We start from the raw sequence: 42,061 nt of genomic DNA, 5'->3' as shown, positions 1-42,061 counted from the left end.
TGGGGACTTGAGAAGCTTAACCAGGCTCAATCAGGGCATTTACTTGAAGTGCTTGAAGACAGGTACCAGCAAAGCAGCACCATCGTTATCAGCCAACTACCAGTGAAAGAGTGGTTCAAAATGATTACCAATGCCACTGTAGCAGATGCCATTTTAGATAGGCTGGTACATAACAGCCACCGAATAGAATTAGAGGGTGAATCTATGAGAAAACTGGATCAATCCGATCACTTGAGGTAAAAATAAGGTTAAGAGAAAAAAGGGATTTTAGGTGATCGGATAACTCCGAAACGACTGATCGGATAAACCGAAAAACGCAAATATTCAAAGTTAAAAGGAATGCCGCAACAATTTGCCGCTGATAAATTCGAGAGCAAGCAGTTTTTTGCAACGTCGAAAGATGGCACTAAAGTACCTTATTTTGTAGTAATGGCTAAAAATATAAAGTTAGATGGCAAAAACCCAACTCTACTATACGGCTATGGTGGTTTTGAGATTTCGCTTCGACCATCTTATTCTGCTTTAACGGGTAAAAACTGGCTAGAGCAGGGCGGTGTTTATGTATTAGCTAATATTCGTGGTGGTGGTGAGTATGGTCCAGCATGGCACCAAGCTGCATTGAAGAATAAACGCCATAAAGCTTATGAAGATTTTGAAGCAGTCGCAGAAGACTTAATTGCACGTAACATTACATCCAGTCGCCATTTAGGCATTCAAGGTGGTAGTAACGGCGGTTTATTAGTAGGTGCGGCTTTTACTCGGCGTCCTGATCTTTATAACGCTGTTGTTTGCCAAGTGCCTTTATTAGATATGAAGCGTTTTAATAAGTTACTTGCAGGTGCAAGTTGGATGGGTGAGTACGGAAATCCTGATGTAGCTGCCGAATGGGACTATATAAAAACGTACTCTCCTTATCATAATTTAAGTAAAGATAAGCAATATCCAAAGGTTTTCTTTACTACTTCAACTCGTGATGACCGTGTACACCCAGCACATGCTCGTAAGATGGTAGCTAAAATGGAAGACATGGGTTTTGATGTTCTCTATTATGAAAACATTGAAGGTGGTCATGCCGGAGCTGCAGATAATAACCAAGCAGCAGAACTTAAGGCGCTAACTTATGCTTATTTAATGCAGCAATTACGTTAAAACTTGTTGATATAAAAATTTCGTGGTAAACTCCGCGAGCTTTTCATGAGTCAGGACTGGTCGAGGTTCTGGCTTTTTATTTTAACGAATTATATAAGTGAGAAAGATATGTCTTACACTTTTAATGCTGAAATCCGCACTGAAGTGGGGAAAGGTTCGAGCCGCCGCCTACGTCGTGCTGGTAAACTTCCTGCAGTTGTATATGGCAAAGGTAAAGAGCCTATGTCAATCGTTCTTAACCACAAAGATATCATCAACATTCAACTAAATGATGATTTCTATACAACTGACCTAACTGTTGTTGTAGACGGTAAAGAAGTTAAAGTTCGCGCTCAAGCTATGCAACGCCACGCGTTCAAGCCTATGGTTGAGCACATCGACTTCGTATACGCTTAATGCGTTTATTTGGTTGAATAAAAAAGCGCCTGATGGCGCTTTTTTTGTCTCAATTGAAGCTAAATCTATAATAAATATCAAGCGATTGTCCAACGGCGCTGGATACTGTTTCTAAATAGAGTTGTGACAATAGATAAAAGCGTAAACTTAACTCATAGCCAGGGTTAAAGACTCCATAACCGTATTTTACTAATAACCGATCACCAATATAGCCACTAACTGCTACTTTACCTTCATCATTAGCATTGAGTTGTACGTTTTTAAGACCTATCTTATTCAATACACTTTCAGCTGAGTTACTGATGGAGCTGATAGGGTTGTTTCCAGCTTGTTTTCCTATCGTGAGTGCAGCGCTTAGCAGTAAGCTGTTATTTGAATTGTCGCCGTCATCATTGAAAAAGCTATGGCCTTGAAATAGATACGACACAATTTCGGCTTGCTCTTTTACTGGATTAGAGAATAGTTGTACATTCGGTTTTAGAGCTGGGCCTGTTATCTTCACACCGACAGTTAGATCTTCATCTTGAATGCTTTTGACTGCGATAATATTAATGTTTGGATTGGTTGGAGGGCCAATGAACTCAAGATTCCCGTCAGTTATATTTAAAGTTTGTCCTAAAAATCGGTAACTCCCATTTAAGACTTTAATAGAGCCAAACAGCAAAGGGGTCTCTTGTTGTTTTTGACGTAAACTAATTTTGCCGCCCAAGTTTGCAGCTAACCCCATTCCTTTTATTGCTACCTTATCACTAACATTAATATCTAGGTTAGTAACAAGCTTTACTAACCTTGAGTTTAGATTTTTTTGTTTTTGATTTACGAAGACAACATCATCCGATAGTGGTGTGCCTTCCTTTGGTAAAGGTGTGATAGTTATGGTTCCGTCAGGTACACTAACTTTCCCTGTGAATGTAACTTGGGTTCCATCTATATCAATATGCATATCTGGGTTTACTGTTAATATAGCCCAAGGCGGCTTGATGACACTAAGGCCGTTTCCTTTTAGAGTTAATTTTCCAAATAGCTTTTGAGCTTTCCAATTTAATGTACCTGTTAACGCAGCATTGCCTTCATCCATATTCCATTTACTCGAAATATTTACGTTTTGATCTTTAACAACTAGATCCGCATTTAATGCGTGAATGCGTGTAGGGTTGTTTGCTAAAACAAGCTCAGCATTTTTAATGGAAACCCCACCATCTAATAAGGGTTTTTTAAGTGTGCCAAAAATTTTGAGCTTGCTCGATAAATTACCATTGAGTGTCCGGAAAGCAGGAAAAAATTCAGTAATGGGGGCAAAATTAATATTTTTTATATCAAGTATGCCATTAAGAGGATGTTCTGGTTCAACACCTACATTTAACTCAGCATTTAAATGTGCCAAGTTTTGAGATTTGAAATTTGATTTGATCGAAAGCCATTTATGGCTGAGATCCCCGAAAAGAGAAAACGATTGAAAGCTAAAATCTTTTGGTTCATTTTTCTGAGCAAAAAGACGAATTGTTCCCGATGGCATTTGTAAAAAGAGGTTGCCGCTAGGTTTTTGTCCTTTTTGCCACTCTAGCTTTGTGGTTATACGGGCCTTTCCTACTAACTCTAGGTGTTTAGGTAAATAAGGTTTGGTTAGCTCTTTCAGCTCACCATTAAAACTAAACTCCGCATTCCCAAACGTTCCTATTTTCGCTTCATTGTTTAAACACAAGCCTTCTCCATTATGGAGTAAACAAAAAGGGTTGAGGGTGCCAATTTTTTGAGTATTACTCCAATTGGCATTGATGGTCCTATTTAGTTGCCACATTGTGTGTTTGGTAAAGACATCAAAGCGTGGCAAATTGATTGACCAACCCGTATTAGTCTTTTTTGAGTTTAGTTTTAAATGGGCGTTAAGTTTGCTGTGAATTGTGACTTCAGATGATTGTTGTGTAAGATTTGCTTGTGATTTCACTTGCAGAAAACGTAATTTCTGTTTGTAGATACTTAGATTGGTAATCTGTGTCAGGCTATCTGTATAGTGGTTTTTTAGTGGAAAGTAATTTCCTGAACTTTTTATTGTTTCAAGTTGATAGTCTTTATATTTAAGAGCATGACCAATTAGCTTGAAATCAAATTTAGCTGGCTTTTGTGGATAGGAAATAAAATCAGAACTGATACTTCCGCTTAGGGGCGGGACTAAAGTCGATAATTCTTGAATTATAAGTTTACCCTGAAGTTCACTGTCGTCATGTCGAGCAAGTTGAAGTTCATTTCCCATAAACTTAGCAATGAAGCCTTGGCTGTTTAAGTTATAGTTAGAATTTAATTCAAGACTTCCTTTAACAAGAAGCGGAGAAGAGTTGTATGAGCCTGTTAGATTGCTATCTTTAATTCCAATTTGCCAGTGATTAGTATTAATTTTTCCTTTAGATATAAGCCGACCGTTTAAAGCAATTTCTGGGATTTTTTCACTAAACTTTTGACCAAACATTTTAAGCCGAAAATGCTCAAAATTAGTGTTTAAATCCCACAAATATTGATCTTTCCATGCAAACACACCCGTTGCGTTAATATTGCCCGAACTGGATTTAATAATGAGTCGTTTTATCTGGGTTTCTGTATCAGAGATTTTCCCCGCAACATTAAGGTCAACTTGAGGTATAAATGGAGTTTTAAAATGTCCTTTAGCCTTTAAATTTACAGAGTCTAGATCACCAGTTGCTGTAAGTTGAGTTTTACTTGCATAAACCAAACCTTGCTCTAACTTCCATTTGCCTTCTAATTGTTTGATGTTAGTTGAAAACGGTATGTTTGGCTTAATAATAGCTGCTGCGCCTGAAATTTTTGCCGTTATGTCACCATTTAACAATAGCGAATATTGCAAACTTGATAAATTATTTGATAGGTCACCTGTTACCAACTGATGCTCCATATTTTCGACATAGTGTAACCAAGGGAGCGATGTGTTGAGTTTGTTTTTACGGTTATCGATTTTCAACAACAGTTTAATATTCAGTGGATAGTTTCCTGAAAAATTTACCTCGCCATTCAAATCTGTAATTATATTACTATGGGATAATTGCGCTTTTTTAAGTCTTAATTGACTTCCTCGCCAAACGCCATCAAGCATGATTTGTTTAAACTTAACAAGGCTGCCATCAAGCTCAAGTTGAGAGTTAAGCAACTTGGAATTATGAACAGTCAATTGAAAGGGCAGAGTTACCTGTGGAAGTCTTATCGGTTGATTGTGATTTTGGTGATGAGGTGTAGTTGACGTCGTTGGTTTGGATTTTGGCCAGACACCAGATATAGAGAATTGAGTAGAGCTTAACTGGTTAATTATCAAACCTGAAGTTAACCATTGAGCCGAAAACTCCAAATTGCTACTAGCATATTTTTGCTCATCAAGAAAAACACTAATGTCTTGAAAATGTGCGTTTTGAGCTATGATCCCGAAAGGAAGCTGAAATTCATTAGTGCTTTTTTCAGTTGTATGATGTGTATTTAAGGCTTCTTGCTTATTTGAATTGTTCTCTGTAGCAAGTTTTATAAGTGTCTTAGTCGCTTTAATGTCGGTGATACAAAGTCGCTGCTGTACTAAACAGTGAGGTTGCCATGTCAGTGCAATCTCTTGAGAGGCGATAGAAACACCACTGTTATTCCACCCGAAATTTTTCAAATGTAGGGTCTTATTTAAAGTGCCACTTTGATAACTGACTTTAAGTTGCGGAATTAATATGTTCAATGCCGATACAGTGATTTGGCTGCCAACTGGAGTGCCAACCAATAAAGCAATCACTATGAATACCGCTAATGGTATGTAAATCAAACCACGGCAGAAATGTCGAACAAGTTTCCAGTTCATAGCTCGGCTCCCATGGTTAGATGTATTCGCCAAGATCTTGGAACAGTGTTGGTGTGATTTAACCCAGTCGCTAAATCCAAGCGAATTGGTCCTATTGGAGAAATCCAGTGTAAGCCCGAACCAGCAGAAACAATCGGTTTTAACTGACTAGTATCAAGAGCATTACCAGCATCAACAAAGGTGGCTAGACGCCAGCTAGGGGTGACATAGTATTGGTATTCAGCGCTACCAACTGCTAAGTATCGCCCACCTACAACTTGTCTGTGACGGCCAGTACTGTCAGTGTAATCAATAAATGGTCCTAGTTCTTGATACCCATAACCTCTGATACTTTGATCACCACCAGCAAAATATCGTAATGAAGGGGCTATCTCTGGTAAATCAGCGCTTTTAGCGATATTAAGCCCTAAATCCAGCCTTGATACAAACCTGTGCCTATCCCAAGGTGTAAAAATCCATTTAAACTGAGCTTGTAATCGCGTTAAGTTGATACTTGAACCTAAAGCTGTACTCGCTTGCTCAACACGATACGACTGCCTAAAACCAAATTGTGGATCTAGCGGGTTAACCATATCTTTAACCGCTCTAGTTAACGCGATATTCAGCAATATAAACTTAGGGTTATATGTGATATTTTCTTGAGTATATTTACTCCTAGTGGCTTGTATCGAATAGTTTAAAATCCAATCATTTTTAAATTGTTGTTGCCGACCAATGCCCAACAAATATTGGGTTGCTTCAAGTTTATTTTTGGTTTCAAACCTTTGGTTATTGGGATCAAAGTCTTGTGTCACTCCATACTTATCTTGTTGCAATCCTAGCTGAAGTTGTAATTGGTCATTAATCGGGTGAGTCAAAGGTATTTTATAAGTCGTTAGGAACTTGGGGCGTTCTGGTGACCATTCCACAATGGTTCTTTGGGAGTGCCCATACTTGTTAATTTGAGGCATTTCCCAAGCAACTCGAACCCTTGGATCGATATCTCTCTCACTAGATGTGCCAATGTCAGCTCCTAAACCAAGTTCAACAATGTTCCTATCTTTATTAGCTAGCTCGACTTTTAAAGGGATTTTATGGTTTGTTGAATGGTGCAATTGGGGTAAAACTTTGATACTGGAAAAATATCCAGTAGTACTTAACTCCTTATTAAACTTGGAGAGCCAATGGCTAGAATATAGAGTACCTGTTTGAAAGGGAATCAGCTTTTGTAGCACATTATCATTAAGGGTTTGCCCAGTAAAACTAATATCGCCAAATATATAACGCTTACCTGATTCTAAGTTCAAAGTGATACGTGCTGTATTAGAGCCGCGATTTACTAAAATTTCTGACTTCGTATAGGCTGCATCAAAATAGCCATTATCTATTGCTAATGCTGCAAGGGAGGACTTTATATCCTCATAAGTGCCGTGATTAAGCTGTTGACCAGCTTTTAATTTGAGTTCAGAACGCCATTGTAGGTAATCAGGGTCATTACTCATTTCACCGTCAATGTGAATATCAATATTGGTTATAATGGTAGCTTTACCTGGCTCGACATTGATTTGAAATTGCCATATTCCCTTGGTTAATTCTGTTTCTATTTGTGAGCGGTAATAACCACGAGATTCCATTGCTTCACGTATTTTGCTTTCTGCATTAAAAATAAAAGCGCGGCGTAAGGCTTTTGAAGTCGGAAGTGGACCGAGATGAGCCTCTATGTTTTTGGTCAATGACTCATTTACACCTTTTATTTCAACATCAATGAGCTTATTCCCTTTTCCTGATGCAGAAAAAGCGATTAAAGCTAACAGAATTAATGAGGTAGAGGCGTTGTGCTTTTTCAATTATGTCTTTTGGGTTTGTAGGGCGAGCCTAGATATTTTTGCATAGGTTCATTGTGGTCAGGAATCGGTCACCATGCAAGGAAAAAGGCAAATTCTGTATAGTGTAGCAAGACATACTTCAGCTATTATTCTTAACCGCTTTTTTTAGTCTTAATATGCTGATACGATCTTATGCTTTGTTTTTAGATGTAGGCTTATAAAGTGACTTCGACGGTTAACCCTCTTTCTCATGAGTTTTTGAATCAAGGATTTCTTCAAGATACGGCAAAAATCCGTCGGCGTTTGTTTCGTTTAAATAAACAAGCTCACTCATCTGAAAAAGAGCAAGAATTAGAAGGGCTAAAACAAAAAGCATTAGAAGCTAAAGAAAAAGCTGAGCTTCGATATCAAAATCGACCAAAGGTGACCTATCCAGAAGCGCTACCTGTTTCACAAAAGAAAGGTGAAATTGCTAAAGCCATTGCTGAAAACCAAGTGGTGATTGTTGCAGGTGAAACGGGCTCAGGGAAAACCACTCAGTTACCAAAAATTTGTTTAGAGCTAGGTTTGGGAAGTCGTGGTTTAATTGGTCATACTCAGCCAAGGCGATTAGCCGCTCGATCTGTTGCTACGCGCATTGCAGAGGAAATCAATTCTCCGTTGGGTGAAACCGTAGGTTTTAAAGTCCGTTTTGCCGATGCGATTAAAGACACCAGTTACATCAAATTAATGACAGACGGTATTCTGCTGGCTGAATTAGCTTCAGATCGATATTTAAGTCAATACGACACTTTGATCATTGATGAAGCCCACGAGCGTAGTTTGAATATTGACTTCATCTTAGGCTACCTAAAAGAAATCCTTAAAAAGCGTAAAGATTTAAAAGTCATTATTACTTCGGCAACCATTGATGTCGATCGCTTCTCTAAGCACTTCAATAATGCGCCTGTGATTGAAGTGTCTGGTAGAACATTCCCTGTTGAAACCCGATATCGTCCGTTAGTAAGAGAAGAAGGGCAATCACTAGATCTTATCGATGGTATTTTCTCTGCGGTAGAAGAGTTAATGGATGAAGGTCTTGGGGATATTCTGATCTTCATGAATGGTGAGCGCGAAATTCGTGATACTGCTGAACAGCTTAATAAACAAAATTATCGCGATACCGAAGTTTTGCCTCTCTACGCTCGTCTGTCTTATGGTGAGCAATCAAAAGTTTTTAAATCTCATGTTGGTCGACGTATCGTACTGGCTACTAACGTTGCCGAAACATCGTTAACTGTTCCGGGTATTCGATACGTGATTGATCCCGGTACAGCTCGAATTAGCCGCTATAGCTATCGTACTAAAGTACAGCGATTACCGATTGAACCCGTATCACAAGCCAGTGCTAATCAACGTCAAGGCCGTTGTGGTCGTGTAGGGCCTGGTATTTGTATTCGTTTGTATGATGAAGATGATTTTATAAGTCGTCCAGAGTTTACGGATCCTGAAATCCTAAGAACGAACTTGGCTTCCGTTATTCTACAAATGTTAGCTATCGGTTTAGGTGACATTGAAGGTTTCCCATTTATTCAACCACCAGAATCGAGGCATATCAAAGACGGCTTTTTATTACTTGAGGAACTAACTGCGGTTAGTAAAGGTAAAAAAGGTTTGCAACTTACGCAACTTGGCCTCCAGTTGGCTCAGATCCCAGTTGATCCTAGATTGGCAAGAATGGTGATAGAGGCAAATAAACTCGGCTGTTTACAACAAGTGATGGTGGTTGCAGCCGGTTTATCGATTCAAGATCCAAGAGAGCGTCCGTTAGAGAAACAACAAGCAGCTGATGAAGCCCACAGTAAATATAAAGACAAAGACTCTGATTTCGTAGCTTGGTTAAATTTATGGGATCACATACAAACTCAACAAAAAGAGTTGTCAGCCAGCCAATTCAGAAAAAAATGTAAACAAGAGTTCTTAGCTTATTTGCGTATTCGAGAGTGGCAGGATTTATACTCGCAATTAAGACAAGCGGTTCACGACCTTAAATGGAAGCTAAAAGGCGAAGAGTCTGATTATGACAGCATTCATCAGGCAATCTTGTCTGGCTTGTTGAGTCATATTGGTTTTAAAGATAACAACAATGAATATTTAGGCGCCCGAAATCGAAAGTTTTTCGTATTCCCAGGTTCTCCATTGGCGAAGAAAGGACCTAAGTGGATCATGGCGGCTGAACTTACAGAAACATCGCGCTTGTTCGCTCGCAGCTGCGCTAAAATCAATCCTGAATGGATAGAGCCACTCGCAGGACACCTCATCAAACGAAATTACAATGAGCCTCATTTTGAAGCAAAGCAGGGCAGTGTCGTGGCATTTGAAAACCAAGTGCTTTATGGCTTAACCACTGTTCATAAGCGGAAAGTCCAATACGGTAAAATTGATCCAGTCGAATCTCGCGAAATTTTTATCCGCAGCGCGCTTGCAGAAGGTGAACTGCGAACCAAAGAGCCTTTTTATATTCATAACTGCAAACTGTTAGAAGAAGTGGAAGCGCTTGAACATAAGTCTCGTCGTAAAGACATTCTGGTTGATGAGCAAGTGCTGGTGGATTTTTATCAAGAGCGTTTACCAGACAACATTTATAGCTCTGCCACTTTGTTCAAATGGTGGAATAAAGCCAAGCGTAATGAGCCTAAACTATTACATTTTGATCCAGAAATGTTGTTCAAGCGTGACGCAGGGCATGTGTCACAACTTGATTTTCCTGATACTTGGCATCAAGGAAATTTAACTTTACCTATTAGTTATCAATTTAAACCGGGGAATGAAGATGATGGGGTGTCCATTCATATTCCAATTGCTTTGCTGAACCAAATTGAAGATCAAGGTTTTGATTGGCTGGTGGCTGGCTTACGATATGAAAAATGCGTAGCATTAATTAAATCATTACCTAAGACACTTCGACGTAACTTCGTACCTGCACCAGAATACGCAAAAGCGTGTGTCGAAGCGATGAAGCCATTCGAAGTATCGTTTATAGAGGCACTCAATAAACAATTGCTGCGCATGAGCGGTGTTCGTCTATCAGAAGAAGATTTTGATCTTAACCAGCTTGAAAAGCACTTAGTTGTTAACTTTAAAGTTGAAGATGATAGAGGCAAGTTAGTCGCTCAAGGTCGTGATTTATTAGAGTTACAAGCAGCGCTTCAAGGTAAGGTTAAGCAAGCTATTCGCAAAGTAGCTGATTCAGGTATAGAAAAAGACAAGCTAACTGAGTGGAACTTTGGTGATTTGCCAAAGCAATATCAGCAGCACAAAGGTAGCTTTGAAGTGAAAGCTTTTCCGGCGTTGATTGATAATAAAGATTCAGTAGCTATCAAATTATTTGATAATGAAAATCAAGCTGATATTCAACAGAAAAAGGGATTAAGAAGGCTTCTTCTTTTGAATATTCCGTCTCCTGTGAAACATTTGCAACAAAAATTACCTAACAAAGCCAAACTTTCCATGTACTTTAACCCCTTTGGCCAAGTACAAATATTGATAGATGACATTATTGCAGCTTCAGTACAGCAATTACTGGATGAAAAACAACTTGATGTAAGAAATGCGGATGACTTCGATAAGGCTAGGGATTGGGTGAGGCAAGAGCTTAATGAGACAGCTGAGAAGATTGCCCTTAAAACAGAAGAAATTTTAACTATTCATCAAAAAATTAAAAAACGTCTAAAAGGCAAAATTAGTTTAGATATTGCCTTTGCAATGAGTGACATTCAAGCGCATTTAGATCGCCTTGTATTTAAAGGGTTTGTAGAAGTTTCTGGTTGGGAGAGATTACCGGATATTTTGCGTTATTTGAAATCTATTGAGAACCGTTTAGAAAAGTTACCTGTCGATCCCAATCGTGATCGTTTACAAATGCATTCAATTAACAATTGTGAAAAAATTCTCGAAGCTAAAATTGCTAAATTACCAAAGTTAGCAGCAATCCCCGTAGAGCTTGAAGAAGCTAAATGGATGATAGAAGAGTATCGCGTTTCTTGTTTTGCGCAGGTTTTAGGTACTAAGTATCCAATATCTGAAAAACGAATTATGGTACAGCTAGAAAAAGTTTGATATTCAGAATGGGTTAAATATTTTCTGCCTATTAAATATTGACCAACTGATTAACAAAGCTTAATGGCTACCATACGGTTAGGTTATGTGCAGGTGATATTATTCATAAGATGTTTAGGCTTTTTATTAGGTCACCATGGCTGTTGAAGTATCACCACATAACTCACCCATATTTGCTTCCCCTGTAACAAGTCATGCAGTGCAAGAGTTAATCTTTAATTTTCAACCAAATCCTTATTCGGTCAGCCTATCAGTAAGCAATGATTGTAGTGGTGATTGTGCTGGGTTGGGAGAATGGCATCAAGGAGAGAAAAAGACTGCGCCTCTAGTCAAACAAGGTGAACAGAAGCAGACGAATGAATCACAAACTCGACTAGGTAAAAGGTGCGGAGTTGATTTTACGATTGACTGCAGTAAACAAGCTAAGCTCATTAACCCGTTACATCAAATCACTATTCCTGAAGGATTACCTGATGGTGTTGAACATCAAATATTTAATTTATGTGAGCTCGTTCCTTTAATAAAAAAATTAGATCCATTGGATGGTGATGTCATTATTGGTTTTGATTTGGATGATATGCTGATTCAAGAAGATCAGGTAAACGGTGGTTTTAAGCTCATTGAAACTAGGTGTAGAGAAGAGCTAGAGCAACTGCAAAAGCAATTCCCATTTGCAAAACTTTGTATTATCACCCATACCGATAACTCAAAAGTAGAAAGTAAGTTAGCATGCATAGAAGGCGGTTTTCCAACAAAATCCTTTAAATTCATGAGAGGTAGAGTCTTCTTTGAGAGTGAAAATAAAGGCGAATTGCTCTCAAAATGCCTTAAAGAAAACGGCATTAATCCAATAAAATCTACAATTGTTTTTATCGATAATGATTCTGAGAACTTGGTGAGTATTAAACGTGAGTTTGGCAGTAGAGCGACCACGGTTCAATATTTAAAAGGTATTCCGACTATGGTGGATAACCTTGTTAAAATATATAAAGTGCTTGACGATACGCAGTTGTGGAGTCTGTGCGAGTGTAGCAAGCTTGCCAAGACTAGTGAACTATTTGAACATCTAAAAGGGCCTTTTAGACAGTTAAAGGAATACGAAGCTGCTAGTAATAGACAAAACAAAAAATAATGGAATAGCTTTCCCAAATATCGTTTTTCAAATACTCTTTAGCTTAGGGCGTGTTGATCTTTCAGGATTAAATTTTGTGCTATTTGAGCACTTTTCTGTTCAAGGCGTGAGAAGTGAAGCTTAGTCATCTAAGTCAGCTGGTCACAACACAGAACAGGAAGTGCTCAAAAGCATCGAAGACAGCGTAAATTGGTCATTTCTGCTGCGTTATCGTTTGTTTATGTGGAGCAACCACACTTCACAAACTCCGCCTTGCATAAAATAACCAATTTATCGCTGCAAAAATAAACACGAAGGATCAACACGCCCTAATGTTTTTATCATTTTCATTATAGCTATCGGGATTTAATCGTGCTTAATCGTATTTGGTGGTATTTCTTTGTCATTGCTTTTGTAGTCATTTTAGGCAAAGTGGCTTTTGGAAATACTTCAGTAGTCAGTGATTCAGTCGCTGCATTATTTGAAAGTTCCAAATTATCTGCCGATATTGCAATTGGTCTAGTTGGCGTGTTAACGCTGTGGATGGGACTAATGCGCGTTGGAGAAAAAGCTGGAATGGTGCGGTTTATTTCAAAATACACCGAACCATTACTGGCTAAGTTGATGCCAGAAGTGCCAAGAGGGCATCCAGCTTACGGCAGTGTCACTATGAATCTTACGGCTAATGCACTTGGTTTAGATAATGCAGCAACCCCATTAGGCTTGAAAGCTATGCAGGATTTACAGTCCATTAACCCTGTTAAAACAGTTGCTTCGAATGCACAAATTTTGTTTTTAGTACTAAACACTTCCTCGGTAACCTTAATTCCAGTAACCGTATTTCTATATCGAGCTCAACAAGGAGCGGCTCATCCTGCGGATGTGTTTTTACCTATTTTGATTGCAACAAGCGCATCGACTATAGCAGGGCTTACGGCTGTTTCCATTGCTCAAAGGATTTCTCTATTAAATACTGTCGTGCTTGGGTATGCTGCGCTGCTTGTTGGTGGTTTACTATCTATTGTGGCGTATTTGACAACCCTAAGTGCGACGGCAATAAGTGAGATCTCTACCGTATTAGGTAACGGCATATTGTTGTGTTTAATTTTCAGTTTTATTCTTGTTGCAGGCTATCGAAAAGTAGCCTTGTACGATGAATTTATAGAAGGGGCTAAAGAAGGTTTTGGACAATCTATTCAGCTTATTCCGTACATCCTTGCTATGTTGATTGCCATTGGATTATTACGCGCTTCAGGAGCATTGGAGGTTGCCTTGCAAGCCATTGCAATTCTAGTGAGTTGGTTAGGCTTTGATACTAGATTTGTTGATGCTCTCCCTACTGCGATAATGAAGCCCTTTAGCGGTGGTGGTGCGAGAGCTTTGATGCTTGAAACGATGCAGCACGAAGGTGTTGATTCATTTGCTGGGCGTTTGGTGGCAATTATCCAAGGTAGCTCTGAGACGACCTTTTATGTATTAGCGGTTTACTTTGGTTCTGTTGGTATTCGTAATGGACGCCATGCTATTACTTGTGGACTAACTGCTGATCTGGCCAGCGTCTTGGCTGCCATTAGCGTATGCTATTGGTTTTACGGTTAAATATATATTGCTTCCATATTGACAGTATTGTTTTAATCCCTTACTTTATTTTGACATAATATGTCAAAATAAACGGAGCTTACATGGATTGGTTATTTCAATCAGCTTTTAACTTTATACAATCTGAATTCACACTATCATCAGGTATTGCAGTCATTGTTTGTACTTTGGCTGTTAGGCTTATTCTACTGCCTCTGGGTTTTGCATCACTTAAACAAACTTTTGCGAATAGTCAGAAGATGGCGCAAATCAAACCAGAAATTGAGCAACTTAAGGATAAGTATCAAACTGATCCTGTCAAACAATCTCAATGTTTAATGGAGTTGTACAAAGCCAATGGCATTTCTGTGATGAATAAAAGCAATTTAATCAACATGGTAATTCAAGGAGTAGTTGGAATTTTTATGTTTCAAGTGATTAACGGTGCTTTGCTTTCAGGGCGGTTTGCGTGGATCTCAGATATTGCTAAATCAGATGTTTTATTAAGCGTAGGTATTGCATTTGTTACAGGTTTATCGATGTACTTTATGCCGTCAACAGCAGAAAGCGTAAACTACTTGATGATGGCAATCATAAGTGTGGTTTGTTTAATAAGCCTGCTAAACGTATCTTCTGCAGTCGGCCTCTATTGGGGAACGACTTCGGTTGTTTCATTACTTCAATCGATGGCTGCGAAGTTTATTTTTAAAAACAAACCTGCAATTGCATAAAATACATACACCAGATTAATTTTCTGGTGTTTCCTTAGGTTTCTTTTTAGATTTATTCTGCGCAGAATCATTTTTAAATTGGGGCATTTTAAACTTGGCGCTGTACTTTAATACGGCCAAATTACTCATAATTACCCCAATTACCAGCAATATAATCAACCAAATCTCAAGTGTACTCATAATGAATTTTTGTATTTGCCCTGAGGATAAAGTAACAGAAAAGTTATCATTATTCATTACAAGCATGATTTATTTGAAGTGATATTTTTGATTTATGTATTCTCGCTTGTTCATTGATTTATTCCTCGTTTCCCTATGGGCATGAGTCTTACGTACCTTTGCTAGGTATTGTTTTGTTTGTTTTGCACTATCACTCGCTAGCTGATCGAATCGCTGTAAACCACCTTTAAAATCTTTAAACGAAACATTCACTTTTAAAAAGAATAAATTAACACTCGGGTCGCTTAATCCCATACGAGCATCAAAGCGATTTAGTCGCATGACTCTTGATGTATTAATTCCAGAAACTAAAGATGTTACAGCCAGTTTAAGTTCTTCAGAAATTGCGCTTAAGGCTGTTTCACCATGTGGTATTAGTGTTTTTTCGGCAAAAGGGGTTACAACCAGCTTTTTCTCGCCTTTTGCATAGATATGAGGCGTATTGTTGGTTAGGCCACCATCAACAACTTTAATAGCGCTAGATATTTTTACGGGAGGCAGCCATTTGAATTTTGAACTTGATAGCTCAACGGCGGGCATATACCTCGGCATACTAGAGCTAGCTATAGCCGCAGTGATTATTGGTATTTGTGGTGTATTATCAGCTGAAAATTCTATTTCATATTTACCGTTTAGACTTGCAATGATAGTTAGTGCAGTAAGTTTATTAGGTAGTATTTCAGTGCCGTTAGCTTTTGTGTAGGCATCAACAAGTAGTTGATGCTGTCTAAAGGTTAGGTTGGCTAAACAAGCCGTTCCATTTGTTCCATCAAATTCATTCCCGTGCTGGTCTATCAGTGGTTCATGATTTTGCTGTAAATATACAGATATGGGGTCAAGATATGGCTCAAAGGCATGGGTAGCGATACAGGTTAATTTATTTTTCATAACTTCAGCATCAAATTTTGCGCCAGAGGTTGCCATCCATTGATGGATAGTATGCACAGGTAGACCTAATGAAAGTGCGAATAAAACAATACTACCAACACTAGTGCCAACCATGTGTTTTATTGATTTTAAGCCGCAATTTGATTCAAGTTCAGTAAGTAACCCTGCAAAGCCAGCCGCTTTTGCGCCAGCACCACTCAATACTAAGCTATCAAAAGCTAATTTGTTCTTAGAAATTGGTGTTGGGTTAGGTGCTTCATTGTTTTCCATAAACGAAGGTCTTGTAAGTTCGAAATATTTTGCACTCTGGAAGCAAGACCGTTTTGGAACTAAACCGTTAATTTTGTATTCGTGGCAGTTAACACTGTAAGTTGTGGCATTGATTGATCGTGATGCTCTTGCTAAAGGTTGAAATGCAGTTCTAGCTAAGACGGGTAGTGTAAGAGCCATAATGATAACCTTTTAGAAGCAAAGGGTTACATTAAACGTTGTAATTTCTAAAATTTAAATAGGCTAATAGTCCTTAGGCTAGATTTATTTAAACTACTAGATAACTACTAGCTATATGCTGAAAAAACATAACAATTACAGCTTGTTAGTTAGTACGATAGTAATTCTTATTTTTTTGCGTATTTTTTAGTCTAATGTCATTATTTGATGTGTATTTTAGTTATCTGAAAAGTAAATAAAATTAGGAGAGTTAAACAGGACGTGTAATTTTTATTAATGAGAGACTAGCTATGAAAAACATCACTAAGCTAAGCCTACTTGCTTTAGTTTTTTCTCCATCCTTAGTTTTTGCTGCAACAATTTCTGCGGTTAAACTTATACCAAGCCAACCATCATCCTCTTTTATCAAAAGCCAGTCAGGCCAAGAAAATAACTACACTCTTAAAGAAAATGAAAATGGAGCAAGTTATTGCAAGGCTACCTTTCCCGACGCCAAACTCTGTATTCCATTTGATAATGAGAGCTCAAGTTCATTAACTGTTTCAATGCCAAAATATGGCATTGATAAAGATGCATTTAAGTCCAACGAAAAAGGTGCTTTAGTAAGACCAAAAACAAGTTGGTTTATCAAAATGGAAGTAAAGAAGAATGGAAAGAGCATTTTCAATGGCAGAGTTAAAAATAAAGTAGGGGTAAAGTGCACTGACTCTGGGTGCAAACCATGGAAATGACATAACTATGTTTGGTCACCTGAAAAGGTGACCAAATGCGCAATACTAATCTACGGCAAGTCTCGCTTCGCACTTTTTCACGTCTTCAGGCGTATCAACTTCTTGTGAGTTAAAGGCACTAATTGCGATTTTAATTTTGTGTCCATGCTCAAGAGCTCGTAACTGCTCAAGTTTCTCCAATTGTTCTAAATTACCATGTGGTAGCGTGGCAAACTCTTGGATGAAGCGGCTGGTATAAGCGTACATACCAATGTGTTTATACACAGGATAATCTCGGGTATCACGACCAAATGGAATACGTGATCGAGAGAAATACAAAGCATGATGTTGATTATCAAATACAACTTTCACTTGCATTGGGTCATCAATGTCTTTTGAGTTCGTGATTTGATAGGCAAGGGTAGCCATTTCAAATTCACCCGGGTGCTTTTTGAATAGTGCGATTAATTGCTCTATTGATATTGGATCAACCAATGGTTGATCACCTTGTAAGTTAATGATGATTTCATCATCTGGTAGGCCTAGTTTTGCAATTGCTTCGTTGATTCGATCAGTCCCCGTAGCCGCATCTGGATTCGTCATAACGACTTTACCACCAAAACCCTCAACTACAGCCCGAATACGTTCGTCGTCAGTTGCTACAACAATGTTGGCTAAGCCTTTAGCTAAAGAGGCACGCTCATATACATGTTGGATCATTGGTTTGCCAGCAATAGAGGCAAGAGGCTTTCCTGGAAAGCGGGTTGAGCCATAGCGAGCGGGTATGATTAGGGTAAAATTCATGACTTAGCCTTAAAACAAAAAATCTGCCTCAATAATAACATTGGAAGCAGATTGATTCTTTTCATTTTTTATTTGTAATTTTAGATTGCTGTAAAGTTATGCAAACCCAGCCATCTTTCTATCTATTGTGACATCCAAGTCATTGAGCAAGCCATTATTAATTCCATATATCCAGCCATGAACAGCCACATCTTGACCATTTTTCCATGCATGTTGAACAATCGTTGAACTTGCAACATTAGCAACTTGTTCAATGACGTTCAGCTCACACATACGATTGAATTTCGCATCTTCATCTAAATCAGCAAGTTCTGCTTCGTGTTTACGATAGACATTGCGGATTTGATCTAACCAGTGATCAATAAGCCCAAAACGATCTTCGTTTTGCATAGAGGCCTTCACACCGCCACAACCATAATGACCTACTACCATGATGTGCTTTACTTTTAATACTTCAACGGCATATTGGATTACAGCTAGGCAGTTAATATCAGTATGGATTACTTGGTTAGCAATATTACGATGTACAAAAACTTCACCTGGCATAACATCTATGATCTGGTTTGAAGGCACTCGACTATCCGCACAGCCAATCCATAAATATTCAGGTGTTTGTTGCTTAGAAAGCTTCTCAAAGAAGCTAGGGTCTTCTTCTTTAATTCGTTCTGCCCATTGGCGGTTGTTGTCAAAAAGTGGTTTTAATAATTTCATTGTAGTTCCACTATATAGTTGAGTGATTTGGTAGGAATTATATCAAGATAAAGAGGCAATGTGGTCTAGCCAATTCAAAATGCGATCCTGTATACGTAATTCTCTACTAATTGGTTCAACTGTTTGAGAATATCATTTTTTAAATGTATATCTGCTGTTGATATGACTATTTCAAAGTCATTTATATCAAACCGTTCGAGGTAGATATCTGATACAGGGCGATAACTGATATGCCAAGGTTCTGGGCTAACGCCACTTTTCCCTGCTTGAAAAGGGTGCTCAAATCCAAAATCCGTCGCGTTTTGTATCAACCACTGATATAAATCATTGCAGGGACCATGTTCCATGTATTCATCTGGAATAAGTTTCAATTTTGCTTTGCTGATATGATTGGCATCAAAAACATCGATATCAGTTCCCCAATGATGGCGTGAAGCTCCGGGTAGGGCAGACCAGAGAAGAATGGCTTGCATCAACTGTACGTCTGTAAGCTTGGTGATATTTATAATTTTCGAGTTGATGTCTAATACTGATCGATTACCAGCAGCTTTACTATTCCAAATATTAAGCTGTTGAGTAAAACTACGGAAGCCTGAGCAAATTGAAATGTTGATTCCATCTTTTGAAGCAGCATCTGCCATTTTGGCAAATGCGGTTGCTGTCTTACTTTCTAATAATATTCCATCAACATTTATTAAATGGTCTTGCTGTAAACCATAAAGATATGGATGGTGAATAGAAAGGTTTTCTAGCATAAAAGATTTTCCAAAATGGCTTCATAGCAATCAGACAATTGTATTAGATCATCTGCTTTTACGCATTCATTCACCTTGTGGATGGTGGCATTTACTGGACCTAACTCAATAACTTCTGCACCTGTTGGGGCGATAAAGCGTCCATCAGATGTACCGCCTGTAGTAAGTAATTGAGTGTCTCTACCTGTTACTTGCTTAATGGCAGTTTGCGTTGCTTCAACTAACTTTCCTTTATCCGTCAAAAACGGTAAGCCGTTAAAGACCCAGTTCAAATCATAATTCAGTTGGTGTTTTTCAAAAATCGCTACCGTCTTTTCGATTAATTGTTCAGCTGTTACTTCAGTCGAATAACGGAAATTGAACATTACATCCAAATATCCTGGGATCACATTAGACGCACCAGTACCACCATTTATGTTGGCGATTTGAAAACTGGTTGGCGGGAAAAAGTCATTGCCATTATCCCACTCTTGGTGACTCAGTTCAGCTAGAGCATGCGCAGAAGTATGAACGGGGTTTTCAGCGAGATGAGGATAAGCAACGTGCCCTTGTATACCATGAACGGTTAGATTGCCCGTAAGGCTTCCTCGTCGACCATTTTTAACTACGTCGCCCAATTGAGCCGTTGAAGAAGGTTCACCAACTAAGGCCCAAGTGATTTTCTCATTTCTTGCTTCAAGAGTATCTATGACTCGGGTTGTACCGTTTATAAATGGTCCTTCCTCATCACTGGTGATTAGAAACGCAATTGATCCTTTATGTTCTGGGTTATTACCGATAAATGACTCGGTTGCAGTGATCATTGCTGCTAAAGATCCTTTCATATCAGCTGCACCGCGCCCATTAATATAGCCATCGATAAGCTCAGCAGAAAAGGGAGGATGCTCCCAAGCTGATTCTTTTCCTACTGGTACAACATCGGTATGGCCGGCAAAGCAAAAAACGGGACCATCAGTACCACGTCTTGCCCACATATTTGTCGTATCTTCAAATACCATGGTCTCGATGGTGAACCCCAGTTTTGCAAGACGTTCAGCCATCAGTGGCTGGCAACCTTCATCGAGCGGTGTGATTGAAGGGCGACGAATTAGTTCTTGGGTCAGTTCAATAACTGGATGTGTCATTAAAATAGCCCTTGATAGGTGTCTGCTTTAAATCCAAGTGTTATGCTATTTGACGTTTGTAATACAGGGCGCTTAATTAGAGTAGGGTGTTCCAACATTAAGCTGATGGCCTTAGTTTCTGTCAGGTTTGTTTTATCGTTTTCATCTAAATTTCTAAAGCTTGTACTACGTTTATTGAGAACCGCTTCCCAGCCTTGCGCTTGAACCCATCTTTTAACTTGTTCTTCAGATAAACCATCTTCTCTAAAATCATGAAATGTGTGCTCAACATTGTTAGTTTCTAGCCATTTGCGAGCTTTACGAACCGTGTCGCAATTTTTAATTCCAAAAATAGTAGTCATTGTGCTTTTACAACTCTTTGATTTATTAGATTTGAATATACTACATGAGAGTGGGAAAAAGCTGAATGCTTGATTGAAGTATCAAGCATAGTAACGGTTTGGTTTAGAATAGATCGTCAATATAAAGAGAGTTTAAATTGTTACAGAAAACAAAATATCCTGTTTTGCGGTAACTGAGCCTTTCTTTTTACTTAAACCTTGAATGGCATCCATATTGGCGATCACAACAGGTGTAACAGTACTGGTTACTTGTTCTTGTATAAAATTAAGATCGAATTGAAGAATTGGGTCTCCAATATGTACTTCAGCTCCCTGCTCAACAAGCCTTGAAAACCCTGTCCCTTGAAGTTCTACTGTACCAACTCCAAAGTGGATAAATAGTTCAACTCCCTCTTTAGTTACAATACTAAACGCATGATTAGTTTCGAAAATCTTGCCAATGGTTCCATCAACTGGTGCATGAATGGTACTACCATGTGGAGTTATAGCTAATCCATCACCAACAATTTTTTCAGCAAATACGATATCAGGAACTTGCTCAATAGATACTATTTCACCTGAAACTGGGGAATAGATGTCAATTGTTTGTGTTTGCTGCGGTGTATTGTCAAACCACTGCTTGCATTGATTGATAAAGCCCATTTTTCCCTCAAAATGCTATCAAATACGCGTATAAATTAATTGCTGTAGTGGTTGAATTTTCGTCTGCTTCAACGCTTTTTCAGCAAGCTCTTGGAATTGATTATAGTCACCAGAGCAGATTATGGATTTTATCTCTAGAAATTTATTGAGATCCACACTTAGTTCACTTAGTCCAAGGCCAACCAATAATGGAACAACTTTGGGAACACTTGCTAATTCACCACAAAGAGAAACACTAACATCAAATTGTTTGGCTTGTATAACGATTAGATCAATGGTTTTTAAAATAGCAGGAGAAAGGGAGGGAAAGACTCTGGCCAACTTTGTGTTACTTCGGTCAGCAGCCATACTGTATTGTGTTAAGTCATTCGTCCCAATGCTTATAAAATCAAGTTCAGGTAGCATACTTGTGAGATTGAATACAGCCGCTGGCGTTTCAATCATAATCCCAAATTCAAAATCCCCGTAGCCAATATCATTATTAACCAACTCTTGTTTACACTCCTCAATGACAGCCTTGATTTCTTCAATTTCTTCAATTTGGTTAATCATTGGGAACATTAATCGAACGTGTCCATGATTTGCAGCACGCATTGCAGCTTTTAGCTGAGGCTTAAAGTATTGAGGATGAGCTAATGAATACCTACATCCCCTGATCCCAAGGGCTGGGTTATCTTCTTGTACTTTTCGTTCAAAAGGAAGCGGCTTGTCTGCGCCAAGATCTAAAGTTCGAATTGTTAGCGGCATTCCGTTTAGACTATGTAAGGCATCACAAAATGTTTGATATTGTTTTTGTTCACAAGGGTATTCAGTTGCATGCATCAGCATGAATTCAGTTCTGAATAATCCTACACCTAGAGAGCCAATTTCTGTAGATCGAATAACATCATTCAATCCCGTGACGTTAACCCAAAGAGAGACTGGGTGACCATCAACTGTTTGAGTTGTTTGATTCTTAATTGAAAGTAACGCATTAATTTTCGATTTATCTTTTAATTGCTTATCACTGAGTGCCTTAACAAGTTCATTATCGGGAAGATGATGCAATACGCCATCAATGGCATCTAATGCGATAGGCTGGCCATTTTGGATATTCAAATGTTGATATTGGCAATCTAATAAGGCAGGAATCCCTGCTGCTCTTGCAAGGATGGCTGTATGACTTGTTATGCCACCGGTTTCTAGAACAATACCTCTAATATATTTTTTAGGGAGTAGGGCAAACTCTGCTGGCGTAATGTCATGTGCAAGTATGATTGTATCTTGATCGAGATGCTCTAAGCTCCAGCTTAAAGTGCCATTGATTGAAGCAATGATTCTTGCCGATAAATGTCGAATATCTTGTCCACGGCTTGCGATCATAGGATCTTCTATGCATTCAATTTCGTAGGCATGAGTTTCGAATGTTCGCTGAACAGCCAGAGACGCAGAATAGCGCTTTCCCTCGATACAATTGAGCATTTGGTTTAACAATGCTTGATCATCGAGTAATAAAATATCAGATTCAATAAGCTTATAATTTTCAGAATCCGAATCGAGATGCTCTAAGCTAATGATTAATAACTGGAGTATATGATGAATAGCTTCTCTTAAGCGTTGTTGCTCTTTAGGTACTTCGTTTTTACGAAGTAAATGCAAATCAACACTATAGTCTTGTTCGATTATGTGTACGGCTTGACCAAATGCTAGACCTGTGGAGCCTATGATTCCAGTTACTGACATAGTTATACCTGTGAGTAAGGTAGATTAACTTAAGGTTTCGAGAAGTGTGGAAACACTTTCAACTGCTTCTTGTGCATGTGTTCCTTCGGCTGAAACTTTAACTTCTTGACCCTGATATAAGCCCAATGTTTGTAATTTGAATAAACTCTTGGCGCTGGCTTGTTTACCATTACATTCTACAATCACATCACAATCGAATGTTTTAGCAGTTTTAACGAGTAGAGCGGCAGGTCGAGTATGAATTCCATGTTTTGCACGAATGGTAATAATTTTTTTATACATTTTACGGCTCAAGTAACGCTTAAATTTACAGCCGTATATTATCTTATAATCAAAGGCTATTGGGAACTTAAATCGATCAAACTATTGGTTTTAGGGCTAAACAATTGCTGATATAAACGTCCAGCAAAATCATCAGTCATACCTGAAATATAATCACATAAAATTCGATTACCGTTGCCAAATTCATGCTGATGTTTCAGCCATCTTTCTTGAGTATTATAAGGCAGCAATCGTTCTGGATCCGATTCTAAAGCTTCAAAGAGTTCCATCACTATTTGTTGACCTTTAAATTCAATCATTTGGATTTCGGGTCTACGGATCACCATTTTGTAGACGAAGCGCTTTAAGATATCGAGCAATAAAGAAAAATCAGTCTGAAGCTTGGCATTGTAGCTAAACAATGGGCTATCGAAATGTTCATCTTGATCAAGATAAATTGCTGTAACTAAGCTATTAACTAAAGTCCCTATCGCATCTTTTCTGATATGATGTTCAAAACTAAATAGCTTATCTTTCAAGTTGACGATCTCTTGATTAATCCAATCATTATCGATTTCAGCTAATTGGAATTCCACCAGATGCTGCCATTGATCTTTCGTCACTATTCCCATGACAATGGCATCTTCTAAATCATGTACCGCATAAGCAATATCATCGGCTAATTCCATAATAGAACAATCTAGTGATTTATAAACACTACGTTTATGATGGTACTGCTGAGTAATGTTGTGAGTTAAAAAACGAGATTTGTCATTATCAGATAATGGTTCGAGCACCCAGTCAAGAATATCAATATCATCTTGGTAGATCCCTTTTACAACTGGCCACTGGTCTGGCTTAAGTTGACGATAGTTTTGTACTTTTTCCAAATCGTAACGATTAAATAAATCTTGATAGGGTACCGGATATTTTAAAACACCAAGCAGGGTACGGCGGGTAAGATTCATTCCCCACTGAGAGGTATAGGGCTCTAAACGTGCAAGAATTCTGAAGGTTTGCCCATTTCCTTCAAAGCCTCCATGATCACGCATCATATAATTTAATGCTGTTTCGCCACCATGTCCAAAAGGTGGATGCCCTATATCATGAGCTAAGCACAAGCTTTCGATAAGACTATTCGAGCTGAGTAAATCTTTATGTGTCGGGTGTTTTTGTTTGAGCTGAGCGAGTATTCCTGTGCCAATTTGTGCAACTTCTAAAGAATGAGTCAGTCGAGTGCGATAAAAATCATTCATTCCAACACCTAAAACTTGGGTCTTTGCCTGTAATCGACGAAAAGCCGCGGAATGCAATATCCGAGCTCTGTCTCGTTGAAATGGGCTACGATGATCATCCCGTCTATTTTTAGATTCTGTTGACCGGCGTTGCTGCCACGAATTTTGGCTCATCGCGTTTCCTCATCCAATGGAAAAATAGATTAAGTTCTACTTTAGCAAGTTCAGTCTAAAAATAAACAAGTTGCACTTTAATTTATAATATCGAGCAAAATTACATCGCTCTAACTTGTTAGCATCTTAAAAATGAACAAATAACTTGCTCAACAGAGTACAAATCGGTAGTTTTTAGCTTTTATATCTTTATGGTTGGTTGATGCTCCTATCTTATTCATCAACGTTCCCTTGTTCAGTTTAAGGAGATTACCTTGTTAAGCCAGTTAAGTGGCATACCGATTTCGACTGATTCAATGTCATGGTTGCTCACAGCAGAAATGTTTCGTAAAGAATTACTCAAACGTATTGCTAACGCTCAACAAAGCATCTACATCTCCGCGCTATACCTTGAAGATGATGAAGCTGGTCGTGAAATTATTGATGCATTATTGGCCGTCAAGAAATCTAACCCTGAACTTGATGTAAAAGTATTCGTTGACTTTCACCGTGCACGCCGTGGATTAATTGGTCATAAAGGGGATAGTGGAAACTATTTCATGTATCGCGATAAGTTATCTGTAGCGGAACATCCAATTGAAATTTATGGTGTACCAGTTAAAAGTAAAGAGATTTTAGGCGTACTTCACTTAAAAGGCTTTGTAATAGACGATTCGATACTTTTCAGTGGAGCGAGTTTAAATAACATTTATTTGCATCATTCGGATAAATATCGCTTCGATCGCTATCATGTCATAGAATCTGAGCGCGGCGCTCGTACTATGAAAAACTTTATGAAGAGTTTATTGGAAGAGCCCGCAGTCGTATCACTTGCCCAGGCAAAAGAATTCGAAGTGTTACCGACAAAGACCCAAATCAAAAAATTAAAAAGCCGGCTTACAAGAAGTAACTATGAATTCAGTGGCGTTGATTCAGGTTTACGCATTACACCTCTGGTTGGCTTAGGTAAGCGTAAAAATGCACTAAATAAAGCTGCGATTGCAGTGGTTAAAGAGTCAATTGAGTCTCTGTTTATTTGCACGCCTTATTTTAACCCTCCTTACTCTCTGAGTCGTGCTTTAACCAAACACCTTAAGCAAGGTAAAAAATTAGAGATTGTTGTGGGTGATAAAACGGCGAATGACTTTTTTATTCCGCCTGAAGAGGATTTTTCGACTATTGGTGCTGTGCCCTATATATATGAGCAAGCACTGTTGAGATTTTTGAAACGTCATCAATGGGCGGTAGATAAAGGCTTATTAAAAATTCATCTTTGGAAGCATGATCACCATAGTTTTCATTTAAAAGGTATCAGTGCAGATAACAAATATCACTTACTGACAGGCTCAAATTTAAATCCACGTGCTTGGTCATTAGATCTTGAAAATGGCATTTTAGTACATGATGTTAATCAAGAAATAGAACAAGGGTTTACGAAAGAGCGTGAGCATATCTTGCAAAATACTAACCAAGTGTCTCATTACACAGACATTGACACTTTGCAAGATTATCCAGAAGAAGTAAAAAAAATCTTAACCCGTATTAAACGATTACGTGCTGATTTTATTCTGCGCCGTATTATGTAATCTGTACCAATACTCAATGAATTTATTCATTTCTTAACACTCGTTATCTGGCGAGTGTTTTTTAACGCTGAAGAAAATGACTATTTTAAAACATCGTATTCATAGCCTGTATGATTACAGAAAATCATTATCCTCTACTGAGTTTAATGCAAGAGGAAAGAACATCAGTCGCTGCAAACTGTGTTTACAGGCAAGAACTTGGTGTTTGTGTCCGCACCGTCGCCAATTAAATTCGGAGGCGGCATTCGCTATAGTGATGTACGATGATGAAGTGTTAAAACCTTCTAATACAGGGCGCTTAATTGCAGATTTATTTCCTGAAACTTATGCCTTTCTTTGGTCGAGAACTGAGCCAAATACTGAGTTGTTAAATTTATTTTCTGACGAACAATATCAACCGATCCTTATCTTCCCTGAAGAATATGCTACAGAAAAAACAAGCGTAATTAATTCGATAAATAGGGAAGAGCTCTCAAATAAAAAGCCGATATTTATCTTACTTGATGGTTGCTGGCGTGAGGCGGTAAAAATGTTTCGTAAAAGTCGATATTTACAAAACATTCCTATGTTGTCATTTAGTCCAGATTTTCTAGCAAATTATATGATCAGAAAAGGATCTAGGGACTTTCAGCTTGGCACAGCAGAAGTTGCATCATTAGCATTAGAGTCATTTGGTGAGACTCATAATGCTATTGCGCTGCAAAAATGGTGTGATGTGTTTAAAGAATCAGTTTTATTAGGACGCAATAAAAGACCAGCAAAAGATATTAAACCTTTTTCTGAGTATTTAGCTCAATTCAATATTACTCATGAAAAAGCAATATTAGCTGGATTATAAATTAAGAATTGCTTGCCATTATCTGTAACACTTCATCATAGCTGATATTGTATTGGCGAGATAGATTAATTACCTTTGTTTTAAAGGTTTGAATCTTTTCTTGCCGAAGTAAGCGTTGTTCTTCTGAATCTACCATTTCGATGATGGCTTCTTGAAGCAATTTCATTCTCCGTAGACTGTAATCAAGCGTTTCAAGATAAGCCGTCATTTGCTTCTTATTACGGGCTTGAGTTAAGTCCGACGATTGTTTTTGTTCAAGTCCATATGAATCGAGCGCAGAAATAGCTTTTTCTAAATCCAAATTCTCATTCATCATAATTCCATTCGAATACAAGTGTTATTGATTTCCCAAAGGGTTAATCAAATGAAGTGAAAAGTTACACTACGCATTACTTTTATATCGCAATTGCAAATGAAGTTAGCGTCAGCCTGCTAATTATACAATTTTATTGCAGTTCCTCAATAAATACTTAACAACCACCGTCTGAAAGACGGTGGGTTATTTTTTGCGGACTGAAAGTCCGCTACTCGGCTTCAGTGACTCGATTTACTCAATATCAAAATTATCATCACCTTTTCTTTCGAAATGATGTTCAAGATATTCTGCGATCATTTCTTTGGTTAACTCTCCAGTTGTGACACAAAAGTAACCTCGTGCCCAGAAATGCTGACCCCAATATTTCTTTTTTAACATTGGATATTCATTGAATATTTTTGTAGACGTTCTGCCCTTGATTCGCTTCATTATCAATGAGGCTGGTATGGTCGGTGGAGCTGAAACAAGTAAGTGAACGTGATCTTTAGTTATGACTCCGCGTAATATCTCAATTTCAAGATATTCGCAAACTTGTCTGACTAAATCCCTCACTCTTAAACCCACGTCCCCTACAAGAACTTTATATCTGTATTTTGTGACCCATACGAAGTGATACTCGATCTTGTATTTTGTGTGAGAGCCTTGTCGGTACTTCATCCATACATCATAAAGGCAACCGCTAGCTGAAAGCTACCCGTCTGAAAGACGGGGGTTTTAACCTTACGTGAGACTAATAAATTAAGGTTTTGATGATGTTCGCATTTTTTTGATAGTAAGAAAGTAATTCAGTTTTGGATTAGAGGAAACAACAGGTATACAATAGGTAAAATTTTCTTATGGGACTTTGAAGATGAAATTGATAAAAGGACTGGCAATAAGTATTGCCGTTATCATAACCGCACTGGTTTTATACCTCACGCTCTTCTTTAATATTAATCAGCTTAAACCTCAACTTACTGATTCAATTGAAGATGCTACTGGCTACAAAGCTAACATAGATGGGGAGCTGGGCTGGAAACTCTTTCCAACAATCGGTATTGAGGTTAATGGTCTAGAGATTGAGAACCCATCGGGTTTTAGTAAAAAAGAACTTATCAGAATTGATCATGTTGTTGCTGATGTTGCTTTATTACCTTTATTATCGAAAAACATAGAAGTGAAGACAGTTCAATTCAAGGATATGAAGCTGAACCTCTTAACAGACAAAGGTGGTCGTACAAACCTTTATAAGTTACAAGAAAAAGGCAATACAGCTAACACTAAACCTCAACCTGAAGTTAACAAAACGAAACAGAACGAGCAATCAACTATAGATATTGGTGCAGTTTCGATTGCTGGTATAGATATTGAAAATATTGTTATCTATCAACAAAATTTGCAAGTTCAATCTGAGCAGACATTGAAGCTAGAGTACTTTAACCTTGCTAAATTTGGTTTAGATTCTGATTCATCATTCAAAATGAAGGCCACAGTGAAACAACCTGAGTTGAATGCTGAAGTTACCGGTAATGGGGTTATCAATGTTGCTTCAACACTTCAATCACTAAGTATAAAAAGCTTTGAAGCAAACCTAAGCGCAAAAGGCAATCAGCTGCCGACAGGTCATATTAATGCAGTATTGAAGGTAGCGGCTAATGTCGATCTAGAAAAGCAAACTGCAAATCTGGATGTTAGCCAAGTTCAAATTAACGACATAAAAGGAAATGGCAGTCTTAGAGCTAATTACGGTTTAAAAGTGCCGAATGTCAATATCAGCTTTAATTTTGGTGATGTAGATTTGACGCCTTATTTTCCTAGAGGTACAGAGAATGCAAATTCTAAAGTTGATGAAGAAACAGCGCAAGCATCAGTAGCTAATGAAGTGAGCAATAAAGAGCCAGATCTTTCTGCCTTAGCTTCCATAAACGGTAGCGCGAAAGTTACCATAAAAAGTATTAAGGCTAAAAATGTTCATGCCAGTAACTTAAGTATAATGGCGAATATATCCAATTCAGTCCTAACGATAAAAGATATTTCGAGTGACCTTTATCAAGGGAAGTTACAAGGTAAAGCGAGTCTAGATGCAAGAAAGTCAATTGCGAGTTATAACTTCAGTGCTAATTTGACTAAGTTCCAGTTTCAACCATTGTTAAAAGATGCATTGGACACTCAAGAGATTTCGGGTGAAACGAATTTATCAATCTCAGGAAGTGGCCATGGTGTCTCACCGTTAGCGATAAAGCAAAAGCTAGCGGCAAGAGGAAGTGTTGCAGTAACGGATGGCGCTTATCATGGTGTTGATATAGGTAAAATGTTATCTAATTTTGAAAGTCAGTTAAAAGGAGAAGCTGCACCAAAAGAAACTGAAGTGGATAAAACTCTATTCGAAAATTTAGGTACTGAATTTGCGATTAATAATGGCGTGATGCAAATTAGTAATACCGCATTAACTTCACCTGTTTTGAAGGTAAAAGGTAATGGAACCGCCAATTTACTCACAGATAAATTAGCTTATAAACTTTCTGTCAATGTGACAGAAAGCAATAGTCATAAATCTGGTTTGAATCAGCTAAGGGGCAGGGACATTCCATTTTTGGTTACGGGAAGTTTGTCAGATCCCAAATTTAGATTGGATACTCAAGCCGTACTCAAGCAACAGCTAGATAAAGAGAAAGATAAGCTTAAAGATAAAATTAAAAAGAAACTGTTTGGCAAGTTTGGATTCTAATTTTGTAAGCTTAGATATATAACGCCCTGTAAAAACAGGGCTTTTTTATACCTTTTTATAAAGTTATTTATTAATCAGCTTTACGTTATGTTCACAACGTTTTGACCATCATTAATCCTTATTCATAAAAGGATTTTTTTTTAGGAACTTAGAATCAAGTCAAGTAACCTTCAACACAATTCGATGCTTTTTAATGCATTAGACTGTCAGAAAGTCACCGCTTATTAGAAAGTTATCTCACTAAATCAAGGATCTCACCGTAAGGAATACCTAAACCGTCCAGCAGCATTAAGTCGTTACTTCAGGAGTCGTTGGGTGTATTCAAATACAAAAAGGCTATTAATTTCGGTTGGCCTGCTGTTATTTCCAATTTTTGTGGAAGCGGCACAACTTAATATGACGAAAGGTGTCACTGGTATTAGCCATGATATCTATCATCTTCACATGACCATTTTTTATATCTGCTGCGCAATAGGTGTAGGGGTATTTGGAGCAATGATTTACGCAATGCTTAGGCATCGTAAATCTCAAGGCCACAAAGCCGCGAATTTTCATGAGAGTGTTAAAGTAGAGTTGGCATGGACCATCATTCCATTCCTTATCTTGATTGCTATGGCTGTACCCGCAACAGGCACTTTAATTAAAATGGATGATACAAAAGACGCGGCCTTAACGATCAAGATAACCGCTTCTCAATGGAAATGGCATTACGACTACTTTAATAAAGGCGTTGGTTTTTACAGCATATTAAAAACCCCGCAAAAGCAAATCGATAATCAGCAAGCTAAAGATACTGATTATTTACTAGAAGTTGATAAACCACTCGTTTTACCCGTCAATCGGAAAATACGCTTTTTAATCACATCAGAAGATGTCATTCATTCGTGGTTCATTCCAGCCTTTGCAATTCAAAAAGATGCCAACCCTGGCTTTATCAATGAAGCATGGACCCGAATTGATAAAACTGGTGTCTATCGAGGTCAATGTGCTCAACTATGTGGTAAAGGCCATGGTTTTATGCCAATTGTTGTTAAAGCGGTATCAGGCAAAGAATTTGATTCATGGTTGAAAGCACAACAACAAGCGAAATTGGTCGCGGCAAAATCTGCGCAAGCCGCTTTATCGAAAACGCTATCAAAAGCCGATTTGATGAAAGAGGGTCAGAATGTTTATTTAGCTCATTGTGCTGTATGCCACCAGCCAAATGGCATGGGTTTACAAGGTGTATTTCCTGCACTTAAAGGAAGCAAAACAGCAACAGGCCCCGTTCATGATCACATCCATACCGTGAAATTTGGTCGCCTTGGAACTGCTATGCAAGCGTTTAGCAAGCAATTGACTGATGAGGAAATTGCCGCGGCCATTACTTATGAAAGGAACTCTTGGGGAAACAACATGGGAGATGCTGTGCAAGCCTCCGATGTTCATAAGGTGAAGCAATAAGGATAACTCATGACTACATTGAATCCAGAAATGTCAGCCACCATTAACTCTACTAGCCACGAACATCACCATATGCCTCCCAGAGGCATGATGCGTTGGCTGAAAACCACTAACCATAAAGACATTGGTACCTTATACCTATGGTTCAGTTTTATTATGTTTTTGATCGGCGGCTGCATGGCGATGCTGATAAGAGTAGAACTGTTTGAACCGGGAAAAGTAATTTTAGACCCTAATTTGTTCAACCAAATGACCACAGTTCATGGGCTGATTATGGTGTTCGGTGCGGTTATGCCCGCGTTTACTGGGCTAGCCAATTGGTTGATTCCATTGATGATTGGCGCTCCAGACATGGCATTACCAAGAATGAATAATTGGAGCTTTTGGATATTGCCATTTGCATTTTCAATATTACTCAGCACGTTATTTATGCCGGGTGGTGGCCCGAATTTTGGTTGGACTTTCTATGCGCCATTGTCCACTCACTATAGTAGTGACAGTACCGCCTTATTTGTGTTTTCTATTCACATTATGGGGATCAGCTCAATCATGGGGGCAATGAATGTCATTGTAACCATCTTTAATTTAAGAGCGCCCGGAATGAAGTGGATGAATTTACCACTTTTTGTCTGGACTTGGCTTATTACCGCATTTTTATTGATAGCTGTAATGCCTGTTCTCGCTGGTGTCGTGACAATGGTGCTCACTGATAAATTTTTTGGCACCAGTTTTTTTGATGCCGCAGGTGGTGGTGATCCAGTCATGTTTCAGCATATATTCTGGTTCTTTGGCCACCCAGAAGTCTACATTATGATTCTGCCTGCTTTTGGCATCATTTCATCTATTATTCCAGCTTTTAGTCGTAAGAAACTATTTGGATACTCTTCGATGGTTTACGCCACAGTAAGTATTGCTGTGTTGTCATTCATAGTGTGGGGCCATCATATGTTTACCACAGGCATGCCGTTATTCTCTGAATTGTTCTTCATGTATTGCACTATGATTATTGCTGTTCCAACAGGAGTGAAAGTTTTTAATTGGGTAGCGACCATGTGGAGAGGTTCGTTATCTTTTGAGCCTCCGATGCTATTTGCCATTGCTTTCGTCATTTTATTTACGATTGGAGGCTTCTCTGGATTGATGCTAGCAATCACACCTGCAGATTTCCAATATCATAATACATATTTTGTGGTAGCCCATTTTCATTATGTGCTTGTTACCGGTGCTGTGTTTGCCATTATGGCCGCAGCTTACTATTGGTTGCCTAAATGGACTGGGCATATGTACAGCTTCAAATTAGCTAATTGGCACTTTTGGTGTTCAGTAATCTCTGTAAATGTATTGTTCTTTCCCATGCACTTTTTAGGTCTGGCTGGTATGCCTAGGCGGATCCCTGATTATGCCCTGCAGTTTGCGAACTTGAATAAAATTGTTTCCTTAGGTGGATTTGCGTTTGGATTGTCACAATTATTGTTTTTTGCATTAGTTATTAAGTGCATTAGAGGTGGAGAGTCTGCACCAGCAAAACCATGGGATGGTGCTGAAGGCTTAGAATGGACTTTACCTAGTCCACCACCATATCACTCCTTTACGACTCCGCCAGAGGTTGAGTAAATGACAAAGGCGCCGATGAGTAATAACAAAAAGCTGATGATTTACTTAGTCTGTGGCTGTATAGGCATGTTCGGCTTTGGTTTTGCGCTTGTTCCTCTTTATAACGTCATGTGTAAACAACTGGGTATAAATGGTCACTCATCCAATCTTCCTGAAAAATACAAAAGAGAATTAGTGGTAGATAAAAGTCGAAATATTAGAGTTGAGTTTGTTACGCAAATTCACCCAGGCTTACCTTATGATTTTGGTGCGATCACTAAAGAGGTGACTGTGCATCCTGGCGAATTAGCTCATGCTCAGTTTTATGCGAAAAATAACTCAAATCATTTGATCGTTTCCCAAGCAATTCCTTCAATCTCACCCGGTCAGGGTACTTTGTATTTTCACAAAACTGAATGTTTTTGTTTTACCCAGCAGCCGCTGAAGCCTCAAACCAAAGCTGATTTGCCTGTGGTTTTTTTTATTGACCCTGCGTTACCCAAAGAAATACATACGATTACCTTGTCGTATACCTTGTACGATGTTACCAAGGCTGTTTTAGCTGTTCATCCAGAAGTGGCTAAACAAATTGAAAGCTAACTCTATATGGAGACTGCCATGAATGCTTATGCAAAATATTATGTGCCTGAACAAAGCCCGTGGCCAATCATAGGTGCTGTAGGGCTTTTTGGAATTGCTTTCGGTGCTGGTCATTTTGTCATTGAGTTAGAAAAAGGACAGGCTACTCATGGACTTTATCTACTGTTGGCAGGTATAGCCACAATTTTGTTTATGATTGTTGGTTGGTTTAGGCATGTGATTATTGAATCTATGTCTGGTTTATATTCAAAGCAGATGGATATCTCATTTCGTCAAGGGATGAGTTGGTTTATTTTTTCTGAAGTCATGTTTTTTGCTGCTTTCTTTGGCGCATTATTCTTTGTGAGGGTGTTTTCTGTTCCATGGTTAGGTGGGCATGATGGTGGAGTCACTCATCAAATTTTATGGCCTCATTTCAAAGCTCAATGGCCGCTAATTATTACTCCTAAAGGCGATAAAACACAGGCTATGCCGTGGTTAGGGGTACCTCTAATCAATACAGTTATTTTATTGACTTCATCAGTTACTTTGCATTTTGCTCACGTCAGTTTAGAGAAGAACAAAAGAAAAACTCTAACTGTATGCCTTGGGTTAACCATATTACTAGGCTTAAGTTTTTTATTTTTTCAAGCCACTGAGTATTACCATGCATATACAGAGGTAGGCCTGACACTTAAATCAGGGGTTTATGGCAACACTTTCTTTATGCTTACTGGATTTCATGGGTTGCACGTGACGCTAGGGAGCATTTTTCTCATCGTTCTATTTTGTCGTGTGTTAAAAGGGCATTTTACTCCAGATAAACATTTTGCTTTTCAAGCTGGTAGTTGGTACTGGCATTTTGTTGATGTTGTTTGGCTTTGTTTATTCGTATTCGTGTATGTGCTCTAAGTAACAAATGGCGATTACAAACTTTAATTATTTCGAGAACATCAGCTGTAAAAAGGTTGTGGGTTTTTTATTGTTTACCAGTTTGATTTTGCTATTAGTTAAGCTTGGTTTTTGGCAATTGAGAAAAGGTGAACATAACCAACAGTTGGAAACCAGTTTTTTTGTTCGAAGTCATCATCAGTTGAGTTTTTTTAAGATTAATAACGCCTCGAATATGGCTTCACTTACCGGTTTTCAAGCAAAAGTGGATTTAACCCCTGTATCAAAGCCATTGGTTTATCTTGATAATCAAATTTTAGGGAAAAAAGTAGGTTATGAAATTTACCAAGTGATGAAATATCAAAGAAATCAACCTTGGTTGTTAGTGGATTTAGGGTTCATAGTAGCTTATGCCCAGCGTAATCATTTACCCGTGATTAAAGAAATAACTCAAAAAGTAAAGTTAGTTGGTACTCTGTACCACACTGCTAAAAACCCGTTCAGCAGCCAGTTATTACCTGAAATCGGTAAGCAAATTAGAATCCAGAACCTCAATTACAAGCAGTTAAGTCGCTTCTTGGGACACAAGGTATTGGCGGTCGCGCTCCAGCCAAAGCAACAATTTTACACTATCGATGGAAGGGTATTATTAAAAAGAAAACATAAATTAGCTATGCCTTCTTCAAAAAATTATGGGTATGCGGTTCAGTGGTTTGCCATGGCAACAACCATGGTCGTAATAGGTTTATTCAGTTTTTGTAAAAGGTACAGGCTAGATGGTAACAAAGCTTAGTGATCAGAAAATATTAATGTGCTTAGCGCTGGTGTTTATCGCCCCAGTGATTTTTAGCAAACTATTTTTAAATATGCACTGGTATCGAGAAGGTTCGACTAACTTAGGCGACTTACTGCCAGCAGCAATGAGTTATCGAACGCTCAAAATTGAAAATCCTGCGCCTCATAAATGGCAGGTTCTTTATCAAGTACCTGATAAATGCACTAGCTTGTGTCGCCAACAATTATTTGTATTGCACCAAACTATTACCGCTTTAGGAAAAGATCAGTCAAGAGTTGCTCCTGTTTTAGTGAACAATAAACTATTTGACGATAAGAGCACTAATGCTTTTTATTTAAGGGCTAATTCAGCCGTAAATAAAGCGTTAACTGGTCGTTTATTTGTGGTTGTTGACCCATTGGGTAAATGGGTAACGAGCTATCCAATGGTAACGAATGATCAAGCTTGTATAGATCAAGCTCGCCATTTATTAACAGATATTCGAACATTACTGAAGTTATCGAAGGTGGGTTAATGAAGTCGAGATTATTGATTGGATGTGCAATTCTATTAGCTTTCACCGTGATATTAATGGGCGCTTATACCAGACTATCGAATGCGGGTTTAAGTTGTCCTGACTGGCCTAAATGCTACGATCACCTGACAGTACCGACACAGACTCAGCTTCTGCAAAATACTCATAGGCTGTTTCTTGGCGATGTCTTACAACCTGAAAAAGCATGGCTAGAGATGATCCATCGTTACCTTGCTGGCAGCCTAAGTCTTCTAATTCTGGCCATATTAATTCAATCATTAACTAAACGAATCACACCAAGGCTCTTAACATGGGGTTTGGTAGCTGTTGTAGTATTTCAGGCTCTACTTGGCATGTGGACAGTTACAATGAAGTTAATGCCGATTGTAGTGATGTCTCATTTATTGGGTGGCTACTGCGTCATTTCGCTGCTTTGGCTGATTCATCTTAATTCTATCAAGCGCAATGAAGCGATGGAGCATTGCTCAGCAGTAGTGATACAACGTCATGCAGCTCTTGGTCTATTTACTTTAGTTATTCAAATTATATTGGGTGGGTGGACTTCCACTAATTATGCAGCTTTAGCTTGCACTTCATTGCCTATTTGTCAGGGTAATTGGATAAACCATTTAGATTTCACTCAAGCATTTTCTCCTTTGCAAGGTCTACATAAAAGCTATGAGTTCGGAGTACTAAGCTCAGATGCTCGAATGACGATTCATATATGCCATCGGATTTGGGCAATGGTGACAAGTTGTGTATTGGGCTCATTAGCATTTCGATTACTGTCACAGCAGGTATATACAATTAAAAAAAGTGGATACTGGCTATTGGGATTTTTGTGTCTACAAATCAGCTTAGGGGTAATGAACGTATTATTTCAATTACCCATTGGGATCGCTGTGGCTCACAATGCTGGTGCCTTAATGCTTCTGCTTTGCATGCTATATATCAATTTTCATGTGTGGCGGCAGGGTGGTCAACATGAGCAATAAGATGAATAGAGCAATAATGATTAATTCATTTACAAGCATTCCTTTTAGTTGGAGAGATTATTTAGAGCTCACTAAGCCTAAGGTAGTCGCGCTCATGCTACTAACTGTGATGGTAGGAATGTGCATGTCAACTCAAGGAACATTACCTATTAGGTTGGTGTTTTTTGGGTTATTAGGAATTGCAATGATGTCAGCGTCAGCGGCAACAATTAACCATGTGATTGATCGTGAAGTTGATGCAAAAATGAAGCGTACACATAAAAGGCCTGTCGCACAACACAGAGTTAGTGTGTTTAAAGCGAGTGTATTTGCTTCAATACTTGGCGGATTTGGATTCTGCACTTTATTTAGCTATGTGAATTCTCTGACAGCTTGGCTGACATTTGCAAGCCTGCTTGGTTATGCCGTGATATATACCTTATATTTAAAAAGAGCAACTTCACAAAATATTGTCATTGGTGGTCTGGCAGGTGCTATGCCTCCATTGCTAGGGTGGACAGCTATTACTGGTAAGTTAGATAGTAATGCAGTGTTGCTTGTGATGATTATCTTTCTTTGGACTCCGCCACATTTTTGGGCGCTTGCGATTGCAAAAGAAGATGAATATGCAAAAGCTGAGATACCTGTACTTTCTGTTACTCATGGCATTGAATACACAAAAACATCTATTTTACTTTATACCTTGCTATTAGGAATAGCATGTCTGCTTCCTGCTATTGTAGGTATGACAGGTGCTATTTATCTAATTGGATCGACAATTCTAAGTGCCTTGTTTTTCATACAAGCATGGAAACTAAAATATAATCCTTCAAAGCAGTCGTCCATGTCAGTATTTAAGTTTTCAATTTATTACTTAATGCTGCTGTTTAGTTTGTTTTTGCTTGACCATTACTTATAAGGGCAGATGATGCAATCAAAATCATTAGTGATTAGCTGTTTGATTACTTTTGGACTATTAGGTGGTGGATTAGCATATTATCAACACCATCGGCCATTGACACTGATCACGACTACGGAATATCCGACCAAAAAGTTAGTTATACCATTTCACTTAACAAATCAATATGGAAAGTCATTCACAAATGAGAGTCTACAAGGCAAATGGACTTTATTTTTTGTTGGTTACACAACATGTCCAGATATTTGTCCAACAGCCATGACTAAACTTGCCGCAGCATACCCTAAATTAAAAAAAGACCATCCATTTCAGATTGTTTTTATTTCAGTTGATCCTGAACGCGATAGCCTTCACAAGTTAAAAGAGTACACAACATTTTTTAATAAGCATTTTATCGCTGTTACTGGTAGTCAATCACAATTGTTACCACTCACACGGAACCTAGGAATGGCTTATTCAAAAGTAGGGGAAGGCAAAAATTATCTAATTAGTCACAGTGCAACTATGACATTAGTATCTCCAAAAGGTTTGAAAATCGGAATTATTAAGCCACAAGTCGTGCCTGGTAGAATACCGCAAATAAAAAACGAAGATATGGAAGCAGATGTTTTGAAACTCATGGATAGATACGGTTAAACTAATATTACAAGTACTTAGGTGTGAATATAATGTTCTACGCTTCAGTTGGGCGTTATTCAACAAGGAATTGTGCTAGAGAAAAGGAGTTGTGATGATTGAGAGTATTAATAGAAGGATCTACCGAACAGGGAAAATGTATGTTGAAATCAATCAACATAATGTTATCAAAAGGTTTTTGCCTCAACGAGACAGTTTAAAGCGCTTTAAACTCGAAATTTATGCGTTGAAACAACTCGTTGACTTCAAACGAGTTCCAAAGCTTATTAATGTAAATAAAAATGAAATGAGTTTTGAAATGAGTCGTTTGCCAGGTATAAAACCAACATGCTTATCGCAGTCACATATTAAACAATTAAAAGGGATTGTGAATCAGTTGCTTTCACATGGCATCGCAAGACATGCTCTGCCTTTAAGGGATTTATTAGTAGATGAAAAAGGTAAGCTTTATATGGTGGATTTTGAACGTATCACAATATGTCGATTTAAGTTTTCTCCGGTTTGGCTGATAGCGAAAGCTGTAACTCATTCGCACGTGTTGCGCTTAATTGGACAATTCCAACCACAAATGCTGACTAGATTTCAAAAGATTGAACTAATTTCATTGTTGGGCTTGCGTCAAATTTTTCAAATAATCAAAAAGCCGATTAATATATTGAAAGAAAAATTATTTCGACGTTGATGTGTACGAGAAAGGAAGGTTTCAATTAATCACTACCACTTGATATAAGGGATGGATAATTGAAACCATCATTCGCTTTTTTAATTTCTAGAAGAAACCTAGCGGATTAACATCATAGCTAACTAACAGGTTTTTGGTTTGCTGATAATGTTCAAGTGCCATTTTATGGGTTTCGCGGCCAACACCTGATTTTTTATATCCTCCGAAGGCTGCATGCGCTGGGTACATGTGATAACAGTTAGTCCAAATCCGACCAGCTTCAATCTTTCGACCCATACGATATGCAAGGTTCATATCACGAGTCCAAACACCTGCGCCTAAGCCAAATTCTGAACTATTTGCCAGTTCAATGACTTCGTCTTCATCCTTAAATGTACAAAGCGAAATCACAGGGCCAAAAATTTCTTCTTGGAAAATTCGCATATCATTTGTACCTTTTAGTAAGGTAGGTTTGATATAAAAGCCATTACTGTGCTCACTATCTAATGATTCAGCTTCGCCACCGAGTAGTACTTCCGCACCTTCTTCACGGCCAATTTTTATGTAACCCATGATCTTATCGTATTGTTCTTGCGATGCTTGAGCGCCAACCATGGTGTCAGTATCTAATGGATTACCTCGTTTAATAGCCTTGGAGCGCTCAATAACTTTCTCAATAAATTTAGAATAAATATCTTCATGTACAAATAAACGGGAAGGGCAGGTACAGACTTCACCTTGGTTAAAGTATGCTAGTACAACACCTTCTATACATTTACTTAAATACTCATCTTCTTGATCCATTACATCTTTAAAGAAAATATTGGGTGACTTGCCGCCGAGTTCTACAGTCGATGGAATGATATTTTCGGCAGCGCATTTAAGGATGTGTGAACCAACTGGCGTTGAACCCGTAAAGGCTATTTTTGCAATACGCTTGCTGGTGGCTAATGCTTGACCGGCTTCTTCACCATAACCATTTACGATGTTGAGGACACCTGCTGGGAGAAGGTCTTCAATTAATTCAACTAAAAGTAAAATAGATGCTGGTGTTTGTTCTGCTGGTTTTAGAACGACGCAATTACCAGCTGCAAGTGCAGGACCTAGCTTCCAAGCTGCCATAAGAATAGGGAAGTTCCAAGGAATAATTTGGCCAACAACACCTAATGGTTCATGGAAATGATATGAAACGGTTTTTTCATCTATTTCGCCAATAGAGCCTTCTTGCGCGCGTAAACAACCCGCAAAATATCTGAAATGATCCACTGCAAGTGGCAAGTCGGCTGCTAATGTTTCTCGCACAGCTTTGCCATTATCCCAAGTTTCAGCTACCGCAAGGTATTCGATATTCTGTTCGATACGATCTGCAATTTTTAACAAAAGACTGGAGCGTTCAGTGACAGATGTTGCACCCCATGAATCTTTAGCTTTATGTGCGGCATCTAATGCTAGTTCGATGTCTTTTGCGTTCGAGCGTGGAATTTCGCAAAAAGGTTGGCCGTTAACAGGGCTGATATTTTGAAAGTATTGGCCGTCGCAAGGTTCAACCCATTGACCACCAATGAAATTTTGATACCTAGGTTTAAAATTAACGATGGCATCTTTTGAGCCGGGAGCAGAGTAAATCATATGATGTCCTTCTATTGTATTTATCGGTTTTTCTTATTAACGTAAAGACACAAAATGAATTTAACTTTGCTGCTAATCCACAATAAATGACTCTCAGTACAAAATAAAAACATTGGAATAGGCGTATGATTCGTGAACAACTATCTGAATTACGAAAGAAACCTCAGGTACTGGTTGAAAATAAAATTAGCTTTACAGCTCCGGATACTGAACTGAGTATTTATGATACTTACGAGCAAGCTGATAAAATTCCACTCTTATCAGATCAGTTACTTTTTTGTGGAATGATTTCAGGTAAAAAAATCATGTACGATGATTCACTTGCTTGCCCCAGCCAATTCTTGCCTCATGAATCCTTTGTTATTGCGCCCAATAATCAAGTAAAAATTGATTTTCCTGAAGCAACAATTTCGGAACCGACAACATGCTTAGCTATCGAAATATCAACAGATCGAATTAAGAAGGTTATAGATAAGCTAGAACAGTCTAAACCTCTTGATAAAGATTACGGTTGTTGGTGTTACAGGCCAAACTCCATTCATACACACCATACATCATCTACACAGCAACTGTTAAACCGAATTGTTCAGGTTTACATTGAAAATCATCAAGATCGAAACTATCTAATCGATCTAGCCATAACTGAGCTAACCATTCGTTTATTGAGAGAGCAAACGAGAAGCTTCATTTTGGAACACTGCGAACAAGATCCTGAGTCTAATGGTATAAATGCATCAGTAAATTATATTGTCGAAAATTTAGACTCTCAGCTCGATGTTGAGCAGTTGTGTAAATTGTCATGTATGAGTAGGTCGAAGTTTTTTACTCAATTTAAAACTCATTTCGGCTGTTCTCCTGCGGCGTTTCAACTTCAATTGCGATTAAAAAGGGCGGCGGGCCTGATAAAGCAAGGTCAAAAGGTAACAACGGCTTGCTTTGAAGTTGGTTTTACCAATACAAGCCATTTTAGCCGCTGTTTTAAAAAGTACTTTGGTATATGCCCAAGTGGTTATAAGACTCGCACAATGGGATAATTATACTTGTATCAACCTAAGAAGCCTTGAAACTTTAATCAAATGTAATTCTATATTATGGAAGTTTTTATCTTTAAACTGACTTATACTATTTTAACCATAGGTATCTACATGGTTTGTCCAAAAAACGAACTAGCCAACTCTCTAAATGCTTCAATCTCCTCAATGGTATAGTTAGAAAGAACTTCGTTGAGCTGTAAAAAGACCCATAAGCCAGCTAATAA

General features: G+C 38.3%; 35 protein-coding genes and 3 pseudogenes. 22 read left to right on the top strand and 16 right to left on the bottom strand.

Annotated elements, in window-relative coordinates; genetic code table 11:
• The 3 genes and pseudogenes from D5018_RS13110 to rplY form a co-directional block, all read left to right on the top strand.
• A partial coding sequence (locus D5018_RS13110; RefSeq protein WP_165905062.1) for an ATP-binding protein occupies window positions 1–240 on the top strand: 240 nt, incomplete at its 5' end.
• 87 nt (window positions 241–327) lie between these two features.
• Window positions 328–1,149, top strand: a pseudogene (locus D5018_RS13105) (prolyl oligopeptidase family serine peptidase); the annotation flags it as partial.
• Window positions 1,150–1,257: 108 nt separating this feature from the next.
• The gene (rplY, locus tag D5018_RS13100; protein ID WP_121839449.1) at window positions 1,258–1,545 is read left to right on the top strand and encodes a 50S ribosomal protein L25; all 288 of its coding nucleotides are present in this window, start codon (window positions 1,258–1,260) and stop codon (window positions 1,543–1,545) included.
• A gap of 49 nt (window positions 1,546–1,594) precedes the next feature.
• On the opposite strand, the gene D5018_RS13095 is transcribed toward rplY, so the two are convergent.
• Together D5018_RS13095 and D5018_RS13090 are read right to left on the bottom strand one after the other, a co-directional pair.
• On the bottom strand, window positions 1,595–5,383 hold the full coding sequence (locus tag D5018_RS13095; RefSeq protein WP_121839448.1) for a translocation/assembly module TamB domain-containing protein: 3,789 nt from the start codon (window positions 5,381–5,383) through the stop codon (window positions 1,595–1,597).
• Window positions 5,380–7,209: an autotransporter assembly complex protein TamA gene (locus D5018_RS13090; RefSeq protein WP_243637435.1), complete on the bottom strand. Its 1,830-nt coding sequence runs from the start codon at window positions 7,207–7,209 to the stop codon at window positions 5,380–5,382. The genes D5018_RS13095 and D5018_RS13090 overlap by 4 nt, the downstream gene beginning before the upstream one ends.
• A 201-nt stretch (window positions 7,210–7,410) precedes the next feature.
• Here D5018_RS13090 and hrpA point away from each other — a divergent pair, with 201 nt between their 5' ends.
• The 4 genes from hrpA to D5018_RS13070 all read left to right on the top strand — a co-directional run bounded on the left by hrpA (window position 7,411) and on the right by D5018_RS13070 (window position 14,706).
• Complete coding sequence (gene hrpA / locus D5018_RS13085) at window positions 7,411–11,286, top strand: ATP-dependent RNA helicase HrpA (RefSeq protein ID WP_121839447.1); 3,876 nt, start codon at window positions 7,411–7,413, stop codon at window positions 11,284–11,286.
• Window positions 11,287–11,422: 136 nt separating this feature from the next.
• Window positions 11,423–12,418, top strand: a complete 996-nt coding sequence (locus tag D5018_RS13080; RefSeq protein WP_121839446.1) for a DUF2608 domain-containing protein — start codon at window positions 11,423–11,425, stop codon at window positions 12,416–12,418.
• A 351-nt stretch (window positions 12,419–12,769) separates the two neighbouring features.
• Window positions 12,770–13,996: a nucleoside recognition domain-containing protein gene (locus D5018_RS13075; RefSeq protein WP_121839445.1), complete on the top strand. Its 1,227-nt coding sequence runs from the start codon at window positions 12,770–12,772 to the stop codon at window positions 13,994–13,996.
• Between the two features lie 83 nt (window positions 13,997–14,079).
• Complete coding sequence (locus D5018_RS13070) at window positions 14,080–14,706, top strand: YidC/Oxa1 family membrane protein insertase (RefSeq protein WP_121839444.1); 627 nt, start codon at window positions 14,080–14,082, stop codon at window positions 14,704–14,706.
• A 39-nt stretch (window positions 14,707–14,745) separates the two neighbouring features.
• Here D5018_RS13070 and D5018_RS22135 read toward each other — a convergent pair.
• A pseudogene (locus tag D5018_RS22135) lies at window positions 14,746–14,886 on the bottom strand (DUF2897 family protein); the annotation flags it as partial.
• 69 nt (window positions 14,887–14,955) lie between these two features.
• Window positions 14,956–16,263: a patatin-like phospholipase family protein gene (locus D5018_RS13060; RefSeq protein ID WP_121839443.1), complete on the bottom strand. Its 1,308-nt coding sequence runs from the start codon at window positions 16,261–16,263 to the stop codon at window positions 14,956–14,958.
• Between the two features lie 290 nt (window positions 16,264–16,553).
• On the opposite strand from D5018_RS13060, the gene D5018_RS13055 reads away from it, so the two are divergent.
• Window positions 16,554–16,994, top strand: coding sequence for a hypothetical protein (locus tag D5018_RS13055; RefSeq protein WP_121839442.1), 441 nt, complete (start codon window positions 16,554–16,556; stop codon window positions 16,992–16,994).
• A gap of 45 nt (window positions 16,995–17,039) precedes the next feature.
• Here D5018_RS13055 and kdsB read toward each other — a convergent pair whose 3' ends face one another.
• The 9 genes from kdsB to D5018_RS13010 form a co-directional block, all read right to left on the bottom strand.
• Entirely contained in the window at window positions 17,040–17,777 is a 738-nt protein-coding gene (gene kdsB, locus D5018_RS13050; RefSeq protein ID WP_121839441.1) for a 3-deoxy-manno-octulosonate cytidylyltransferase, read from the bottom strand.
• A gap of 96 nt (window positions 17,778–17,873) precedes the next feature.
• Window positions 17,874–18,488, bottom strand: a complete 615-nt coding sequence (gene can, locus D5018_RS13045; RefSeq protein ID WP_121839440.1) for a carbonate dehydratase — start codon at window positions 18,486–18,488, stop codon at window positions 17,874–17,876.
• A gap of 74 nt (window positions 18,489–18,562) precedes the next feature.
• The gene (locus D5018_RS13040; RefSeq protein ID WP_121839439.1) at window positions 18,563–19,243 is read right to left on the bottom strand and encodes a M15 family metallopeptidase; all 681 of its coding nucleotides are present in this window, start codon (window positions 19,241–19,243) and stop codon (window positions 18,563–18,565) included.
• On the bottom strand, window positions 19,237–20,367 hold the full coding sequence (gene dapE / locus D5018_RS13035) for a succinyl-diaminopimelate desuccinylase (protein ID WP_121839438.1): 1,131 nt from the start codon (window positions 20,365–20,367) through the stop codon (window positions 19,237–19,239). Before dapE ends, D5018_RS13040 begins: the two co-directional genes overlap by 7 nt.
• On the bottom strand, window positions 20,367–20,708 hold the full coding sequence (locus tag D5018_RS13030) for an ArsC family reductase (protein ID WP_121839437.1): 342 nt from the start codon (window positions 20,706–20,708) through the stop codon (window positions 20,367–20,369). The genes dapE and D5018_RS13030 overlap by 1 nt, the downstream gene beginning before the upstream one ends.
• Before the next feature lie 132 nt (window positions 20,709–20,840).
• Window positions 20,841–21,350, bottom strand: a complete 510-nt coding sequence (gene crr, locus D5018_RS13025) for a PTS glucose transporter subunit IIA (protein ID WP_121839436.1) — start codon at window positions 21,348–21,350, stop codon at window positions 20,841–20,843.
• Window positions 21,351–21,368: 18 nt separating this feature from the next.
• A complete protein-coding gene (gene ptsP, locus D5018_RS13020) occupies window positions 21,369–23,072 on the bottom strand; it encodes a phosphoenolpyruvate--protein phosphotransferase (protein WP_121839435.1) in 1,704 nt (567 codons plus the stop codon).
• Window positions 23,073–23,096: 24 nt separating this feature from the next.
• Window positions 23,097–23,354, bottom strand: a complete 258-nt coding sequence (locus tag D5018_RS13015; RefSeq protein WP_121839434.1) for an HPr family phosphocarrier protein — start codon at window positions 23,352–23,354, stop codon at window positions 23,097–23,099.
• 56 nt (window positions 23,355–23,410) lie between these two features.
• Complete coding sequence (locus D5018_RS13010) at window positions 23,411–24,742, bottom strand: anti-phage deoxyguanosine triphosphatase (RefSeq protein ID WP_121839433.1); 1,332 nt, start codon at window positions 24,740–24,742, stop codon at window positions 23,411–23,413.
• Between the two features lie 254 nt (window positions 24,743–24,996).
• Here D5018_RS13010 and pssA point away from each other — a divergent pair, with 254 nt between their 5' ends.
• Window positions 24,997–26,307, top strand: a complete 1,311-nt coding sequence (pssA, locus tag D5018_RS13005) for a CDP-diacylglycerol--serine O-phosphatidyltransferase (RefSeq protein ID WP_121839432.1) — start codon at window positions 24,997–24,999, stop codon at window positions 26,305–26,307.
• 76 nt (window positions 26,308–26,383) lie between these two features.
• Window positions 26,384–27,145, top strand: a complete 762-nt coding sequence (locus D5018_RS13000) for a tRNA-uridine aminocarboxypropyltransferase (protein ID WP_121839431.1) — start codon at window positions 26,384–26,386, stop codon at window positions 27,143–27,145.
• Between the two features lies 1 nt (window position 27,146).
• On the opposite strand, the gene D5018_RS12995 is transcribed toward D5018_RS13000, so the two are convergent.
• Both D5018_RS12995 and tnpA read right to left on the bottom strand, forming a co-directional pair.
• Entirely contained in the window at window positions 27,147–27,458 is a 312-nt protein-coding gene (locus D5018_RS12995) for a hypothetical protein (RefSeq protein WP_121839430.1), read from the bottom strand.
• A 234-nt stretch (window positions 27,459–27,692) separates the two neighbouring features.
• Window positions 27,693–28,118 (bottom strand): IS200/IS605 family transposase, encoded by a 426-nt coding sequence (gene tnpA / locus D5018_RS12990; RefSeq protein ID WP_121839429.1) that lies wholly within the window; start codon window positions 28,116–28,118, stop codon window positions 27,693–27,695.
• Window positions 28,119–28,311: 193 nt separating this feature from the next.
• On the opposite strand from tnpA, the gene D5018_RS12985 reads away from it, so the two are divergent.
• The 11 genes and pseudogenes from D5018_RS12985 (at window position 28,312) to D5018_RS12935 (ending at window position 39,195) form a co-directional block, all read left to right on the top strand.
• Window positions 28,312–30,168 carry an AsmA family protein gene (locus D5018_RS12985; RefSeq protein ID WP_121839428.1) on the top strand — a complete coding sequence of 619 codons (1,857 nt, stop codon included), beginning with the start codon at window positions 28,312–28,314 and terminating at the stop codon, window positions 30,166–30,168.
• Between the two features lie 315 nt (window positions 30,169–30,483).
• Window positions 30,484–31,596: pseudogene (gene coxB, locus D5018_RS12980) on the top strand (cytochrome c oxidase subunit II); the annotation flags it as partial.
• Window positions 31,597–31,620: 24 nt separating this feature from the next.
• Window positions 31,621–33,225 carry a cytochrome c oxidase subunit I gene (gene ctaD / locus D5018_RS12975; RefSeq protein ID WP_121839427.1) on the top strand — a complete coding sequence of 535 codons (1,605 nt, stop codon included), beginning with the start codon at window positions 31,621–31,623 and terminating at the stop codon, window positions 33,223–33,225.
• Window positions 33,226–33,804, top strand: coding sequence for a cytochrome c oxidase assembly protein (locus tag D5018_RS12970; protein ID WP_121839426.1), 579 nt, complete (start codon window positions 33,226–33,228; stop codon window positions 33,802–33,804).
• A gap of 18 nt (window positions 33,805–33,822) precedes the next feature.
• The gene (locus tag D5018_RS12965; protein WP_121839425.1) at window positions 33,823–34,695 is read left to right on the top strand and encodes a cytochrome c oxidase subunit 3; all 873 of its coding nucleotides are present in this window, start codon (window positions 33,823–33,825) and stop codon (window positions 34,693–34,695) included.
• 7 nt (window positions 34,696–34,702) lie between these two features.
• On the top strand, window positions 34,703–35,467 hold the full coding sequence (locus D5018_RS12960) for an SURF1 family protein (RefSeq protein ID WP_121839424.1): 765 nt from the start codon (window positions 34,703–34,705) through the stop codon (window positions 35,465–35,467).
• Window positions 35,451–35,984, top strand: a complete 534-nt coding sequence (locus tag D5018_RS12955; RefSeq protein WP_121839423.1) for a hypothetical protein — start codon at window positions 35,451–35,453, stop codon at window positions 35,982–35,984. Before D5018_RS12960 ends, D5018_RS12955 begins: the two co-directional genes overlap by 17 nt.
• The gene (locus D5018_RS12950; RefSeq protein WP_121839422.1) at window positions 35,984–36,979 is read left to right on the top strand and encodes a COX15/CtaA family protein; all 996 of its coding nucleotides are present in this window, start codon (window positions 35,984–35,986) and stop codon (window positions 36,977–36,979) included. The genes D5018_RS12955 and D5018_RS12950 overlap by 1 nt, the downstream gene beginning before the upstream one ends.
• Before the next feature lies 1 nt (window position 36,980).
• A complete protein-coding gene (gene cyoE / locus D5018_RS12945) occupies window positions 36,981–37,877 on the top strand; it encodes a heme o synthase (RefSeq protein ID WP_121839450.1) in 897 nt (298 codons plus the stop codon).
• Between the two features lie 6 nt (window positions 37,878–37,883).
• Complete coding sequence (locus tag D5018_RS12940; RefSeq protein ID WP_121839421.1) at window positions 37,884–38,513, top strand: SCO family protein; 630 nt, start codon at window positions 37,884–37,886, stop codon at window positions 38,511–38,513.
• 94 nt (window positions 38,514–38,607) lie between these two features.
• Window positions 38,608–39,195, top strand: coding sequence for a hypothetical protein (locus D5018_RS12935; RefSeq protein ID WP_121839420.1), 588 nt, complete (start codon window positions 38,608–38,610; stop codon window positions 39,193–39,195).
• 87 nt (window positions 39,196–39,282) lie between these two features.
• Here the strand turns inward: D5018_RS12935 and exaC are convergent, their stop codons facing one another.
• A complete protein-coding gene (gene exaC / locus D5018_RS12930; RefSeq protein ID WP_121839419.1) occupies window positions 39,283–40,803 on the bottom strand; it encodes an acetaldehyde dehydrogenase ExaC in 1,521 nt (506 codons plus the stop codon).
• 125 nt (window positions 40,804–40,928) lie between these two features.
• Between exaC and D5018_RS12925 the strand changes: the two genes are divergently transcribed.
• Window positions 40,929–41,837 (top strand): AraC family transcriptional regulator, encoded by a 909-nt coding sequence (locus D5018_RS12925; protein ID WP_121839418.1) that lies wholly within the window; start codon window positions 40,929–40,931, stop codon window positions 41,835–41,837.
• Window positions 41,838–42,061 lie beyond the last annotated feature (224 nt).

The sequence above is a fragment of the Parashewanella curva genome (assembly GCF_003675895.1).
Lineage (GTDB): Bacteria > Pseudomonadota > Gammaproteobacteria > Enterobacterales > Shewanellaceae > Parashewanella > Parashewanella curva.
The sequence above is the reverse complement of the archived record's forward strand: the minus strand, read 5'-3'. Positions and strand labels throughout refer to the sequence as shown.

Coding starts and splice junctions, on each gene's coding strand:
- rplY (WP_121839449.1), top strand. CDS start 1,258: ATGTCTTACACTTTTAATGCTGAAATCCGCACTGAAGTGGGGAAAGGT.
- D5018_RS13095 (WP_121839448.1), bottom strand. CDS start 5,383: ATGAACTGGAAACTTGTTCGACATTTCTGCCGTGGTTTGATTTACATA.
- D5018_RS13080 (WP_121839446.1), top strand. CDS start 11,423: ATGGCTGTTGAAGTATCACCACATAACTCACCCATATTTGCTTCCCCT.
- D5018_RS13070 (WP_121839444.1), top strand. CDS start 14,080: ATGGATTGGTTATTTCAATCAGCTTTTAACTTTATACAATCTGAATTC.
- D5018_RS13060 (WP_121839443.1), bottom strand. CDS start 16,263: ATGGCTCTTACACTACCCGTCTTAGCTAGAACTGCATTTCAACCTTTA.
- D5018_RS13055 (WP_121839442.1), top strand. CDS start 16,554: ATGAAAAACATCACTAAGCTAAGCCTACTTGCTTTAGTTTTTTCTCCA.
- kdsB (WP_121839441.1), bottom strand. CDS start 17,777: ATGAATTTTACCCTAATCATACCCGCTCGCTATGGCTCAACCCGCTTT.
- can (WP_121839440.1), bottom strand. CDS start 18,488: ATGAAATTATTAAAACCACTTTTTGACAACAACCGCCAATGGGCAGAA.
- D5018_RS13040 (WP_121839439.1), bottom strand. CDS start 19,243: ATGCTAGAAAACCTTTCTATTCACCATCCATATCTTTATGGTTTACAG.
- dapE (WP_121839438.1), bottom strand. CDS start 20,367: ATGACACATCCAGTTATTGAACTGACCCAAGAACTAATTCGTCGCCCT.
- D5018_RS13030 (WP_121839437.1), bottom strand. CDS start 20,708: ATGACTACTATTTTTGGAATTAAAAATTGCGACACGGTTCGTAAAGCT.
- crr (WP_121839436.1), bottom strand. CDS start 21,350: ATGGGCTTTATCAATCAATGCAAGCAGTGGTTTGACAATACACCGCAG.
- ptsP (WP_121839435.1), bottom strand. CDS start 23,072: ATGTCAGTAACTGGAATCATAGGCTCCACAGGTCTAGCATTTGGTCAA.
- D5018_RS13015 (WP_121839434.1), bottom strand. CDS start 23,354: ATGTATAAAAAAATTATTACCATTCGTGCAAAACATGGAATTCATACT.
- D5018_RS13010 (WP_121839433.1), bottom strand. CDS start 24,742: ATGAGCCAAAATTCGTGGCAGCAACGCCGGTCAACAGAATCTAAAAAT.
- D5018_RS13000 (WP_121839431.1), top strand. CDS start 26,384: ATGACTATTTTAAAACATCGTATTCATAGCCTGTATGATTACAGAAAA.
- D5018_RS12995 (WP_121839430.1), bottom strand. CDS start 27,458: ATGAATGAGAATTTGGATTTAGAAAAAGCTATTTCTGCGCTCGATTCA.
- tnpA (WP_121839429.1), bottom strand. CDS start 28,118: ATGAAGTACCGACAAGGCTCTCACACAAAATACAAGATCGAGTATCAC.
- D5018_RS12985 (WP_121839428.1), top strand. CDS start 28,312: ATGAAATTGATAAAAGGACTGGCAATAAGTATTGCCGTTATCATAACC.
- ctaD (WP_121839427.1), top strand. CDS start 31,621: ATGACTACATTGAATCCAGAAATGTCAGCCACCATTAACTCTACTAGC.
- D5018_RS12970 (WP_121839426.1), top strand. CDS start 33,226: ATGACAAAGGCGCCGATGAGTAATAACAAAAAGCTGATGATTTACTTA.
- D5018_RS12965 (WP_121839425.1), top strand. CDS start 33,823: ATGAATGCTTATGCAAAATATTATGTGCCTGAACAAAGCCCGTGGCCA.
- D5018_RS12960 (WP_121839424.1), top strand. CDS start 34,703: ATGGCGATTACAAACTTTAATTATTTCGAGAACATCAGCTGTAAAAAG.
- D5018_RS12955 (WP_121839423.1), top strand. CDS start 35,451: ATGGTAACAAAGCTTAGTGATCAGAAAATATTAATGTGCTTAGCGCTG.
- D5018_RS12950 (WP_121839422.1), top strand. CDS start 35,984: ATGAAGTCGAGATTATTGATTGGATGTGCAATTCTATTAGCTTTCACC.
- cyoE (WP_121839450.1), top strand. CDS start 36,981: ATGAATAGAGCAATAATGATTAATTCATTTACAAGCATTCCTTTTAGT.
- D5018_RS12940 (WP_121839421.1), top strand. CDS start 37,884: ATGATGCAATCAAAATCATTAGTGATTAGCTGTTTGATTACTTTTGGA.
- D5018_RS12935 (WP_121839420.1), top strand. CDS start 38,608: ATGATTGAGAGTATTAATAGAAGGATCTACCGAACAGGGAAAATGTAT.
- exaC (WP_121839419.1), bottom strand. CDS start 40,803: ATGATTTACTCTGCTCCCGGCTCAAAAGATGCCATCGTTAATTTTAAA.
- D5018_RS12925 (WP_121839418.1), top strand. CDS start 40,929: ATGATTCGTGAACAACTATCTGAATTACGAAAGAAACCTCAGGTACTG.